This is a genomic window from Microbacterium sp., from assembly GCF_035687345.1.
Taxonomy (GTDB): domain Bacteria; phylum Actinomycetota; class Actinomycetes; order Actinomycetales; family Microbacteriaceae; genus Microbacterium.
The window spans coordinates 1-55,910 of sequence record NZ_DASRXZ010000046.1 but is presented as its reverse complement, the minus strand read 5'-3'; the positions used below and the strand labels follow the sequence as shown (position 1 = coordinate 55,910).

The window sequence follows — 55,910 nt, the reverse complement described above, 5'->3', positions numbered from 1 at the left end:
CCACCCGCACGTCGTGGCCCGTGCGGGTGTTCGCGAACGCGAGGATCGCGGGGTTCGTCTGCGCTCCCGCGATCGCTCCCGAGAGCCGCGTGCCGCCGAGGCGGAAGACGTGGCGCAGCATGAGATACGTGCCGAGCATGGCGACGAGGGTGACGACGGCTCCGATGAGCAGGAGCGTCACGATCTCGCCCGACACGATCGCACTGACGATGAGGGATCCGGCCTTCGTGCCCGCGAAGGCGAGGAAGATGAGCAGGCCGAGCTCGGCGAGCACGTTCGCGGCGGTGTTGGGCAGTGCGGTGACGAACGGGCCGATGCGCCCGATGCGTCCCATGACGAGTCCGACGACGAGCGCGCCGGCGGCGAAGCCGAGGCCGAAGTAGCCGCCGCCGGGCAGTGGTATCTCGATGGCTCCGATGAGCAGGCCCAGCGCGATGCCGAGGCCGAGCGCGACCGGGTTCGTGTCGGCCATGCCGCGCTCGGAGTCGCCGAGGAATTCCGACACAGCCGCCATCGACCGCTTGGGGCCAACGACGCGCAGACGGTCACCCTGCAGCACGACGAAGTCGGGCGTGGCGACGAAGTCGACGTCTCCGCGGCGCACGCGGACGATCGTCGCGCCGAGTCGTTCACGAAGCTGGAGGCTCGCGATCGTCCGGCCCGCCAGCCGCTGGTTCGAGAGGATGATGCGACGGAAGTCGAGCTCGGAGCGCTGCCCCACGATGTCGACGGCCGCCGTGTGGCCGATCTCGTCGCTGACCTCCTGCACCGCGTCGCTCGGGCCCACGACGTTGACGACGGCTCCCGGCGGGAGCGGTGTGTCGGGGGTGACCGCCTCGATCTCACCGTCCTTGGGCATCACGCGCGAGAAGAGCACGCGGCGCCCGTACCGCTTCGACAGCTCGTCGGCGGTGGGCATGGAGGTCGTGTCGACCTCGACGGCCTTGTCGACGATCGGCGCCGGCCGGTCGGTGTCTTCCGCGCGGTGGCGGAGGGCGAGCGCCGCGACGAGCATCGCCCCGATCACACCGAAGACGTACGCGCTCGCGTAGCCGACCGTGGCTTCGGCGCTGCCGCCGGTCGCGGCGAGCGCGGGGGTGTTCGTCACCGCACCCGCGAAGGTGCCCGCGATCGTCACGGGCGACACGCCCAGCCACACCCCGAGCCCGTAAGCGACGGCCGCGCCGACGATGAGGATGCCCGTGACCACGAGCATGAGCGCCCATGACGACCTCATCGCGTTGAAGAAGCCCGGCCCCGAGATGATCCCGATGCAGAACGCGAACAGCACCAGCCCGACGTCGCCGATCGCGGCGGGCAGCTCGATCGAGACGCCGAGCGCGACGCCCCACGCCGTGATCGCCATCCCGACGATCAGCACGGCGACGGCGCCGAGCGACACTCCTCCGATGCGCACCTGGCCGACCGCGGCACCCAGCCCGATGAGCAGGAACAGCACGATGACCGGATGCAGCGCCAGGAACTCGAACACGGCGGTCATGGCCCCTCCTGCAGGCTCGCGACAAGGGCTATCGCGAGTATCCCGCAAGGGATGCTCCGCGCGCAGGGGGAGCCGGTGTCAATCGGGCGGCCCGAACTCCACGACAGGGATGGACGCCTCTCCGCGCGCCGCGTAGTCCATCGCCGCCGACAGGTGCTTCCACGCCTGCGGATGCCTCTGGGCGTAGCGTTCGAGCACCTGCCGCGATTCGTCGGGGTCGAGCATCCGCACCGACGACGGCACGCGGCGAGCCCGACCGGTGCTGACGTACGCCACGCCGTTCGCGCGCAGGTTGCGGTACCACTGCGCACGCTTCCCGAGTCCGGAGGCCACGCGGATGGCGTTCCGCTCGCGCTCGACCACCTCGACGACGACGTAACGCGGCTGATGCGACACCCGGCCGAGGTGCTCGATCATCACGAGGCGTTCACCGAAGATCCACCCGAGGCCCGCGCGGTACAACGGGATCGGCAGCCTCGTGAGCCACGGCGTCTGCAGCACGCGGGCGACGAGCCGGTCGAGAGGCGGGACGTGCTCGGTCATCCTTCTTCTTCTCTGGGCCAGTTCTCGGGGTTGATGCGACTGGGCTGCACGCGAGGAGGCTCACCCGGCATCTTCGGGAAGTCGGGCGGGAAGGGAAGCTCGCCGAGCCCGTCGTCGAGGTCGCGCTGCCACCACTCCAGCAGCGTGTCGATGCGGCCCGGCTTCGCGAGCAGGTCGGCCCACGGGTCGCCGATGTCGGCCAGTCGCTGGGGAATCGTGCGCACCGTGAACGAGGCCGGATCGACGCCCGCTTCGAGCTCGTCCCACGTGAGGGGCGTCGACACGCTCGCATGCGGCAACGCCCGCGGGCTGTACGCGCCCGCCATCGTGCGGTCGCGGTTGGCCTGGTTGAAGTCGATGAAGATGCGCTCGCCTCGCTCCTCCTTCCACCAGTTCATCGTGACCTTGTCGGGCATCCGCCGCTCGAGTTCGCGTCCCGCGGCGATCACCGCGTGCCGCACGTCGAGGAACTCCCACTCCGGTTCGATCGGGCAGAAGATGTGGATCCCCCGGTTGCCGCTCGTCTTGAGGAACGCCGTGAGGCCCGCCTCGGCGAGCACGTCGCGCATCGCGGGAGCCACGGCTGCGGCATCCGCGAAGTCCGTGCCCGGCTGCGGGTCGAGGTCGATCCGCAGCTCGACGGGGTTGTCGGTGTCGGAGACGAGCGAGGCCCACGGGTGGAACACGATCGTGTTCATCTGCACGGCCCACACGGCCGCGGCGATCTCGGTGAACACGATCTGCGGATGCCGCCGCCCGCTGTTGTACGTCACCGTCCGCGACTCGACGAACGCCGGCGCGCCCTTGGGCGGGTTCTTCGAGTAGAAGCGCTCGCCGTCGACGCCGTCCGGGAACCGTTCGAGCGACACCGGGCGGTTCCCGTTCGCGGCGAGGAAGGGCTCGGCGATCGTGATGAGGTACTCGGCGAGTTCCTGCTTCGTGATGCCGACCTCGGGCCACAGCACGCGGTCGGGGTTCGACACGCTGACCTCGCGTTCGCCGTCGGGGCCGGGCATGGTCAGGGTGATGCGGGGCGAGGCCATGCTCCGACCCTAGGACGCGCCGCCGACGTGCGGCACCCCCGCTGACGCGCACGCGGCATCCAGGAGAGGCGCATAGGCTCGAGCGATGGCCCTCTTCTCGCGCGGCAAGCGCACGCCCGACGAACAGCCCGAGTCCGCGGCGCCGTCCGACACGGACGCAGCAGGCACGGATGCCGCAGCCGACGCCGGCACGCCCGCCGACGACGCGGTCCCCCACGTCGGCATCTCGGTCTCGACCTACGGGCGCCCCGCCTCCACGACGGCGCAGCCGCCCCAGCCGACGTCACAGGGGCCGCGGGCGACCCAGCCCCAGTCCCCCGGCGCGCCGGAGCCGCAGGTCCCCGACAACGTCCTCCTGCGCGACGCGCTCGCGAAGCTGCCCGCGGACGCGACCGGCCGCGACGTCATGGCGGTCGCACGGCAGCTGCTGCAGGGGCACCTCTTCCTTCGCGTCAAGGGCGACGCGCGCGCCCTCCTCGCCGCGGGCGAGAACCTCCCCCTCGCGATGATGACGTCGGGCGACAAGCAGTTCGCGGTCGCGTACAGCGGACTGGGCGCGCTGCGCGCGAGCGTGCTCGCCGACGGCGACACCGGAACGTCCGCGATGGTGCAGCCCGTGGCATCCGTGTTCCGGTACATCCTCGGCGGGGCGTACTCGGGCCTCGTCCTCGATCCGGCGTCGGGTCAGAGCCGCGCGGTGATCCCCCGCGAGCTGCTCGAGCGCATCGTCGAGGAGGCAGGCGGCACCGAGTTCCCGATCAAGCGCCTCGTCTCGGGCGAGCGCACGCCCGACACGGCGGCCGAGATCGGCCGCGCGCTCGTCGACGCGAAGCTGTGGGTATCGGTCGGCCAGACCGAGCAGGGTCCCGGCATCTCCGAGGCGCGCACGAGCGACGGCAAGCGCCTGCTCGAGATCTTCTCGCACCCGCTCGAGGTGATCGCGCTCGACCGCGGCACGCAGCCGGTGCCGATGACGCCCGCGCAGCTCGCGGCCGTGCTCATCACCGAGACAGGACTCGACGGCGTGCTCATCGACCCCGCGGGGCCGTGGATAAGCCTCACCCGCGACGAGCTCGCGCCCGTGCTGGCGCTCGCACCCGAGGGTTGAGCTCCCGCCGATCTGCGGCGGGATTCACGGATGCCTCGCCGCGAGGCATCCGGTCACCCACTTCCTCAGCACGGCGTACGCCTCGGCCCGCGGTCCCGGTCGCGACAGGAACACGTCGTGCAGCGCGCCGTCGATGCGCGCGATCGTGACGAGCTTGCCAAGCTTGGTCGCCGACTTCGCGATGTCGTCGACCGCGAGCACCGAGTCGCTCGAGGTCATGTCCTCGCTCCACGAGAGCGGCGGCGTCGACCGCGCCGACAGCAGCACGAGCGTGGGCGCGCCGACGTCGACACCCGCCGCGATGCGCCGGTGCCCTTCGAGCACGGCGGCGAGCCACCCGGGGTGTGTCGGGAACCCGCGCGGAGGCCGCCACTCCGTCCGATACGCGTGGGCGGGAAGGGCGCCGACCTCCTTCTGCGCGCGCGTGTAGAAGCCCATGTCGACAGCCGGATGATTCGCGCGCGGGTCGATCCGCGCGTGGATGTCGACGAGCGGGGCGATCGCCTGCCGCGCGACCGAGCCGAGCTGCAGCTCGAGCCACGGCGCGTTGAGCACGACGGCGGCGGCGCGACCCGCGTGGCGGGCCGCCCACAGCGACAGCGTCAGCCCACCCGTCGAGTGCCCGAGCAGCACGAGGCGCCGCGAACCCGACGCCCCTTCTCCGTGCCCCATCGCCTCGAGGGCGGCCTCGATGTCGGCGTCGTACTCGGGCAGCCTTGTGACGTAACCCGGCGTCTGACCCGGCCGCATGCTTCGCCCGTACTTGCGCAGATCGAGCGCGTAGAAGCGCGCGCCGAGGCGGTTCCAGAACTCCGCGAGCTCGGTCTGGAAGAAGTAGTCCGACCATCCGTGCACCGCGAGCACGTCGACGTCGCGCAGCGGGCTGAACAGCGACTGGAAGGGGTTGCGGATGCTCCGCACGAGCGTCGCGACGACAGGACCTTCGTCGTCCTCGCCGAGCGGCAGCGTGAGCTGCTCGAACGGGTTCCCCAAGATGTCGGGGATCCACTCCTCCGCCATGGCGTCAGCCTATTGCGCGCACCCGCGCGCGACGCCGAACGCGCCCGCGACTACTCGCCGCGAGAGATCTTCACCATCTCGTCGCGGGGCACGACCTTGATGCGCGCGCGCTCGTGCGGCTCGCCGAGGCCGATCTCGTGCGCGTCGAGCCGGTGCCAGCCCTCGAGATCGGTCCACGCGACGCCCCGCTCGGCGAGCAGGCGCGGGATCGCCTCTTCGGACGGGTCGACCGGCTGCCACCACGACCCCTGGTCGTTGATGAGGTGGCGGATCGTCTCCATCGCGTCGGACTTCGTGTGGCCGATGAGGCCCACCGGACCGCGCTTGATCCAGCCGGTGGCGTAGACGCCGGGGACGCGCTCATTGGAGTCCTTGCGCAGCACCTGACCCTCGTGGTTCGGGATGACGCCGTGACGCTTGTCGAACGGGACGCCGGGAAGCGGCGAGCCGAAGTAGCCGACCGCGCGATAGAGCGCCTGCACCTTGACCTCGCGCAGCTCGCCCGTGCCGACCACGCCGCCCTCGCCATCGGGACGGGTGCGCTCGTACACGAACGCGCACACGCGGCCCTCGTCGTCGGTCTTCACCTCGACCGGCTTCGCGTAGAAGTGCAGGTGCAGGCGGCGAGACGCCGTTCCGCCGGCGTTGTTGACCGACGGCCGCTGGCGCCACGACTGCAGCACGCGGTCGATCACCATGACCTGCTTGTTGCTCGCGATCGCGGCCTTCGAGGCCTCGTCGTAGTCGAAGTCCTCGTCGTACACGACCATGTCGACGTCGCGCAGCTCGCCCAGCTCACGCAGCTCGAGCGGCGTGAACTTCACCTGGGCGGGACCGCGGCGGCCGAACACGTGCACGTCGGTGACCTTCGAGGCCTTGAGCCCCGCGTAGACGTTGTCGGGGATCTCGGTGGGCAGCAGGTCGTCGGCGTGCTTGGCGAGCATGCGCGCGACGTCGAGCGCCACGTTGCCGTTGCCGATCACCGCGACCGACTCGGCGTCGAGCGACCACTCGCGCGGCACGTCGGGGTGGCCGTCGTACCAGCTCACGAAGTCGGCCGCGCCGAACGAGTTCTTCGCGTCGATCCCGGGGATGTTGAGCGACGCGTCGTGCACGGCACCCGTCGCGAAGATGACGGCGTTGTAGTGGCGCTTGAGGTCGTCGAGGGTGATGTCCTCGCCGAAGCGCACATTGCCGAAGATGCGGATGTCGCCGCGATCGAGCACCTCACGCAGCGCCGTGATGATGCCCTTGATGCGCGGGTGGTCGGGAGCCACGCCGTAGCGCACGAGCCCGTAAGGTGCGGGCAGCTGCTCGAAGAGGTCGATCGAGACGTCGAACTTGCGCTCGGCCTTCAGGAGGATGTCGGCGGCGTAGATTCCGGCGGGGCCGGCACCGACGATGGCCAGCCTGAGCTTGGTCATGGGGGTCCTTTCGAAGGGGCGCGGTCCTCGTGGGACCGGAGAGGGAGAGCGCGAATGCCGCGACTAGCTGGAGCGGTCGGCGACGGCCTGCGCGAACCGCGTGAGCGCTTCGCGCACGGGCCCGTCGGGCACGGGCGCCAGCGCCTGGATCGCGTCACGCGACCACGAGTTCGCCAGGTCGAGCGTAGCGGCGGTTGCTGAGTGATCTCGCAGGAGAGCCAGGTCGGCGTCGAGCAAGGCGGGGTCGGCGCCCTCGGCGATCGCCGCGACACCCTCGTCGATGCGGCTGCGCAGCGCACGCGACTCGTCGTCGTCGGCGCGGCCGAGCAGGAGGTACGGCATCGTGGGCACGCCCGCGCGCAGGTCGGTGCCGGGCACCTTGCCCGTTTCGCCGGGGTCGGGCGAGAGGTCGATCACGTCGTCGAGCAGCTGGAACGCGACGCCCGCCTTCTCGCCGAACACCGACAGAGGCTTCTGGAGCTCGGTGGGCGCGTTCGAGAAGATGACGCCCGATTCGGCGGCCGCCGCGATGAGCGAGCCGGTCTTGTCGGCGAGCACCTGCAGGTAGAACTCGACGGGGTCGTCGTCGGGCTGCGCGCCGACCGTCTCGTGCATCTGCCCCAGCACGAGTCGCTCGAACGTGTCGGCCTGGAGCCGGATGGCGCGCTCGCCGTTGCGGGCCATGAGCTGGCTCGCGCGCGAGAAGAGCAGGTCGCCGGTGAGGATCGCCACGTTGTTGCCCCACACCGCGTGCGCGCTCGGCACACCGCGGCGGCGGTCGGCGGCGTCCATGACGTCGTCGTGGTACAGCGATCCGAGGTGGGTCAGCTCGAGGGCCGTCGCCGCCTGGACGACCTCGTCGGTCGTGCCCTCGCCGAGCTGCGCGGTCAGCAGCGCCAGGATCGGGCGAATGCGCTTTCCGCCTGCGTCGTACAGGTAGCGGCTGGTCGCGTCGGCGAGCGCGTCCGAAACGCGCAGCTCCGTGCGCAGGCACTCGTCGACGCGCTCGAGCCCGGCGTCGACGGTCGCCATCAGCCGGCGGGACCTCGGGCCGGCGAAGATGCGGTCGGTGAGGCCCAGCTTGCTCGCGACACGCGAGCCCGGCGCTGAGGGGGTCACCGTTCCAGCCTAACGATCGCCGCGGGGCTTGACGCCGCGGTGCAGGGCGACGATGCCCAGTGAGAGGTTGCGGTACGCGACATCCGTCCAGCCCGCCTCGCGGATCCACGCAGCCAGCCGGCGTTGGTCGGGCCAGTCCTTGATCGATTCGTTCAGGTAGTCGTACGCGTCGGCGTTCGAGCTCACCGCCTTCGCGACCACGGGGAGCACGCGGTCGTTGTAGAAGCGGTAGAGCCCACGGAACGCCTTCGACGGCGGGTGCGAGAACTCGCAGATCACGAGCCTTCCGCCGGGCTTGGTCACGCGGAGCAGCTCTCGCAACGCCTTCTTCGGATCGTTCACGTTGCGCAGGCCGAACGACATCGTCACCGCGTCGAACTCGTCGTCGCCGAAGGGAAGGGCCGTGGCATCCGCTTCGACGAACGAGAGATTGCGGATGCCGCCACCCGGCGCATCCGGACCGTGCCGGCGCCGCCCCTCTGCGATCATGCCGGGCGAGAAGTCCGCCGCGACCACGTCGGCGCCGCTTCGGGCGAGCGACACGCTCGACGCCCCCGTGCCCGCCGCGAGATCGAGGATGCGCTCCCCGCGCTCGGGGGCGACGGCACGCGTCGTCGCGACGCGCCACATGCGGTCGTTGCCGAGGCTCAGCACGGTGTTGGTGCGGTCGTAGCCGCGCGCGACCTGGTCGAACATGCCGCTCACACGCGCCGGGTCTTTGTGCAGGTCGGCGCGGTTCGGCTGGTGCTCGGGTGTGTTCGCGGTCACCCGTCGAGTCTAGGCGGGCACGGCGGCCGCGAGTCTGTCGAGCCAACGCCGCGCGGTGGAGCGGTCGAACGGAGCGCCACCCTCACGCACGCGCTCCTCGAGGTCGACGGCGAGCGACTCGAGGTGCTCGACGACATCGAGCGGGTACCCGTATTCGACGCGGTGCTCGTCCCACTCGTCGCGGTCGTCGATGAACAGGCCGCGCTCGTCGGTGGCCCATACGACGTCGAGGTCCATGTCGATGCCGGTCGGCTCCGGACCCTCCCAGTGCACGTCCCACGCGAGGTCGATGTAGATGCGGTAGGTCGCGGGAGCGGCGTTGTGCGTGAGGGCGTAGTCGCCGCTCGCGGGAATGAGGGTCACATTCGGGCTGATGGCGGTCACGTCGCGGCCGGGGCGGTGGCTGCGCCATCCGGCGGGCTGCCCGAACCATTCGCCCCACTCGTCGCTGCCGAGATACACGCACTCGTGCACCCAGTGGGTCCCGCCGTTCCACTTGCGCCAGCGGAAGATCACGCGCGTGCCGGGTGCCGGCCGCTTCGCGGGGGTGGTCTGCGTGCTCACCGGGTCAGTCTAGGACCGGCGCCGAACGCGGGCCGTGGTCGACTACCGGTCGCGAAACGAGGAGATCCGCCGAGATGAGGGCGGATGCCGCGCACCAGACCTCACTCCGCGATATCCCCTCGCTTCGAGACCGAGACCCGGTCGCGTGCGACCCCGCCTCGGACAGTGGTGACCCGCTCGCCGACGTAGGCTGGAGGCGTGATCGACCCGCAGCGCCCACCGCGACTGGTGGTCGAGACCCGGGAGATCGATCCCGTCGAGGATCTGATCGCATACGCCGACCCGGCGGAGCCGCTCGCGTGGCTGCGCCGATCCGACGGGATCGTGGGATTCGGCGGCCTGGTCACGTGGCTCGAGCGCGGCGGCGACACCGCGCCCGCCGGGTTCGATCCCGACCGCGTGCCGCCGCCCGCGGAGACGTGGCGACTCCTCGCCTCCGAGGCCGAGATCGACGATCCGGTGGGGCTTGCCGGCACCGGCCTCGTCGCGTTCGGCGCGCTCGTGTTCGATCGCCGCTCGCACTCGTCGAGCCGGCTCGTCGTGCCGCGGGCGATCATCGGACGGCATCGCGGGCGCTCGTGGATCACGCGCATCCGGTGGGAGGGTGACGACCGCCCTGAGCCCGCGATCGAGCCCATCCCCTACGGTGCGTACTGGTCGGGCACGCTCGGCCCGGGCGCCCTCGACCCCGCGGGATATCAGGACGCCGTGCGCGCCGCCCTCGACGCGATCGCCGCCGGAGAGGTCGGCAAGGTGGTGCTCGCGCGCGATCTCGTCGGGACCATCCCGGCCGGCTCCGACCTCCGCCGCCTCGTGCGCGCCCTCGCGAACGACTACCCCGACACGTGGACGTACGCCGTCGACGGCCTCATCGGCGCGAGCCCGGAGACCCTCGTGACGGTGTCCGGCGGCGCCGTGACCGCTCGTGTGCTGGCCGGCACGATCCCGCGCGGAACGGATGCCGACGACGACGCCCACGCATCGGACGAGCTCGCGCACAGCGCCAAGAACATCGACGAGCACCGCTACGCCGTGCAGAGCGTGCTCGAGGCACTGCGTCCGCACACGAGCGCCCTGCGCGCCGACGACGAGCCCTTCACCCTCGAGCTCCCGAACCTGTGGCACCTCGCGACCGACGTCGCGGGCGAGCTGCACGACCACGCCTCGGCCCTCGACCTCGTCGACGCGCTGCACCCCACGGCGGCTGTCGCGGGAACACCGACGGATGCCGCGGTCGAGCTCATCCGTCGCCTCGAGCCTTTCGACCGCGGTCGCTACGCCGGCCCCGTGGGATGGGTCGACGCGGCGGGCGACGGCGAGTGGGCGATCGCGCTGCGCTGCGCGCAGATCGGGTCGGGACCCGTGCAGCGGCATGCGGAGTACAGCGACACGATCCCCGTCGTCGCGCACGCGGGCGCCGGCATCGTCGCGGGCAGCGACCCCGAGGCGGAGCTCATTGAGACGCGCGTGAAGTTCCGCCCGATCGTCGACGCGCTCGCCTGAACAGCAGAGGGTGCCGACCCGCCGACTGCGGATCGGCACCCCTCCTGCGTGTCAGATCGACCGCTGGTACGCGCGGATGGAGCGCACCGCCCACGTGAACGCGAGCGCGGCGAGCGCGACGAGGCCGGCGAGCTGAAGCCATGCGGCATCCGGATATTCGCCCGAGAGCCCGCCGCGGCCGAGCTCAACGGCCCACGTCATCGGGTTCCAGCGCGCGACGGCCGCGACCCAGTCCGGCAGGAGCGCGGACGGCATCATGGTCGTCGACAGGAACGTCGCAGGCAGGACGATCAGCTGCGACAGGCTGATGAGCGCGATCTGGTTGCGCGAGATGAGCGCGATCGCGGTCGACGCGCAGCAGAAGATCGTCGCGAGCAGCGTCGCGACGCCCAGGGCCACGAGCAGTCCGCCCACGCCGCCGGGGTAGCGCGCACCGCCGAGCCAGCCGATGCCGAGCACGACGAGCGACTGCACGACGTTCACGATGAGCTGCTGCGTGAGCTGTCCCGTGATGATCGCCGAGCGGCGGATCGGAGAGCTCAGGTACTGATCCATGACACCGGAGTTGATGTCGTCGATGTAGCCCGTTCCCGCCCATGCGCCGGAGTACAGCACCGTCATCATGAGGATCCCGGGCACGAGGTACGCGATGTACCCCCCGGTCCCCGAGCCCGCCGAAGGGGCGAACTGCGGAAGCTCGCCCAGCGAGCGGAACACCTGCCCGAACAGCAGGATCCAGATGATGGGCTGCACGAGGGACATCACGGGCCCCCATACCTGCCGAACGGTCACGATGAGCCAGCGCCGCAGCACCTGCCCGGTCTGGGTGAACCAGCCCGCGCGCGCGGGCCCGGCGGCGGTCGCGGGAATCGCGATCGTGGTCATGCCGCTTCTCCTTCCGTGGCGGCCGGCGCACCGCCGGTCCCTGAGCCTGTCCCACCGGTCCCCGCGCCTGTCCCACCGGTCCCTGAGCCTGTCGAAGGGTCGAACGTGTGCCCGACGAAGTGCAGATACACGTCGTCGAGTGACGGGTGCGACGCGGCGACCTGGCCGAACCGGATGCCGGCGGCATCGAGCGCGGCGATGACCGCGCCCACCGCGGCGGACGCGTCGTCGGTGCGGGCGGCGAGGACGCCGTCGACACCGGATGCCTCGACCACGACGTCCCGCAGGCCGCCGACCCGCGCGAGCGCCGCACGCACGGCGGCCGGGTCGGGCTCGATGAGCGACACGCGCACGGAGTCGCCGTGGAGCGCCGCCTTGAGGTCGGCGGGCGACCCCTGAACGACCGCGCGGCCGCGGTTCACGATGAGCAGCTCATCGGCGAGGCGGTCGGCCTCCTCCATGTAGTGCGTCGTGAGGACGACCGTGAGCGAGTCCTGGGCAGCCAGGCGCCTGATCTCGGCCCACATCGCGGCGCGGGCCTCGGGGTCGAGTCCGGTCGTGGGCTCGTCGAGGAACAGCACGCGCGGATGGTGCACGAGTGCCGCGGCGACGTCGAGCCGACGGCGCATGCCGCCGGAGAACGTCGACACGGGCCGCGCGGCCGCGTCGGCGAGACCGAAGTCGTCGAGCAGCCGCTTCGCGCGCGCCCGTGCGTCGGAGGGCGAGGCGCCGCGCATCCGTCCCGCGATCTCGAGGTTCTCGAGCGCGGTGAGGATCGGGTCTGTGCTCGACCCCTGCGACACGTAGCCGATCGCGGCCCGGACCGCGTCGGCCTCGCGGGCGACGTCGTGGCCGGCGACGCGCGCCGTGCCGCTCGTCGGTCGTGACAGCGTCGTGAGGATCTTCGTGGTCGTCGACTTGCCGGCGCCGTTCGGGCCGAGGAGGCCGAACACGCGACCTTCCGGGACCGTGAAGCTCAGGCCGTCGAGGGCGCGCACTCCGGGCTTGCGGCCACGGCCGCGGTACACCTTCACGAGGTTCTCGGCGACGATCGCCGGAGTGGTGTTTTCAGGCATGGCGAAGCATCCCTTCCTTCGGTTGAGGTTCCTGGAGGTACTCGGACGTTGAGCGAGGAGCGGAGTGACGAGACGAAACGCCCACGAGAGTCCGCTTCGTCTCGCTGCGCTCGCTCAGCGTCCGGGGTGGTGCTCCCTCGCTCAGCGTCCGGGGTGAATCAGCGTTTCTCGGACGCGAACAGCATCCGCGCGAGCACGAGCATCATGAGCGCGAAGCCTCCGATGAACGCGAGAGGCGTCCACCACCAGCCGACCGTGAAGATGAGCGCCACGATGACGCCGAAGGTCACGATCCAGATGACGGCGGTGTAGATGCCGAACCGCGCCGCGGTCTCGGGCTCGCGCTCGAACCGGTTGGGCGGCTCGGCCGCGACCATCTGGCGCGTCCACGCCTTGTGACGGTTGGTCTGGCTGGCCAGGAGGAACGCGAACAGGATGATCGACGCGATGATCCCGAGTGCGGCGAACACGATCCCCCACAAGGGCATCGAGCCGAGGGCGACGAGACCCGCGAACCCGAGCCCGAACGCCCCGAGCAGCGTGGCGAGGAAGTAGCCCGCCGCGCGGTTCTGCGGCATCGGGTGGTTCATCGTGGTCTCCTGCGACAGCGAGTCGCCGACGAGGAGCGCGAGTCCGGTCGAGGCGAACCCGAAGAGGCCGATCTGCGCGCCGAGCGGGATCGGCAGCACCCCGGTCGCACCGAGGATCCCGAGCGTGATGCCGACGACGGCGGCGATCGACCACACGACGGCACGCACGACGAAGCCGGGCTTCGGCTTCACGCGGTGGCGGCGCATGAGCTCGTCCCAGCCGCGGCGTGGGGCCGCGGCATCCGTCTCGGTCGCCGTGGCCGACTCGCCCACCAGTTCGCGAACATCGCCGAGCTCGGCGACCGCCCGCCGCGCCGCCTCTTCGGGTGAGACGCCTGACTCCTCCAGCTCAGCGGCGCGTGCGATCAGGTTCGCGCGCACCTCTTCCTTCAGGTCCTGCGTGTCGGGGGTCAGCTCGACGCCCGCGAAGGCCTCGTCGAGAAGTCGGTGGATGTGGAGGTTCTCAGTCATCAGCGGTGTCTTTCACGTCGAGGAGGGAGTCGATCACGCGGCGGGTGGCGACCCACGCTGCGACGTTGTCGCCGTAGACCGCCCGGCCCGCGTCGGTGATGCGGTAGTACTTGCGGCGGCCGCCCTGGGTCTCATCGCCCCAGTAGGACTCCACCAGGCCGTCCTTCTCGAGCCGGCGGTAGGTCGCGTAGAGAGTGGCTTCTTTGATCTCGTGCTCGCCGCCCGTCGCATCGCGGATGGTCTTGTAGATCTCGAAGCCGTACCGGTCGCCGCGACGCAGCACACCGAGCACGATCGTGTCGGTGTGGCCGCGCAGCAGGTCGGCCGAGAAGGCGTCGTCCTGTGTCATGGCAAGTACTGTATCACATCAAGTACTTGTCCACGCAAGTACTTTCCGATTCGCGATTGGCGCGAACCGGCCTACACTGCCGCCATGTCGTTCGACGCGGTGGCGGCAGAGGCTTACGACGGATTCATGGGCCGGTACTCGCGCCCGCTCGCCGAGGTGTTGGTCGAGTTCGCGCAGCTCTCCGAGACGGGCCGCGCCCTCGATGTCGGGTGCGGCACGGGCGCCCTCACGGAGGTGCTGGTCCGCCGGTTCGGACAGACCGAGGTCGCGGCGGTCGATCCGTCGCCGCAGTTCGTCGAGGCGACCGCGGCCCGATTCCACTGGGCCGACGTGCGGCACGGCACGGCTGAGGCACTCCCCTTCGACGACGACCTGTTCGACGCGACGCTCGCGGAGCTCGTCTTCCACTTCATGACCGATGCCGCAGCCGGCGCCCGCGAGATGGTGCGCGTCACGCGTCCCGGCGGCGTCGTCGCGGCGTGCGTGTGGGATCTCGAGAACGCGCGCGGCCCGTACTCGCCGTTCCTGCGCGCGGTCGAGGAGGTGACCGACAGGCGGCCGCCGGCCCCACGGCCCGGCACGAGCCGGGGAGATCTGGTCGACCTGTTCGCGGATGCGGGATGCCTGGACGTCGCGGAGAGCGAACTGATGGTCGAGGTCGAGCACCCCGATTTCGACGAGTGGTGGCAGCCGCACACGCTCGGGATCGGGTCGACGGCGGGGCAGCTCGCGGGATTCGACGACGACACCGTCGCAGCCGTACGCGAGCGTGCGCGTGAGCTGATCGGCGAAGGTCCGCTCCGCCTCTCGGCCACCGCATGGGCCGCGCGCGGGATCGTGCCTTAGGCCGTTCCGGGGCGGCGCTACGTCGCCGCCAGGCGCTTCTTCTCCTCGGCGATGTCGAACGTCGCGGCGGGCCATTGCGGGTCGATGTCTTCGAGCGCCTCCAGCAGCAGCGCCTGCACCGCGAGCCGCGCGTACCACTTGCGGTTCGCCGGGACCACGTGCCACGGGGCGTATTCGGTCGACGTGCGCTCCAACACCGTCTGGTACGCGCTCATGTAATGCGGCCACAGCGCGCGCTCGTCGACGTCGCCCGGGTTGTACTTCCAGTGCTTGTCGGCGCGGTCGAGCCGCTCCATGAGGCGCTCGCGCTGCTCTTCGTACGAGATGTGCAGCATGACCTTGATGATGCGGGTCCCGGCATCCGTCAATCGCTTCTCGAAGTCGTTGATCGCGCCGTACCGCCGCTCGATCTCCTCGGGCGGTGCGAGCTCGCGCACGCGCCCGATGAGCACATCCTCGTAGTGCGAGCGGTCGAAGACGCCGATGAAGCCGGGCTCGGGCACCCGTTTCTCGACACGCCACAGGAAGTCGTGCGCGAGCTCCTCGGGCGTCGGCTTCTTGAACGACGTGAGCGCGATGCCCTGCGGGTCGACCGAGCCGACGACGTGCCGGATGATGCCGCCCTTGCCCGCAGAGTCCATCGCCTGCAGCACGAGCAGCACCGAGGCATCCGTCGCGTCGACGCGGCTCTGCGCGTACAGGCGCTCCTGCAGCTCGCTCAGCTCTTCGGCGCCGGCGGCGAGGTCTTCGGCGGACTGCTCCTTGTCGCCGGAGTACCCGGGCGTGGCATCCGGATCGACGCCCGTGAGCACGAATCCCTCGCCGACCCGCAGGATCTCGCGGGCGTCGGCGTCCCAATAGCGCTGGCTCGTCGCTGTCATGGGTTCATACTGGCGTACGTCAGCGCTCGAGCGGCACCTCGATGAGCTGCCGTCCTCCCGCAGGCGCCGTGAGCACCTGATCCAGCGCCGACCGGGTCGTCACGCGGTGGTACTCCCAGCCGTACGCGAGCGCCAGATGCTCGAGGCGCACGCCGTGCGGCGTGTACAGCACGCGGTCCATCGCCTCGTCGCCCGCGACCGCCGCCACCTCGAGCCCGTCGAAGATCGTGCCGCCTCCGTCGTTGCCGACGATGACCTGGATGCGCGGCTCGTCCTCGTGCGGCGGCAGCAGCAGCGCGCCGACGTCGTGCAGCACGGCGAGGTCGCCGAGCAGCACGCGCGTGACACCCGGGCGCCCGCCCGCCTGACTCGCGAGCGCGATGCCGATGGCGGTCGCGACCGTACCGTCGATCCCCGCGAGTCCGCGGTTGGAGTGCACGGGCACGCGCTTGCCGCCGAGCACCGCATCCGCCACGCGCACGAGCCGCGACGACCCGAACACGAGCCGGTCGTGCGGCCACGTCGCACGCCACACCGCGTCGACGAGCGCGGGCCTGTCGATCGGAGCCCGCAGCACCTCGAGCTCCGACGAGATCGCCCCGAGCCGCTCGCTCGGCACGGTCGACGCGAGGCCGGCGGCATCCGGAGCAGGAGGAGACAGATCGACGGATGCTGCGCGCGACGCGCGCATCCACGCGCCCAGCCACTCGCGATCCGTCTCTCCGGTCGCGACCGCGACCTCGTCGATCGCGACGGTCGCGCCGTTGAGGTTGAGGGGCTCCCCCGGTCCGCGCACGGCGAGTACCTCGACATCGTCGCGCGCCAGGAGCGCGGCCGTCTCGCGCGCGAGGGTCGGATGCCCGAACACGACGACGCGCTCGACGCGACCGCCGAGCTCGGGGTCGGCCACGAGCGCGCGGTAGCCGTGCACGAGATTCCGCCCGAACCGCGCGCCGCTCACGATCTCGGCCACGAGGGGCCACCCGCCCGCGTGCGCGAGGGCCTCGGCATCCGGTCCGGCGTCGGCGCCGGCCAGCACGATCGTGCGACGTCCACGCTCGAGGACGAACGGGCCGTCGGGGTCGGGCGGGACGTCGGCTTCGCCGATGCCCCCGCCGCCCTGGTACAGCGCACCGGACGGCTCGTCGGCGAGGTCGGGGGCGACCGGCGCCGCGTCGAAGTCGACGTGCTCCTCGGTCGCGAGCTCGGCCGAGTGGACCGCGAGCCACGACGGAAGATCGCCGCCGAGCGGTTCCCGATACGGGAGGTTGAGGTGCACCGGCCCCGGCGAGCGCGTGCCGACGCCGAGCGCCGCATCGACCGCCTCGGCGGCGACCGCGCGCAGCATGGCGCTCTGCTCGGACGCTCCATCGGGATCGACGACGTCGGGCACGGGGAGGTCGGCCTCGTAACGCACGTTCGGCGAGTACATGCCGGGTTGCCGCGTGGTCTGGTTGGCGCCCACTCCGCGCAGTTCGGGCGGGCGGTCCGCCGTCAGCAGCAGGAGCGGCACGCCCGCGTGGTGCGCCTCGAGTGCGGCGGGGAGCAGATTCGCGGCGGCGGTGCCCGACGTGCAGACGACGGCCGCCGGCATCCGCGTCTCACGCCCGATCCCGAGCGCGGTGAACCCCGCGACCCGCTCGTCGATGCGCACATGCAGGCGGATCGCACCGCGGCGCTCGAGCTCCGCTGCGACGAGCGCGAGCGCCTGCGATCGAGAGCCGGGGCTCACCACGATATGGCGGATGCCCCGTTCGACGAGTGCTCCGACGAGGGCGGCTGCGGCATCCGTCGCCGGGGATTCGACCCCGCGTGTCGTCGCCGCGAGCGGATCGTCGCCGGGAGCGCCGGGCTCACCGACGGCTTCGGGGTCGTCGCTCACGTCAGGAGATCGCGCCGCGGTGGCCGCGCGGGTCGTCCTCGCCGTCGCCTGGGCGATCCGTCGGCCGCTCGACGGCGGGCTCGGTGCCGCGCGTCGGCGGGCTCGCGGCGGGCGGCTCTGCCGGCGGGGTGACCGGGGTGATCGGGGTGCTCCAGCGCGGGTCGTCGGCCTCGGCGTCGAGCTGCGCGAGCTCCTCTTCGAGGCGTCGGATGCGCTCGTCCTGGTCGGAGATCGAGCCGATGCGGCCCAGGAACTCCGGGTCGTCGTCGGGAGCGCGGGGCGCGACCATCTGCGACGCTCGCGCACGCCCGATCACGAACCACAGGATGCCGCCCAGCACAGGGAAGATCACGACGATGAGGATCCACACGGGCTTGCTCACACCGCGGTGCTTGGTCGGCGGCTGGATGGCGCAGTCGACGATGCTGTACACCCAGAACACGGCGGCCAGCAAAGCCCCGATCAGCAGCACCCTCGTCACGTCTTCCATCCTAGGCGCGCGGGGCCGGAAGTGGCCGGTCGTGATGGAACCGTCGTGAACCCCTCAGGCTCCGCCCAGCCTCCCGGCGACGGGTGGCCGGGGGCCGGCGAACTACGATGGAGGCATGCGAACGCGCTCCGTCCTCGTCTACACGGTGCTGCGCCTGCTCGCGTTCTTCGTGCCGTTCGGGATCTTCATGCTCATCCCGATCATGCGCGAGTACTACTGGCTGTCGGCGATCTTCGCCGCGCTCATCGGTCTGAGCCTCTCGATGATCTTCCTCCGCCGTCCCCTCGACGAGGTGACCACGGGTCTCGCCGAGCGCCGCGCGCGGTCGAAGGACGAGCGCTCCGACGAAGAGGTCGAAGACGGCGCGCTGCCCGGCCCCGACGCCGGATCGACGACGGATGCCGCGCAGGACCGTCCTCAGTCCTGACGACGCGCTATCCGACGAACGCCCACAGCAGGAACCCGCCGTACGCGAGCGACGTGAGCGACGTGAGTCCGAGCGCCACGACGAGCTCCCGCGGCTGACGGTAGGTCCACACGATGAGGATCGCGGGCAGGGCCGCGAGCAGCGCGAGCATCGACAGCCACGCGATGACGTAGAACACCGCGAGCCAGGCGGCGATGAGGAACGGCACGAGCACGAAGATCGTGAACAGCACCTGCGTCGCGCGGCGACCGATGAGCACGGTGAGGGTGCGCTTGCCGGCGGCGCGGTCCTGCTCGATGTCGCGGAGGTTGTTCGCGAGCAGCACGGCACACGCGAGGAGGCCCGCGGCGACGCCGCCGAACCATGCCTCCTGCGGAATGGACTGCACCTGCACCCAGGTCGTGCCGACGGTCGCGACGAGCCCGAAGAACACGAACACGAAGAGCTCGCCCAAGCCGTAGTAACCGTACGGACGCTTGCCGCCCGTGTAGAACCACGCAGCGAGGATCGCTGCGACGCCCACGGCGATGAGCCACCACTGCTGCGTGCGGATCGTGATCGCGAGGCCCGCGAGTGCGGCGATCCCGAAGAAGACGAGCGCGGCGGTGAGCACCGTGCGCGGCTTCGCCTTGCGGCTGGCGGTGAGGCGGGCCGGACCGACGCGGTGGTCGTCGGTGCCGCGGACGCCGTCGCTGTAGTCGTTCGCGTAGTTGACGCCGATCTGCAGGCTGACCGAGACCGCGAGACACGCGAGTGCGAGCACCCAGTGGAAGGCGCGATCGACGAGGAGCGCGGCGCCCGTGCCGATCAGGATCGGCGTCACGGCGAGCGGGAGCGTGCGCAGCCGCGCGGCACCCACCCAGTCGCGGAAGGAGGCAGGTTCGACGCGTCGCGGATCGCGCGGCGCGTGCGCCTTCTGAGGATTCCCGCGGGGCGGCTGCTTCTTCGGGCCGGGGCGCTTGCGGTGCTTGCTCTTGGTACCTGCCACGAATCCACATCCTAGTGAGCGCACGACCTGGCACTTGTCCCACGCCCGCCGGAGAATGGCCCCATGCTCGAAATCGGAACGACCGTGCTCACCGTCGAGGACATCGCCCGCGCGGGCGCCTTCTGGCGCGCGGCCCTCGGATACGTCAACCGCCGCGAGCCGAGCGACGACTGGGTCATCCTCGACCCGCCCGAGGGCCGCCACGGCCGGGCGTCGATCGCGCTGTCGAAGACCGGCTACCCGCAGCACTATCCGCCGCGCCTGCACCTCGACCTGTACGCATCCGACCAGCAGGCCGAACTCGAGCGACTGCGCTCGCTCGGCGCGCGCGACGTCGACTGGGACGGATACCCTCCCGGCGCCGACTACGTCGTGATGGAGGACACCGAGGGCAACCGGTTCTGCGTCGTCGAGGCGCCGGAGTGGTTCTCGGGCGAGGAGTGATGCGCGACGGCGTCAGCCGGCCGCGGTCACATCGAGCTGCACACGTGCTCCGGGTGTCGGCAGGTTGTCGACCTGCACGACCGTGAACGCCGGGCGCCACTGCGTTCCGAACCGCTCCGCCAGCACGTCGCGCACAACCCCGAGCTCGCTGATGTCGGTGACGTAGACGAGCGTCTTCGCGACGTTCTCCCACGACAGCCCCCGAGCCGCGAGCACCGCCCGGAGCCGGTCGGCCGCAAGCTCGGCTTGCGCGCGCACATCCAGTGGCGGCGGGGAACCGGCGGATGCCTCGGGGCGGATGCCCGAAAGGAACACGAGCCCCGCAGGACCCCCGACGACGACGGCGGGCGCGTGCCCCGCGATGGTCGACTGCTCGATCACGACTCCTCCTCCATAGGCCGCACGGCCACCACTTCGAGCTCCAGGCGAGCACCCGGCGCGCTGAGCGCGTTGATGCCCACGACCACCGTGGACGGCGCCGCACCGTGCTGCGCGAGGTGCGCGGTGACCGCCTCCTGGACGATGTCGTGATCGCGCAGGTCCGTGAGGAACTGCGCGACTTTCACGACATCGCGCCAGCCGAGCCCGTTGAACTCGAGAACCTCGTCGAACGTCGCGAGCACGCGGCGGGTCTGTTCGCGGATGTCGTCCGGCAGCACGCACTCCTCGTCGACGTGCGGGTGGTGGTGGTACAGCGGGATCGCCGTCGCACCCGACATCCAGAAGAACGTCTCGTCGCCGCCCGTCGCGACGGCGGCGGGGAAGGGCGCGGCATCCGTCTCGGGCACTCTCACCTGCGTGGGTGTCATGTCTTCACTCCTTCCTTCACGCGGTGGTGCGCACCGCGATGACATCCAGCTCGAACCGCGCGCCCGGACGACCGAGCGCGTTCACCCCGATGAGGGTGTTCGCCGGCTTCCAGCCCGAGTCGCCCGTGAACTCCGCCATCGTGATGTGCACGTCGACGGTGTCGCGCATGTCGGTGAGGAACTCGTAGACATGGACGACGTCGTCCCAGGTCAGGCCGTGAGCCGCGAGCGCCTCGGTGTGCCGCCCCATGACGAACCTCACCTGCTCGCGGATCTCGTCCGGCAGTTCTGTCTCGTCGTCGGGCTGGATCGCCCCCGACAGGAAGACGTACTCCGAGCCGGGGTGCACCTTGATCGCCGGTGCGTACGGCAGCCAGTCGGCCTTGCTCTCGTCGAGCTCGATCAACTCCATCCGTGGCATCGCCACCCTCCTCCTTCTGATGCGTGGTTCGTCGCCGGCCCGGGTCACAGCCCCAGGTGGCGGTGGATCGGCGCCGGGTCGGCGATCAGGTCGGCTCGTGAGCCGGTCCAGACGATCGACCCGTGCTCGCCGAGGATCAGGACGCGATCGCTCAGCGACATCGCGAAGTCGACGTTCTGCTCGGCGACGAGCACCGAGAGTCCCGTCGCGCGAAGCTCCTGGAGCCGTTCGCCGATCACGCGCAGCACCGCCGGGGCGAGTCCCTCGGACGGCTCGTCCATGAGCAGGAGCTTCGGTCCCGACATCAGCGCGCGACCGATCGCGAGCATCTGCTGCTCGCCGCCCGAGAGCGTGCGCGCGACGGCGCGCTCACGCTCCTCGAGGCGTGGGAACAGGTCGAAGACACGCTCGACCGTCCACGCCTCGCGATCCCGCGGGCGCGGGACGATCGAGAGGTTCTCGCGCACAGTCAGGCTCCCGAACACCTGGCGCCCCTGCGGTACGAGGCTGCTTCCCGCCTCGGCGACGCGGTGCGGCGGCGTCTGCAGCAGCTCGACGCCGTCCAGCACGACGCTGCCGGAGAAGACGACCGGCGGTGAGAGTCGGCTGATCGCACGCAGCAACGTCGTCTTGCCCATGCCGTTGCGGCCCATGAGCGCGACGGATTCGCCGTCGGCGACCTCGAGGTCGACACCGTTGAGCACGCGGGCCGTGCGGTAGCCCGCGTGCAGGTCGCGAACCGTCAGCACCACTCAGTCCCGCCTTCCGAGGTAGACGGCCTGAACGGCCGGATTGGCGCGGATCTCGTCGGGAGTGCCGTACGCGAGGGGCACGCCGTTGTCCATGCACAGCACCGTGTCCGAGAGTTCGAGAGCGAGCGTCATGTCGTGCTCGATGAGCACGACGCTCGTCTCGCGCGGGATCGTCTCCAGCAGACCCCGCAGCATGAGCCGCTCCGAAGCGGAGAGACCCGCGGCCGGCTCATCCAGCAGCAGGAGCCGGGGCATCCGCACCAGCGCGACGGCGATCTCGAGCTGCCGCTGCTCTCCGTGCGAAAGCTCGTGCACCGGGTCGTCCAGTCGCGAGCCGAGCCCGACCCGCTCGAGCACCGCGACGGATTCCTCGCCGAATCGCGCCCGCGGGCCGACGCGTCCCCACACGCTGCGGGCGCGCGCCGTGCCGACCTGCGCGGCGATGCACACGTTCTCGAAGACGCTCAGCTGCTCGAAGAGGTTCGACACCTGGAACGTGCGCGCGATGCCGCGGCGAGCCCTGGCACGTTCGCTCACGCGCGTGACGTCTTCGCCGAAGAGGTACACGCGCCCGGCCGTCGGCCGGTACTCACCGGCGATGAGCCGGAAGAGCGTCGTCTTCCCCGCGCCGTTCGGGCCGATCACGGCGAGCCGGCCACCTGGCGGCAGCTCGAGCGTGACGCCGTTGACGGCGGTCAGCCCGCCGAAGCGCTTGGCGACGCCGTCCAGCCTCAGGTCGGGCTCTCCGCCGGCGACGGGCGCCGGCGGAGAGCCGTCGGTCGAGACATCCGTCATTGACCTGTCCGTGTGGTCGAGAACGGCGGGCTCGCGAGGAACTCCTCGGGGTCGAACGTCCAGAACTGACTCACGTCGGGGAACTCTCCGATCTCGACGTTCCACAGCTTGCCGTCGTCGCGCGCGACGACGTCCCGGACGAGCACGGGCGCGACGAGGTTGTTGTAGTCGTCGAAGCTGACCTTGCCCCACGGGCTGTCGGACAGATCGGCGGACTTGATCGCGGCGACCAGCTCTTCGCCGGTGACCTTCTCATCGAGTCCGGCGAGGGTGGCGGCGAGCATCTGCGCCGTCGCGTAGGCGCCGAAGGCGTAGACCGACGGGATGATGCCGTACTTCGCCTCGAAGGCCTCGACGAAGTCGGCGACCTGCGGTGCACCCTCGGCGTAGTAGGCCACCGACTTGATGCCGAGCGCGATGTCTCCGACGTCTTCGAGGATCGCCTGGTCGAGCGTGCAGCAGTTCGCCAGGACGGGGGTCTTCTCGAGCAGCCCGAAGTCGGCCGCCGATCGCAGGAAGTTCGAGCTGTCGGTGCCTCCCGCCGTGCCCGCGAAGATCACGTCCACGTCCGCGTTCACGAGTTGCGTGACGTACGTGCTCAGGTCGGTCGCGTCGCCCGGGTACCAGAGCTGCAAGGGCACCGTGCCGCCCGCGTCGACGAACGCGCTCACGAATCCGCCGCAGCTCTCCCAGCCGAACGCGTAGTCCACGCAAAGGGTCGCGGCCGTGCGATATCCCTCGTCGTATGCCCACTGGCCGCCGGGGAATGTCGTCTGGCTGCCCGCGAGAGCTCCCGTGCGGAGCACGAGCGGACTGAACTCGCGCTGCGTGATGTCGTCGGCCGACGACTGCGCCAGGTTGACGACGCCTTCCTGGTCGAGGTAGTCGGCGACCGCGAGCGCCTGGTTCGCGAGAACCGGCCCCACGACGGCATCGACCTTCTCCTCCGTCACGAGGCGCGTGGCCTTCGCGAGGGCCGTGTCGGGGCTGCTCGCGTCGTCCTCGAGCACCGTCTCGACGGTGAACACGCCCACGGTGTCGCCGTTCTGCTCCCAATAAAGCTCCCAACCCTGCTTGAGGTCGGTGCCGATCGCCGAGACGAAGCCGGTCATGGGCGCGAGCACGCCGACTTTGAAGACCTCTCCTCCCGTCGATGCGTCGCCGCCGCCGCCGTCGTCGGACAGCGAGCTCGACGGGGCGCATCCGGCGACCACGAGCCCGGCCACCGCGACCGTGGTCGCGAGGGCGAATCGCAATCCTCGCCGTTGAGTTGATCGCATTGCCTTGCCTCCTCAGTATTCCGGTGTGGGACGCGCCGGCGCAGACGGCCGGCGACGCTGAAGCATTTCGCGGAGTCGTCGGACGCCGCCGCTCTCCTTGACGATCACGACGACGATGAACAGGACGCCCAGGACGGTCGGCCACCGGTCGACGTACGTGCTGAGCACCTGCTGGATGAGCACCACGACGGTCGCGCCGATGAGCGGCCCGAACGTGCGGCCCACGCCGCCCAGCACGACCATGACGAGCGCGAGGGCGGATGCCTGGAAGCTCGACGACGCGGGACTGACGAACTCGTTCTGCCACACGAGGAGCACCCCGGCGACGCCGGCGAGCAGGCCCGAGAGCACCATCGCCGCGAACTTGTACGCGGGCACGCTGTAGCCGAGACTGCGCATGCGCGTCTGGCTGTCGCGGATGCCGCGCAACGTCAGGCCGAACGGCGACGCGGACAGGCCGCGCAACGCCAGGGTCGCGATCACGAACACCGCGAGCACGAAGAAGTAGTACTGCCAGTACTCCGACAGCAGCTCCGGGCGACGGATGCCGGTCAGCCCGTTGTCGCCACCGGTGACCGACGACCAGCGATACGCCATCCCGAAGCAGATCATCCCCGCGGCCAGCGTCACCATGAGGAAGAAGACACCCGACGTCCGCATCGAGATCAGGCCGTAGATCACGCTCGCGATGAGCGTGAGCAGCAGCGCCATGCCCAGCTGAGCAGCGAGGCCCATCCCCTGCCGCGACGACCATGCGAGGCCGTACCCGGCCGCCGCCGCGATGCCCGCGTGCCCGAGCGAGTAGAGTCCCGCATCGCCCGCCAGCATGTTGACGCTGGACGCGAGGAGGGCGGATGCGAGCACCAGCGTCGCGATCGTGACGTAGTAGCTCGTCGCGACATACGGCAGGACGATCGCGGCGATGAGCAGCACGCCCACGACGACGAGCGTCGTCAACTGTCGTCGGGTGAGGTGCACGCGGTTCATGCGGGCCGTCCAAGGAGTCCATACGGGCGGAAGACGAGCACGAGCGCCATGGGCGCGAAGACCGTGAAGTACGAGAACTCCGGCAGCCACACCTTCGCGAAGGCGTCGACGAGCCCGATGAACGCGGCGCCGATGGCCGCGCCGGGGATGCTGCCGAGACCCCCGATGATGACGACCACCATCGCGAACAGGAGGATCTCGGTTCCCGACGACGGGTTGAGGCTCAGCAGACCTGAGCCGATCGCTCCGGCGATCCCGGCGAGGGCCGCCCCGAACACGAAGACCCCCGTGAAGACGCGGTCGACGTTGATCCCCACCGAAACCGTCATCTCGCGATTGTCGACACCGGCGCGCACGATCGCCCCGATACGCGTGTAGCGCTGGAGCAGGAACATGCCGACGCCGATCACCAGCGTGACGCCGATGATGAAGAGCCGATACCAGGGATACGCGAAGTCGCCGACGACGAGCGCTCCCCGCGGTGCGCCCGACAATCCGACCGACTTCGGGTCGCCGCCGAAGATCGCCAGAACGAGATCGGCGATGACGAAGAGCACACCGACGGTGACGAGGACTTCGGGCATCTCGCGGTTGCGGACACGTCGCAGCAGGCCGCGTTCGACGGCGAAGCCGACGACGGCCGCGGCGAGCGCGCCCGCCAGCAGCCCGAACCAGAAGTTGGCGGTCAGTGCGACCGTCGTGAGCGCCACGTACGCGCCCACGATATAGAAACCGCCGTGGGCGAGGTTCGAGATGCGCATGAGCCCGAACACGAGCGTGAACCCGCTGGCGACGAGGAACAGGAGCGCGCCGAAGCTCAACCCGTTGAGGGTCTGCTGCAAGAAGAACATCGCGTCCATGCGCTCCGCCCGTGTGCGCGGCCGGTGCGACCCGTTCGCGCTTCATCACCGTTGATTTCTACATTTGTAGAAATAAATCGCGATGGTGTCAAGCGAGACGCGACAGTACGGAGTCCAGAAGCTCCAGCTGCACCTCCGGTCGGGTGACGCCGGGCTCGAGCATCGGAAGAACCCGCATGCCGGTCGTCACGAAGAAGAGCGCGTCGATGATGGTGCGATCCGGCAGGCCGCTCGTGATGAGACCCTCTCGACGCGCCGTCTCGAGCTCGTCCTCGATCCACTTGCGCCAGATCGCGAACGCATCGGCGTGGATCTTCATGAGCGGCTTGCTCGACGCCGCCCGGTCCCAGAACGCCACGGCGACGCGCGACTCGACCTGTCGCTCCGCGTCCAGCGGCAGCATTTCGAGGCACAGCGCGCGGATCGCCTCGATGCCCGTGCGATCTCCGATCGTGTGCGCCGCGCGTTCGTTGATCCGATAGAAGGTGTGCTGGAAGGCGGCTGCGAGCAGATCGTCCTTGCTCGTGAAGTAGTACTTCAGCGCACCGTTGGCGTATCCCGCCTCCGCGGCGATCTCACGCATCGTTGCCGCTTCGAATCCCCCTCGCGCGATGAGGCGCCACGCGGCCTCGACGATCTCCTTTCGTCGTTGATCGTGGTCGACGCGTTTGGGCACACCGCTCCTGTCAGCTGAGGATTCGCTCCATTTTCTACCATCGGAGACAATCGCCGTCGAGCGCGGGCGACCCGAGCGTGTCGCGTCGCGTCAGTGCAGCGCCGCGACCGCGCGACGGATGGCCTCGCGGTCGGGCTTGCCCGAGGGCAGCATCGCGAGCTCGTCGACGAGCACGAGCCGAGACGGCCGCGCGTGCGGACCGATCTCGGCCTCGACCGCCGCCCGCGCCGCCTCGAGCTGGACGGATTCGCTGCGGCGCAGCGCCTCCCCCCGCGATGCGACGACGACGGATGCCTCACCCCACGTGGCATCCGGAACCCCCACGACCACAGCGGAGGCAAGACCGGGCACCGACCGCACGATCCGTTCGACGCGATCCAGGGAGATGTTGATGCCGCCCGACACGATGACGTTGTCGAGGCGCCCGCGCACGCGGAGTACGCCGTCCTCGATGAGCCCCGCGTCGCCCGTGCGGTACCACCGCACGCCGTTCGCGTCGCGCAGGAACACCGCGTCGGTCATCTCGGCGTCGCCGAAGTAGCCGTCGGCGAGCGTCGGGCCCGAGAGGCGTACTTCGCCGTCGACGATCGCGATGCCGACGCCGTCGAGCGGGCGGCCGTCGTAGACGCATCCGCCGCTCGTCTCGGTCGAGCCGTACGTGCGCGCGATGCGCGCGCCGGCGGCCTGTGCGCGCTCGAGGGTCGCCGGCGGAAGCGCCTGCCCGCCCACGAGGATGCGCTCGAACGACCGGAGCGCGGCGAGCACCGCGCGGTCTTCGTCGGCGGCATCGAGGAGCTTCGTGAGCTGCGCGGGCACAAGGGACGTGTACGTCGGAATGCGCTCTCCGCGCTCGGTCGACGCCATCGTCGCGGCCGCCGCGGCGAACGCCTGCGGCGTGAACGTGCCCGCGAGGAGCGCCGGCTCGCGCCCCGCCACGATCGAGCGGACGAGCACCTGCAACCCGGCGACATAAGCGGCCGGGAGCGCGAGCAGCCACGCACCCTGGCCGATGCGCTCGAAGGTCGCGAGCGCGCTCGCCGTGAGGGCGTCGCGACTGAGGATGACGCTCTTGGGGATGCCCGTCGATCCCGAGGTCGTGACGACGACGGCGGTGCCCGCACGCACCTGACCGGGCGCGTCGTGCACGAGCCCCAGGCCCATGGCGGGGCCGGCGCCGTGCAGGGCTGCGCGCAGACCCCGCAGGATCTCGCGCGGGTCGTCGCCGACGACGGGTTCGAGTCTCATCGCGGCATCAGAAGTACCACGGATAGGGCGACCAGTCGGGCTCGCGCTTCTCGAGGAACGCGTCGCGACCCTCGACGGCCTCGTCGGTGCCGTAGGCGAGGCGCGTCGTCTCGCCCGCGAACACCTGCTGACCGACGAGGCCGTCGTCGACGGCGTTGAACGCGAACTTGAGCATGCGGATCGCGGTCGGCGATTTCGTGAGGATCGTGCGGGCCGTCGCGACCGCCTCGCGCTCGAGGTCGGCGTGGGGCACGACGCGGTTGACGGCGCCCATCTCGTACGCGCGCTGCGCCGAGTACTCCTCGGCGAGGAAGAACACCTCGCGAGCGAGCTTCTGCCCGATCTGCCGCGCGAAGTACGCGGACCCGTAGCCCGCGTCGAACGAGCCGACGTCGGCATCCGTCTGCTTGAACCGCCCGTGCTCGGCGGATGCGATCGACAGGTCGCACACCACGTGCAGCGAGTGCCCGCCGCCCGCCGCCCACCCCGGGATCACCGCTATGACGACCTTCGGCATGAAACGGATGAGACGCTGCACCTCGAGGATGTGCAGGCGGCCGGCACGCGCGGCCGTCTCGACTCGCTGCGCCGGCTCGACGACCGAATCGTCGGACTCCGAGTACTTGTAGCCGTCGCGGCCGCGGATGCGCTGGTCTCCGCCCGAGCAGAACGCCCATCCTCCGTCTTTCGGACTCGGGCCGTTGCCCGTCAGCAGGACCACCCCGATGCGCGGGTCCTGCCGCGCGATGTCGAGGGCCCGGTAGAGTTCGTCGACCGTGTGCGGGCGGAACGCGTTGCGCACCTCAGGTCGGTCGAACGCGATGCGGGCGATGCGTCCGTCGGTCGAGACATGGGCGGTGATGTCGGTGTAGTCGTCGGCGCCCGGGGCGACGACCCACTCGGCCGCGTCGAACAAGTCGGAGACCATGCCGCCAGCCTAGTTCCGGCCGCGGGCCGCCTTGATCACGCCGTCCGCGGTGCTCCAGATCGCAATGCCCGCGATCACGAAGCCGACGATGACCGACAGGACGCCGTGCACCTCCGCGCCGCTGTCGCCGGCCACGGTGGGCCAGAACTCGGGGTTGATGAGCCGGCCCTCGAAGAGCAGCCAGATGGCGGGCAAGGCGACCGCGGCGTTGAGGATGCCGTTGAAGACGGCCAGGGCGTACGTCCACCCGCGCGCCGCGTAGACCGCGACGGCCAGCAGCGCCTCGAGCCCCATGATCACGAACAGGCCCGTGATCCACCACGGCCACAGGCCGTCGTCGAGGAACGACAGACCGGGGTGCAGCGGGGCCAGCCCGATGAAGTGGTCCCACAGGACGACGCCGACGGTGATCGCGAGGAACACGAGGCTGCCGATGAGATCGCCCAGACCGGCACCCCGGGGGCGCGGCTCGGGGAGCTGGTCGGGACTCCACGTCGCCGTGTTCATCGGCGCATGGCCGGAGCGCTCGAGCACGACGAACACGAGGGTGGTCCAGAACGCGATGTGCACGATGACCTGGAAGAGGACGGCCACGGTCGAGCCGATGACCTCGCCGATGGTCGCGCCCGAAAGGGTCTGGCCGAGGGCGACGCCGAATGCGGCGCACACGGGCACGATCGCGAGCAGAAGCTTGAGCAGTCGCCACCAGTCGAGGAAGTAGCGCGGGCCGACGAGCCACAGCGGTCGGTCGGTGTAGCCGGCGGCGAGAACCTCGGGGTCGCCGAGCTCGGTGAGCACGGCGTACTCGGCGGCCTCGCGAGGCTCGCCGGCTTCGACGCGCGCGTCGATCTGGTCTTCGATCGAGGCGCGCAGCTCGGCGGACAGGTCGGCGCGCTGCCGCTCGGGCAAGGTGCGCATCGCCGCGTCGATGTAGCGGTCGGTGAGGGAAGCGGTCATGGTCACGTCGGTCTCCGATCAGTCGGTGCCCGCGGCGGGCAAAGCGTCGATCGCCGCGGCGATCGCGCGGAAGTCTTCGGTCAGGACGGCGGCGAGCCGGGACCCGGCTGGGCTCGTCCGGTAGAACTTGCGAGGTCGGGCCTCGTCGGTGTTCCACTCGCTGGTCAGATGCCCCTGCTTCTCGAGGCGCCGCAGGAGCGGGTACAGCGTGTTGGCGTCGGTGTCGAATCCCCGAGCCTGCAGATCTTCGAGCAGGCCGTAGCCGTAGCCGGGCTGCTCGAGGAGTCGCAGACAGGCGAGGACGACCGTGCCGCGGCGCAGCTCCTGCAGGTGCGTCTCGAGGGCCTCCGATTCGCTCATGCATCACACTGTACTGTGTGACACACACTATCGTCAAGGGCACATTGTTCTGCCGCGCCACATCCCAGAGGATGGACTCGTGACCGCGCTCCCCTCCCTCGACGACCTCCTCGCGACCGCCCGCGTCGTCGCCCTTCCGCTCGCGACGAGGTTCCGCGGCATCGACGTGCGCGAGGCGCTCCTTCTCGACGGCCCGGAGGGGTGGACCGAGTTCTCGCCGTTCACCGAGTACGACGACCGCGAGGCCTCGGCGTGGCTCGCCGCGGCGATCGACTACGGCTGGAATCCGCAGCCCACCCCGGTGCGCGACGAGGTGCCCGTGAACGCCACGGTGCCGGCCGTCGACGCGGCATCCGTCCCCGACGTCCTGGCCAGATTCGACGGATGCCGCACCGCCAAGGTCAAGGTCGCGCAGGCGGGCCAGCGGCTCGCCGACGACGTCGCGCGCGTGCGCGCCGTCCGCGAGGCGATGGGCCCGGAAGGACGCGTGCGCATCGACGCGAACGCGGCCTGGAACGTCGACGAGGCGGAGCACGCCGTGCGGTCGATGGAGGAATTCGACCTCGAATACGTCGAGCAGCCGTGCGCCACCGTCGAAGAGCTCGCCGAGCTGCGGCGCCGCATCGCGCGGCTGGACATCCCGATCGCCGCCGACGAGAGCGTGCGCAAGGCCGAAGACCCCCTCGCCGTCGCGCGCGCGGGAGCCGCGGACCTTCTCGTCGTGAAGGCGCAGCCGCTGGGCGGCGTGCGGCGCGCGCTCGAGATCGTCGCCGAAGCGGGGCTTCCCGCCGTCGTCTCCAGTGCACTCGACACCTCGGTCGGGCTCGCGATGGGCACGGCCCTCGCCGCCGCGCTGCCCGAGCTGCCCTACGACTGCGGGCTCGGCACCGCGTCCCTGCTCGCAGCCGACGTGGCATCCCCGTCGTCGCGACCGGAGCGCGGTGTGCTGCCGGTCGGTCGCGTGACACCCGACCCGGCGATGCTCGACGAGTTCGCGGCATCCGCCGATCGCCGATCCTGGTGGATCGACCGGCTCGCCCGCTGTCACGAGGTGCTCGCCGAGTCCGCGCGGTGACGCCCCCGGGTCAGACCTCGATGAGCAGCTGCGCGACGCGCGCGAGCTCCTCGTTCGTGCGGCGGCACATCTCCGCGTAGTCGAGGCCCGCCATCGCCGCGCGCACCGACGCACCCTCCCAGACGGTGAGCATGAGTCGCGCGACCTGATCGGAGGGCAGCCGGAACCGGACTGTCTTCGTGCGGCCGATGTCGTCGATGATGCGCGCGATCGCGCGGCGCATCTCCTCGTCCTGCGCGAGGTACGCGGCGGCGAGCTCGCGGTTGCGCAGCGCGTGGATGCGGATCTCGCTCATGAGCAGGATGCTGAGCCGATCGTCAGCCGACACGTCGAGCACGTCCTGCACGATCGCGAACGCGTTGGCGGGGAGATCCGCGAAGGCTCCCTCTCGATCGAGCTCGGCGATGCGCCGACGGACTGCCTCCACCCGGTCGAGCGCGACCTCGCCGGCGAGCTCGAGGAAGAGCTGGTCCTTGGTCTCGAAGTTGGAGTAGAAGGCACCGCGCGTGAAGCCGGCGCGATCGCAGATGGCCTCGACGGATGCCGCGTCCAGCCCCACCTCGGCGAAGACCTGCGCCGCCGCATCGAGCAGTCGCCGGCGGGTCGTCTCGCGCCGACGGGTGGTCGTGGCGCCGCCCGCGACTCGGGTGTCGGTCATGCGGCCTCCTCTCGACCATGTTCACACGAACTTCCCGGGTTACGGGGCGTTGTTCGTCCTACGATACACTCGTGTATCCGATACAGCGCTGTATCCATGCATCCTGATCGATTCGCACGGAGGCGCTCTTGTCCACCCTTCTGTACGCCCTCGGGCGCTGGTCGTACCGTCGCCCGTGGCGCGTCCTCGTCTCGTGGGTGGTCCTGCTTCTCATCGCAGGCGGCGCGGCCCTCCTGTTCATGAAGGGCACCGACAACACCTTCACGATCCCCGGCACCGAGGCGCAGGAGGGCATCGAGCTGCTCGACCGCACCTTCCCGCAGGCGAGTGGCACCAGCGCCCAGCTCGTGCTGGTGACCGCCGACGGCGCTCACGTGTCCGACGAGCCGTACGCGTCGGCCATCGCGGATGCGGTCGATGAGCTCGCCGACCTCGACGGTGTGCTCGCGGTCACCGACCCGTTCGACGAGATGGTCTCGGGCATGGTGTCCGACGACGGCGAAGCGGCGATCGTCCGGCTTCAGTTCGACGGTCAGACGACCGACGTGCCCGCCGAGACGAAGACCGCGCTGCAGGACGTCGCCGCAGACTTGCGAGCCGAGCTGCCCGACGGCTCGCGCGTGGCCATGGGCGGCGACCTCTTCTCGATCTCCGTTCCGACCCTGTCGATCACCGAGGCCGTCGGCGTGCTCATCGCTCTCTTCGTCCTCATCGTGACGTTCCGGTCGTTCGCGGTCGCCTGGTTCCCGCTGGTGAGCGCCCTCATCGGCGTCGGGCTCGCGATCGCGCTCATCTATGTGTCGACCGCGTTCGCCTCGATCTCGTCGACCACCCCCATGCTCGCGATCATGCTGGGGCTCGCGGTCGGCATCGACTACGCCCTGTTCATCGTCGCCCGGCACCAGGACCAGGTGCGCGCGGGCGTCGAACCCGAGGAGTCGGCCGCCCGGGCGACCGGCACCGCCGGCTCCGCCGTGGTGTTCGCGGGCGTCACGGTGCTCATCGCGCTCATCGGTCTCGCCTTCGCGAACATCCCGTTCCTGACGACGATGGGCATCGCCGCCGCAGTGGCGGTCGCGATCGCCGTCGCCGTCGCCGTGACCCTGACACCGGCCCTCCTCGGCTTCGCGAAGGGGCGCGTCGCGGGGTGGGGGCACCGAGCGCTGAGGGCCGGGTTCGGGCCGAGGCGGGGGTCGACGACGCTTCGACAGGCTCAGCGACCGGAGACGGAGGTCACCGAGCTCGGCCCCGACCCGGCCACCGAGCGACCGCGGGGATTCGCCGCGAAGCGCCCGAACCGGTGGGTGATGCTCGTGACGAGGCATCCGCTGGTCACCACCATCGCCGTCGTCGTCGGCCTCGGCGTACTCGCCGTGCCCGCCTCGAGCCTCGCGCTCGCGCTGCCGAACGCCGGCGTTCAGCCGCCCTCGAGCCAAGCCCGCCAGGCCTACGATCTGACGGCCGAGCACTTCGGCCCGGGCTCGAACGGCCCGCTCATCATGACCGGCACGATCGTCACCTCGACCGACCCGCTCGGGCTCATGGACGACCTGGCCGCCGAGGTCGAGAAGGTCGACGGCGTCAAGGAGGTCGCGCTCGCGACCCCGAACGAGACCGCCGACACGGGCCTCATCCAGATCGTGCCCGAGACCGCGCCGGACGACCCCGCGACGGCGCAGCTCGTGCGCGATCTGCGCGCGCTCGCCGTCGAGCTGGAAGACGAATACGGCGTCGAGCTGAAGGTCACCGGATTCACCGCCGTCGGCATCGACATCTCAGACCGACTGGGCGCCGCACTGCTGCCCTTCGGCCTGTTCGTCGTCGGCCTCTCGCTGATTCTGCTCATGGTCGTGTTCCGCTCGATCTGGGTGCCGATCAAGGCGGCGCTCGGCTACCTGCTCTCGGTCGTCGCCGCGTTCGGCGTCGTCGCCGCGGTCTTCGAGTGGGGCTGGGGCGCGGACCTCCTGCACGTCACGCGCACCGGGCCGGTCATCTCGTTCATGCCGATCATCCTCATGGGCGTGCTGTTCGGCCTCGCGATGGACTACGAGGTGTTCCTCGTGTCGCGCATGCGCGAGGACTACGTGCACGCGTCGCGCGCCCGCCGCGGGCGGGCCGACCGCGCGACCGCGATCGGCGCGGTGCGGTCCGGATTCACGGCGTCGGCCCGCGTCGTCACCGCCGCGGCGGTCATCATGTTCGCCGTGTTCGCGGCCTTCGTGCCCGAAGGCGACTCGTCGATCAAGCCGATCGCACTCGGACTCGCGGTCGGCATCGCGGTCGACGCGTTCCTCGTGCGCATGACCCTCGTCCCGGCGGTCATGACGCTCCTCGGCGACAAGGCATGGTGGATGCCGCGCCGGCTCGACCGCATGCTCCCCCACTTCGACATCGAGGGCGAGGCCGTCGAGCGCGAGCTTTCGCTCGCCGACTGGCCCGAGCCGAACACGACGGCCGCGGTCGTCGCCGAGGACCTCGGCGTGAGCGCCGACGACATCGCGATCTTCCGCGGCGTCGCCCTCCGCGTCGAGCCCGGCGAGTCGCTCATCGTCACCTCGTCCGACGCCCGCGCGAGCACGGCTCTGCTCCTCACGATCGCGGGCCGCCTCAATCCGACCGAGGGGCGCCTCCGCGTCGCGGGCCACCTGCTGCCCGGTCGCGCCCCGTGGGTGCGCGCGCACGTGGGCGTCGCATCGCTCGCCGGCGCAGACGACCCCGTGGCCGAACTGCGCGACGCCGTCCGCGGCGGCACGCGCCTCGTCGTGATCGACGGCGCCGACGCGATCGCCCCCGGACCCGAGCGCGACCGCGCGGCCGCCGTGCTGCGTGACGCCGCTCCGGTGACCGTCGTGGTCGCGGCATCCGACCCCGCCGCGGCCCAATCGCTTCTCGCCGAGGCCCGCCGTCCGAATGCGGACGTCCTCGACCTCGACCGCTCGTCTTCCGCTCTGAACCCCGAGGTGACCGCATGAACCTCCCCATCGAGCGCGCGCGTGCGCGCCGACCTGTGACGTGGCTGACGCTCATCGGCGTGCTGCTGCTGCCCGTCGTGATCGGCGGCGTGCTCGTCGCCGCGCTGTACAACCCGGCCGAGCGCCTCGACGCGATGTCGGCCGCGATCGTGAACGAGGACGACCCGGTGACGATCGACGGCCAGATCGTGCCGCTCGGTCGGCAGCTCACCGCCGGGCTCGTGGAGGGCTCGGACGAGATCGACAGCAACCTCTCGTGGACGATCTCCAACGCGGATGACGCGGCCGACGGCCTCGCCGACGGCACGTACGCCGCGGTCGTGACGATCCCGTCGAACTTCTCCGCGGCGGCGACCTCCACACAGCCGGGCGAGACGCCCGAGCGCGCGACGATCGAGGTCGAGACCGCTCCCGACTCGCTCATCGTCGACGACGCCATCACGGCGCAGGTGACGCAGGCGGCGGCCTCGCTCATGGGCCAGGAGCTGTCGGCGGTCTACCTCGAGAACGTCTTCCTCGGGTTCACGACCCTCGGCGACGAGCTCGGAAGCGCCGCCCAAGGCGCGCGGGAGCTCGCCGACGGCGCGGGCGAGGCGGCCTCCGGCGCCCGGTCTCTCGCCGACGGATTCCCGCAGCTCGCGAGCGGCGCCGACGACCTTCAGACCGGTGCCGGCCAGCTGCAGTCCGGCCTGTCGACGATCGCCGGCAAGACGCGCGAGGCCGCGTCGGGCGCCTCCCAGCTCGCTGCCGGGGTGAACCAGGGCGCCGCCGACCTCGAGGCGAAGGGCATCGTTCCGCAGCAGCTGCTCGACTATGCGGCCGCGTCGAGGAGCGGAGCAGCGGATGCCGCGGCCGCGCTCGGCGGCGCCGCGCAGTCGCTCGCCCCCGCCGCCCAGACGCTCGGGGCGCTCGCCCAGCAATGCGACCCGGCGGTCAGCGGCGCGGCCTTCTGCGCGGACCTCGCCACGGCGGCGGCGACGGTCGGGAGCACCGCAGCGGAGACGGGGACCGCCGCGGCGACCGCGGTGACGACCGCCACCGACGCGGCGGCGACCTCGATCGGGCTCGAGGCGTTCGCCGATCAGGCACCGGCCGAGCTCGCGACGGAGTTCCGCACGATCGGCTCGAACGTCGCGAGCCTCGCGGGCGGCCTCTCGCAGCTCGCCGGCGGCATCGACCAGTCGGCGTCAGGGGCTGCGCAGCTCGCAGGCGGTGCCGGGCAGCTCGCCGAGGGCACGAGGCAGGCGGGCGACGGTGCGACCTCGCTCGCGGACGGCATCGCACAGCTGTCGGACGGCACCGTCCAGCTCGCGGACGGGCTGGCCACGGCATCCGATTCGCTCCCCTCGTACACCGACTCCGAGGCGACGAGCCTCGCCGACGTCGTCGCGGCCCCGGTCGAGGCGGAGGGCGTGGGCACCTCGCTGTTCGGCGCTTCGGCGGTCCCGCTGCTCGCGACGCTCGCGCTTTGGTTCGGCGGACTCGGCACGTTCGTCGCGCTGCAGGCGGTCACGCGGCGCACGCTCACGTCGCGCGCGCCGTCCGCGCTGCTCGCGCTGCGCACGTTCGCGCCGGCCGCGGGGCTCGGCGCCCTGCAGGGTCTGCTCGTCGCGGGCGTCGTGCAGCTCGCCGCGTCGTACGACCTCGCGGAATGGTCGATCTTCGCCGCGATCTGCGTCGCCGCAGGTGTCGCGTTCGCCGCCGTGAACCAGGCGCTCGTCGCGGTGTTCGGCGGCGCGGGCCGCTGGATCGCCGCGCTCGTGGGCGTGCTCGCCGTGGCGACGGGCATCGTGTCGACGGTGCCGGGGGTGCTTTCGAGCCTCGCCGGCGTGCTGCCGACCGCGCCGGCCTACAACGCGATGCTCGGCGCGCTGACCGAGGCCTCGGGCGTCGGGGCGGGCCTCGCGGGACTCGCGATCTGGTCGCTGCTCGCGTTCGCCGCGACCCTGCTCGCGGTATCGCGGCGCCGGTCGGTGTCGGCCAAGGCGCTGCTCGCGGCGACGCCGGCATAACCGTCTCGCGGGGGCGCTTCGTCTCGCTGCGCTCGCTCAGCGTCCGGGCGAAGGAGTCGCCCGCCCCATCCCCACGGTCGCTGAGCCATCCCACGGTCGCTGAGCCTGTCGAAGCGTCGCCGCGCGCAGCACTACTCCGCCTCGCCCTCGCCCTCTTCGAACTCCTCGAGCTCGCGCTCCCACGCATCGCGCGCGAGTCGGTACCAGAGGTAGAAGGCGAAGCCCGCGAACACCGCCCACTCGACGGCGTAGAAGATGTTGAGCCAGTTGAGGTCCGAGCCGTCCTCGGGCGCCGGCGACGAGATGTCGACGAGCCCGCCCTGCGCGATCTCGGCCGCGAGGTACGGGCGGTAGACGTCGAGCCCCTCGGTGTCGTGCCACCGCGACAGGAGCGCCGCCGGCGACATCCGCGTCATCGTCTGCGGGTCGGCGCCGCGCGGCGGCGGGGCGGGGCCCTCGTCGGAGATGAGCCGGCCGGTGACCGCGAACGGATTCGTGAAGGGGGCCGCGGCCTCCGCCTCGAGCTCCTCGATCGCCGCCCGCGCGTCGGCTTCGGTCACCGCCCACCCGATCGCGACGGCGACCGAGGTCGGGGTCTCGGCGTCGGCGATGCGGAGCTGGCCGGTGACCCAGTAGCCCTCCTCGCCGTCGTTGAAGCGCGACGAGACCACGATGAAGTCGCCGGGCACCCATGTTCCGGTCGCGGTCACGCGCTGCCCGACGAGCGGCCCCGCGAGGTACTCCCCCGGCGCCACGACGTCGGCGATCGGGCGCACCTCTTCGGTGGACCCGGGCGGGGCGGGCGTCGTGTCGATCGCGCGGCCGAGCTGCCACTGGCCGAGCCACGCGAAGACGCCCGCGACCACGAGGCACAGGCCGAGGAGCGCGAGCCACCGCGGCCGCAGCATGACCTCGCGGAGTGTGGGCGGGAAGACCTCCGGCTCGGCGTCGCCTGCCGTCACCGGTCCGGCGGGATCGGTCATCCGGCGCCGTAGGGCGCGACGACGACCTCGACGCGCTGGAACTCCTTCAGGTCGGAGTAGCCCGTCGTCGCCATCGACTTCTTGAGCGCCCCGACGAGGTTCGCGGTGCCGTCCGCGACGGGCGCGGGTCCGTACAGGAGCGCCTCGAGATCGGTGACCTGCTTCACCTTGACGCGGTGGCCGCGCGGCAGCTTCGCGTGGTGCGCCTCCGGGCCCCAGTGATAGCCGCGGCCGGGGGCATCCGTCGCACGCGCGAGCGCCACGCCGAGCATGACGGCGTCGGCACCCATCGCGAGCGCCTTCACGATGTCGCCCGACGTGCCCACGCCGCCGTCGGCGATGACGTGCACGTAGCGCCCGCCCGACTCGTCGAGGTAGTCGCGGCGCGCGCCCGCGACATCCGACACCGCCGTCGCCATGGGCGCGTGGATGCCGAGCGTCGCACGCGTCGTCGACGCCGCGCCGCCGCCGAACCCGACGAGCACGCCCGCGGCTCCCGTCCGCATGAGGTGCAGCGCGGCGGTGTACGTCGCCGCGCCGCCCACGATGACCGGGACGTCGAGGTCGTAGATGAACTTCTTCAGGTTGAGCGGCTGGTCGACGCTCGAGACGTGCTCCGCCGATACGGTCGTGCCGCGGATGACGAAGAGGTCGACACCCGCCGCGACCACGGTCTCGTACAGCTCCTGCGTGCGCTGCGGCGTCAGGGCGCCGGCGACGGTGACGCCGCCCGCGCGGATCTCGGCCAGACGGTCGCGCACGAGCTCGGGCTTGATCGGCTCGGAGTAGAGCTGCTGCATCCGCCTCGTCGCGTCACCGTCGTTCAGCGACGCGATCTCGGCGAGGAGCGGCTCAGGGTCGTCGTATCGCGTCCACAGACCCTCGAGGTCGAGGACTCCGAGGCCTCCGAGCTTGCCGAGCTTGATCGCTGTCGCGGGACTCACGACGGAGTCCATGGGGGCGCCGAGCACAGGGATGTCGAACTGGAAGGCGTCGATCGACCAGGCCGTCGACACGTCTTCGGGGTTGCGCGTGCGGCGCGACGGCACGACCGCGATGTCATCGAACGTGTAGGCCCGCCGGGCGCGCTTCGCGCGGCCCAGCTCCATGTCCATGCTCACCTGTCCAGACTACCGGGCGGGTTCGAGGGCTCAGGAGGGGCGATCAGACGGATGCCGCACCCGCGGTCACGCGATCGTCAGCGCGCCCGTGCGACGCGTCCTTCGTCCCACACGGGCTCGTCGGACTCGAAGACGCGGCCGTCCTCCCCGAACACGAGGAATCGGTCGAACGACTTCGCAAGCCATCGGTCGTGGGTCACGGCGAGGACCGTCCCCTCGAAGCGAGCGAGCGCGTCCTGCAGCGCCTCGGCCGACACGAGGTCGAGGTTGTCGGTCGGCTCGTCCAGGAGGAGGAGCGTGGCGCCCGAGAGCTCGAGGAGCAGGATCTGGAACCGCGCCTGCTGCCCGCCCGAGAGGCTGTCGAAGGTCTGGAGCGCCTGCGCGACGAGTCCGTAGCGGTCCAGCGCCGAGCTCGCGGCGTCGCGCTGCATGCCGGGCCGGGCGTCTTCGCCGCGGTGCAGGATGTCGAGCAGCGTGCGCGCCGCGAACTCCGGATGCCGGTGCGTCTGCGCGAACCAGCCGGGCACGACACGCGCCCCGAGGATCGCTCGCCCCGTGTGCGGCACGGGATCGAGCGTCTCGCCGACCGACGTCACATGACCGAGCCGCGCGTCGGGATCCGTGCCACCCCGCGCGAGCAGGCGGAGGAAGTGCGACTTGCCCGATCCGTTCGAGCCGAGCACCGCGACGCGGTCGCCGAACCACACCTCGAGGTCGAAGGGCTTCATGAGACCGGTGAGCTCGAGCTGCTCGGCGACGACCGCGCGGCGTCCCGTGCGCGCGCCGCGCAGGCGCACGTCGAGACTCTGCTCCTTCGGACGCTCGAGCGGCGGGCCGGCCTCCTCGAACATCCGCAGCCGCGTCTGCGCGGCACGGTACCGCGACGCGAAGCCGTCATTGGCCGCCGCCTTGACTTTGAGGTCGGCCACGAGTGCCTTGAGCTTCGCGTGCTGCTCGTCCCACCGCCGACGCAGCTCGTCGAGGCGCGCCATGCGCTCCTCGCGCGCCCGATGGTAGGTCGCGAAGCTTCCGCCGTGCACCCACGCCGTGCTCCCCGCGCCGCCCACTTCGAGCGTCACGATGCGGTCGGCCGCACGCGCGAGAAGCTCGCGGTCGTGCGAAACGAGCAGGACCGTCTTGTTCGTCTCGCGCAGGCGTTCCTCGAGCCACCGCTTGCCCGGCACGTCGAGGTAGTTGTCGGGCTCATCGAGCAGCAGCACCTGATCGGGCCCGCGCAGCAGGGCCTCGAGCGCGAGACGCTTCTGCTCGCCGCCCGACAGCGTGGTCAGCTCGCGGAACCGCGCGCGCGTGAAAGGCACGCCGAGCGCCGCGACCGTGCACGTGTCCCACACCGTCTCGTACTCGTAGCCGCCCGCCTCGGCGTACTCGGCGAGCGCCGCCGCGTAGCGCATCTGCGTGTCGAGGTCGTCGCGCTCGATGATCGCCGCTTCTGAGTCCTCGAGCTCGCGTGCGGCGCGTCGCACGCGCCCGGGCGCGACCGCGATGAGCAGGTCGTGCACGGTCTCGCCGGGCTTGCCGTGCCCGATGAACTGGTCCATCACGCCCAGGCCGCCGTCGATCGAGACTGTCCCCGACAGCGGAGGCAGCTCGCCGCGGATGATCCGCAGCAGCGTCGTCTTGCCGGCGCCGTTCTGCCCGATGAGCGCCGTCGTCGAGCCCTCGCCGACGCGGAACGACACGTCGTCGAGGAGCGGCCGGCCGTCCGGGAGCGCGAACGAGACGGAGGCGATGTCGATGTAGCCCACGATGATCCCTGTCTGCTCCGCGCGCGGCTCGATCGCCGGGTGAGGAGCCGATCAGACTACCTCAGCGCGCTTCGTCTCGCTTCGCTCGCTCAGTGTCCGGGGTGCCGACGGATGCCGCGGCTCACGCCGCCGCGTAGCGACCGGACTTCACCGCGCGCTCGCGCGCCTTCTGCGCCTCGACCTCGCGGTTCTTGGGCGGGGCCGTCGTGACGAGGTCGTCGAGGAGGTGCTGGGTGATGTGCGCGATCTCGTGGACGGCGCGGTCGAACGCCTCCTGGTTCGCCTTGGAGGGCTTCGTCGTCCCGGCGATCTTGCGCACGTACTGCAGCGCCGCCGCGTGGACCTCTTCGGGCGTCGCGGCGGGCTCGAAGTTGTGGAGCGTGTGGATGTTGCGGCACATGGCCCCGACGATACGCCGGGGCGCGGCATCCGGAACCCCCTGATCGGCCTAATAGGTCGACTTGCCTCGCAGGATGCGTGTGAAGACCCCGTCGAAGAAGAAGAGGGCGAACGCCACCGAGCCGACCCACGGGGCGAGCACGACGACGAGAGCGCCGATGATGAGGGCGCTGAGCGCCCCACGGCCGAGAGACCGCGCCTCGGTCACGCTCAGGTCGGGGAGCATGACCTCGTGATGCCGGACGGCCCAGATCCACTGCAGCCAGCCGAAGAGGATCGAGAAGAAGAACGCGAGCGGCATCGCGATGCGTCCGGCGAGGAACTCCGAGTACTCCGTCGTGAGGTTCGTCGCGAACGGCACGAGCACGATGAACAGCAGCCTGGCGCTGTTGAGCCACACGAGGACCGAGTCGACGCGGGCGATGTGCTCGAACTGCTGCACGTGCACCATCCACAGAAGGCACAGCAGCACGAAGCTCAGCGCGAAGTTGCCGAACAGGGGCCACATCTGCCCGAGCGCGGCCCACATCTCGGTGTCGGAGTCGATCTCGCCGAGCGAGTACGTCGTGAGGTCGAGCACGAGCAGGGTCGCCGCGATGGCGAAGACCCCGTCGGTGAATGCCTCGAGCCGCGTCGCGCCCTGCGTTGCGGCGGGGTGTCGGCGCTGCCTGATCATGCGGATCAGGGTACCGGCGGATGCCCCGCCGATGCGTCACTTCTTGTAGTTCGGCGCCTCGACCACGATCTGGACGTCGTGCGGGTGCGACTCCTTGAGTCCCGCCGCCGTGATCCGCACGAACTTGCCCTTGGCCTTGAGCTCCTCGATCGTGCGCGCACCGACGTAGAACATCGACTGACGCAGGCCGCCCACGAGCTGGTACGCGACCGCCGACACCGGACCGCGGTACGCGACCTGGCCCTCGATGCCCTCCGGGATGAGCTTGTCGTCGGTGGGGACGTCGGCCTGGAAGTAGCGGTCCTTCGAGTAGGACGTCTTCTTGCCGCGCGTCTGCAGGGCTCCGAGCGAGCCCATGCCGCGGTACTGCTTGAACTGCTTGCCGCCTTGGAACACGATCTCGCCGGGAGCCTCGTCGGTGCCGGCGAACAGCGACCCGATCATGACGGTGTCGGCGCCCGCGACGAGAGCCTTCGCGATGTCGCCCGAGTACTGGAGACCACCGTCGGCGATGACCGGGATGCCGGCCTCCCGTGTGGCCTGGAACGCCTCCCAGATCGCGGTCACCTGCGGGACGCCGACGCCGGCGACGACGCGGGTCGTGCAGATCGAGCCCGGACCGACGCCGACCTTGACGGCATCCGCTCCCGCCTCGACGAGCGCCTGCGCGCCCTCGCGCGTGGCGACGTTGCCGCCGATGACGTCGATGTGGTCGAACGACGAGTCCGCCTTGATGCGCTTGATCATCTCGATCACGCCGGCCGACTGGCCGTTCGCGGTGTCGACGACGAGGACGTCGACACCCGCATCGCGGAGGGCCTCGGCGCGCTGCCACGCATCGCCGAAGAAGCCGATCGCCGCGCCGACACGGAGGCGGCCCTGCTCGTCTTTGGTGGCGAGAGGGTACTTCTCGCTCTTGTCGAAGTCCTTGATGGTGATGAGGCCGGCGAGCTTGCCGTCGTCGTCGATGAGCGGCAGCTTCTCGACGCGGTGCTGCGCGAACAGCGCGATGACCTCGTTCGCGCCGATGCCGACGCGACCGGTGACCAGCCCCTCGCTGGTCATGACATCGCGCACCTTCGTCGTCTGGCGCTCGAAGCCCGACACGAAGCGCATGTCGCGGTTGGTGATGATGCCGAGCAGGCGCCCTTCCTCGTCGACGACAGGGAGACCCGAGATGCGGTACTTCGCGCACAGCGCGTCGACCTCGTCGATCGTGGCATCCGGCGTGGTCGTGATCGGGTCGGTGATCATGCCCGACTCGCTGCGCTTGACGCGGTCGACCATCGCCGCCTGCTCCTCGATCGAGGCGTTTCGGTGCAGGATGCCGAGTCCGCCCTCGCGTGCGACCGCGATCGCCATGCGCGCCTCGGTCACCGTGTCCATCGCGGCCGACAGCAGCGGCGTCGCCACCGTGATGCGGCGCGTCACGCGCGAGGAGGTGTCGGCCTCGCTCGGGATCACGTCGGTGTGCCCGGGAAGGAGGAGGACGTCATCGTAGGTGAGTCCGACGAAACCGAACGGGTCGTTGTGCTCCATGGATTCTCCTGCGCACTTTGCGGATGCATCGGGCGCGGTGCTCGAAAGTGGACGGCGGCGGCCGGTGCGCGGAGGCGCTCCGTACCTGATTCTAAGCGGGGCGCCTGGGAAAAGATTCCCCGCCGGCTGAGTCCGCCGAAAGGCGCAGAATGACGGATGCTCCACCCGCCGACGTTCCGATTCGGTCACGTCGCACGGATGTGATTGGGCGAAACAGACTCGACACATTACTCTCGTACCGTCGTTCATCACGGCCGATGCGACCCGGACCTTCGGTGCGCGGTGCCGACATGGGAGGTTCTGTTGGGTCCTACGACTGAGACCGCTCTGCGCGGTCCTCGCGCACGGACGATCGTCGCCCTCGCGGCCCTCGCGATGATGCTGCTGGGGCTGTTCCTGCCCGCGGCATCCGCCTACGCCGACGAAGACGATCCGTACCGCATCAGCGGCAATGTGCAGCTCGACGGCGAGCCGCTCGAGGGCGTGCGACTGACGATCGACGGCCCCGGCGGCGAGCAGGAGGTCGAGACGGACGAGAACGGCCAATGGCGCGTCGGGGTTCCCGAGCGCAACGCCGACTACACGGTGACGCTCGATGAAGAGACGCTCCCCGAAGGCATCGCCGTCGTCGACCCCGAAGACGAGACGCCCAACGTGAAGGAGGTCACGGTCGGCCCCGGCGGCCGCGTGACGGCCAACTTCTTCATCGGCGAAGGCCAGCGCAACGTCACGAGCTTCTTCGACCAGCTCGTCGCACGTGTCGTGCAGGGCCTCAGCTTCGGCCTCATGCTCGCCCTCGCGGCGGTCGGCCTCTCGCTCGTGTACGGCACGACCGGCATCTCGAACTTCGCCCACGGCGAGATGGTGACCTTCGGCGCGATCGCCGCGGTGTTCCTCGTCGGACCGGCGAGCCTCGCCTTGCCGTGGTGGCTCGGATATCCGTTCGCCGTGATCCTGAGCGCACTGCTCGGCCTCGTGCTCGACGTCATACTCTGGCGTCCGCTGCGTCGTAAACGCGTAGGCCTCGTGCAGCTCATGATCGTGAGCATCGGCCTCTCGCTCGCGCTGCGCTACACCTTCCAGATCTTCATCGGCGGCGGCACGCGCCAGCTGCCGGGCGCGTCCGATCCGAAGATCCCGCTGTTCGGCGCGGTCCAGCTGAGCGTGATCGACATGGCCTCGATCGCCATCGCGATCGTCGTGATCGTCGCCTTCGCGCTCTGGCTCACCCAGAGCCGCCTGGGCAAGGCCACGCGGGCGATCTCCGACAACCCGTCGCTGGCCGCGGCATCCGGCATCGACGTCGACTTCGTCGTACGCGTCGTGTGGACCCTCGCGGGCGGCCTCGCCGGCCTCGCGGGCATCCTGTACGCGTACTACCGTCCGGGCATCAAGTGGGACATGGGCGCGCAGGTGCTGCTGCTGATGTTCTCCGCCGTCGTGCTCGGTGGCTTGGGAACCGCGTTCGGCGCACTCGTCGGCGCGCTCATCGTCGGCGTCCTCGTCGAGGTGTCGACGCTGTGGATCCCCGCGGACCTCAAGTACGCGAGCGCACTGTTCATCCTCATCGTCATCCTGCTGTTCCGACCACAGGGCATCCTCGGTCGCCGAGAGAGAATAGGTTAAGGGCGCCTCATGGACTGGCTGCAGATCCTCTCCAACACCGCCTCGTCGATCCTGAGTCCGGCGACGATGGGGTACGCCCTCGCCGCGCTCGGCCTCGCCGTGCACTTCGGGTACGCGGGCCTCATCAACATGGGCATCGCGGGCTTCATGGCCATCGGCGCGTACGGCTACGCGATCTCGATCCTCACCTTCGGCTTCGAATGGTGGCTCGGCGCGATCATCGGTCTCGTGGCGGCGGCCGTGTTCGCACTCATCCTCGGCATCCCGACGCTGCGACTGCGAGGCGACTACCTCGCGATCGTGACGATCGCAGCCGCCGAGGTGGTGCGACTGCTCTTCCTCACGACCGCATTCGACGAGGTGACGGGCTCCGCCGACGGCCTGAGCGGCTACCACGCGAGCTTCCGTGCGTCGAACCCGCTCCCCGAAGGCACCTACGGCTTCGGCCCGTGGACCTACAACGACACCGGGTGGTGGGTGCGAATCATGGGCCTCGTCACGATCGGCATCGCGGTGCTGGTCGTGTGGATGCTCACGCACAGCCCGTGGGGCCGCGTGCTCAAGGGCATCCGTGAGGACGAGGACGCCGTGCGCTCGCTCGGCAAGAACGTCTTCTCGTACAAGCTCCAGGCGCTCGTGCTCGGCGGCGTCCTCGCGGCCGCGGGCGGCATCGTGTACGCGCTGCCATCCGCCGTGAGCCCCGGCGTCTACGTGACCTCGCTCACGTTCTTCGTCTGGACCGCCCTCCTGCTGGGCGGTGCGGCGACCGTGTTCGGCCCGCTGCTCGGCTCGCTCATCTTCTGGGCGCTCCAGACCTTCCTCAGCAACGTGCTCCCGGCGCTCGCGCAGGCGGGCCTGCTGTTCGGCCTGAGCCAGATCCAGGCCGGAACGCTGCGCTTCATCCTCGTGGGCGTCGCGCTCATGCTGCTGGTGATCTTCATGCCGCAGGGCCTCCTCGGCAACAAGAAGGAGCTGACCTTTGTCAAGTGACACTCCGAACGGCACGGGCGCCACGCCCGTCGGCGCCGAGTCCCCGCAGACCGGCGCCCAGCCGACGATGACCTCGCCCATCCCCAGGCCGAAGGCCACCGGCCTGCACATCGGCGACGCCGAGCCCGGCTGCAAGAAGGTCGACCCGATCATCGTCGCCGACAACGTGCGCCGTTCGTTCGGCGGCGTGAACGCGGTCGACGTCGATCACCTCGAGATCCCGCGCGGTGCCATCACGGCGCTCATCGGCCCGAACGGTGCCGGCAAGACGACGCTCTTCAACCTGCTGACGGGATTCGACAAGCCCGACGAGGGCACGTGGAGCTTCAACGGCCGCTCCCTGTCGGGCATGCCCGCCTACAAGGTCGCCCGCATGGGCCTCGTGCGCACGTTCCAGCTCACGAAGGCGCTGGGCCTGCTGACCGTGCTCGACAACATGAAGCTCGGCGCCAACGGCCAGCGCGGCGAGCGCTTCTGGTCGAGCCTCATCCCGGCCCTGTGGCGCAAGCAGGATGCCGAGCTCGAAGAGCGCGCGATGCGCATCCTCACGAAGTTCAAGCTCGACGCGAAGGCCGAGGACTTCGCGGCCAGCCTGTCGGGCGGTCAGCGCAAGCTCCTCGAGATGGCGCGGTCGCTCATGACCGATCCGACGCTCGTCATGCTCGACGAGCCGATGGCGGGCGTCAACCCCGCGCTGACGCAGTCGCTGCTCGACCACATCCTCGACCTGAAGGACGAGGGCATGACGGTGCTGTTCGTCGAGCACGACATGCACATGGTCCGCCACATCGCCGACTGGGTCGTCGTGATGGCGGAGGGCCGCATCGTCGCCGAGGGCGACCCGTACTCGGTGATGCGCAACCCCGCGGTCGTCGACGCGTACCTCGGTGCGCACCAGGAACTCGATCTCGGCGTCGTGACCGGACGCATCGACGTGATCCAGGCGGACCCGACGACGGATGCCGCGGCATCCGCCGATGCATCCGCTGACGCGATCGTCGAAGAGGGCATCGCCGAAGAGCAGGAGGAGGGCAAGTGAGCACCCCCACCGCCACCAGCACCCCGGTCGTCGCGATCAAGGACGTGCACGCCGGCTATCTCCCGGGCGTGAACATCCTCAACGGATGCTCGCTCGACGCGTACGAGGGCGAGCTGATCGGCATCATCGGCCCGAACGGCGCCGGCAAGTCGACGCTCCTCAAGGCGATCTTCGGCCAGGTGCAGATCCGCAAGGGGACGATCGAGCTCGAGGGCGAAGACATCACGGGCCTGCGCGCCAACAAGCTCGTCGCGCGCGGCGTCGGCATGATCCCCCAGACGAACAACGTGTTCCCGAGCCTCACGATCGAGGAGAACCTCCAGATGGGCCTCTACCAGCGGCCCGGCATCTACAAGGAGCGCCTCGAGTTCGTGACGGGCATCTTCTCGGAGCTGGGCAAGCGCCTCAAGCAGCGCGCGGGCTCGCTGTCGGGCGGTGAGCGCCAGATGGTCGCGATGAGCCGTGCGCTCATGATGGACCCCAAGGTGCTCCTCCTCGACGAGCCGTCCGCGGGCCTGTCCCCCGTCCGGCAGGACGAGGCGTTCATCCGCGTCTCCGAGATCAACAGGGCCGGCGTCACGTGCATCATGGTCGAGCAGAACGCGCGTCGCTGCCTGCAGATCTGCGACCGCGGCTACGTCCTCGACCAAGGCCGCGACGCCTACACGGGCTCCGGACGCGATCTGCTCAACGACCCGAAGGTCACCGAGCTCTACCTCGGCACGCTCGGCACGTGACGCGCTGAGACGTCGAACGACGGAGGGGGCGGATGCTGCGGCATCCGCCCCCTCCGTCGTGTCCGGCACTCTCCGTCGCTGAGCGAGCGCAGCCAGACGAAGCGCGCACAAGACAGCGCCCCCGGGTCCGAAGACCCGAGGGCGCTGTGTGTCAGAGAGGATCAGCCCTCGTAAGCCGAGTAGTTGTTGTCCTCACCGAACTGGTAGATGCCGATCGACGCCTCGGTCGGGTCGCCGACCTCGTCGAACGTGATCGGGCCGGAGACGCCGTCGTAGTCGGCGACGCCGCCGCCCACGATGATCTCGGCGCACTCGGCGTAGGTGGTGCACTTCTCACCGTCGCCCTCGCCACCCGAGACCTCGATCAGCTTCGCAGCGATGTCGGCCGGGTCGGTCGAGTTGGCGGCGAGCGCAGCCAGCGCGAGCAGGATGGTCGCGTCGAACGACTCCGCCGCGTAGCTGTACTCGGTCAGCGGCTCGATGCCCTCGGAGGCGACGAACTCGTCGAGCGCGCTCGTGAAGTCGCTGATCGAGTCGATCGACAGACCGGGGAGCGTGCCCTTCGCGCCCGTGAGAGAGCCGGCCGGGAACTCGTCGCCGAAGTTCGCCAGGTTGCCGTCGACGAAGTACAGCTTGTCGGCGGGGAACTGACCGAACAGGCTCGGGAGGATGGTCTTGACCTCTTCGAACGTGATCAGCGCGATCGCGTCGGGGTCGGCCGCGAGGACCTCCGAGATCTGGGCGTCGAACGTCGTGTCACCCGTGTTGTACGTGGGAGCCGCGACGACCTCGCCGCCCGCAGCCTCGAACGACTCGGTGACGTACTTGGCCAGGCCGGTGCCGTACGAGTCGTTCAGCACGATCATGCCGAGCGTCTGAGCGCCGTCCTCGGCGATCAGGTTGCCGAGCACCTCGCCCTGCAGCACGTCCGACGGGGCCGTGCGGAAGTACAGGCCGTTGTCGTCGTACGTCGTGAACTGGTCGGAGGTGTTGGCGGGCGAGAACTGGATGACGCCCGCGCCGACGACCTGGTCGATGAACTGGAGCGACGTGCCCGACGACGCCGCGCCGATGATGGCCGAGACGTCCTCGCCGAGCAGACGCGGGATCTCGGTCTCGTACGCCTTGTTGTCGGTGTCGCCCGAGTCGCCGTAGACGACCTCGAGCGTCAGGCCCGTGGTGTCGGACACCTCGTTGATCTGCGAGACCGCGTACGCGACACCGGCCTCCTCGGGCGGGCCGAGGAACGCGAGGTTGCCCGTCTGGGGCAGAGCCGTGCCGATCGTGAGGTTCAGCTCCTCACGAGGCTGGTCAGCCGGCTCGGAGGCGTCTCCGCCGCCACCGGTGCCGGTGCAGCCGGCGAGGAAGAGCGCGCTGATTCCGACGGCGGCGATGCCGCCGATGGCCTTCCCGGCGCGCGAACGAATGAAGCCGCTCATGTTGCTCCTTGCTGTGTATGAACGCGGGGCGACCTCGGGAAGCCGCCCCAGTTCACCTAACCTAACCGCACCTCGGCGTCGGCAATGTTGCCTTTCGTTAACGATGTGTAACGGTGTCGAGGTCGCACGGGCGGATGCCGCCGACTCCGCGACCCGGGAATGTCTGAGGCGCGCATAGACTTGCACCTGGCAGGTACCCCCAGGGGGTATCCCGATTCCTGAATCGCCGCACAGAGCCGGCGCCCCCGCTTATGAGGAGAGACATGACCACGACGACGGAGTACCAGGTGACCGGCATGAGCTGCGGCCACTGCGAGCGCGCGGTGCGCGGCGAGGTCTCGAAGCTCGCAGGCGTCGAGTCGATCGACGTGAGCGCCGCGAGCGGCCGCCTGATCGTGACATCCGCAGCGCCCATCGCCGACGATGCCGTGATCGCCGCCGTCGACGAGGCCGGGTACACCGCGGTCCGCGCCTGATGTCCACCGTCCGGCCTTCCGACGCCCGTCTCGAGCTCGAGATCGGCGGCATGACGTGCGCCTCGTGCGCGGCACGCATCGAGAAGCGGCTCAACCGCCTCGACGGCGTCGTGGCGAGCGTCAACTACGCCACCGAGAAGGCGGTCGTCGAAGGTCCTCCGGGGCTGCTCGACCCCGCTGCGCTCATCGACGAGGTCGAGAAGGCCGGGTACACGGCATCCGTCCCCGCTCCCCCCGCAGACGAACGCGACGGGCGCGAGCCCGACGACCCCGAGCTGACGTCGCTGCGACAGCGGCTCATCGGCGCGATCGTGCTCTCGGTTCCCGTCGTCGTGCTCGCGATGGTGCCCGCGCTCCAGTTCACGTACTGGCAGTGGGCGTCGCTCACGCTCGCCGCGCCCGTCGTCGTGTGGGCGGCGTGGCCGTTCCACCGCGCCGCGTGGATCAACCTCCGCCACGGCGCCGCGACGATGGACACCCTCATCTCGCTCGGGGTGTCCGCGGCGTTCGTGTGGTCGCTGTACGCACTGTTCCTCGGCGGGGCGGGCATGCCCGGCATGACCGAATCGTTCGAGTGGATCATCCGGCCGGGCGCGGCCGAGTCCGCCATGTATCTCGAGGTGGCCTCGGCCGTCACGACGTTCGTGCTCGCGGGGCGCTACATCGAGCTGCGCTCGAAGCGTCGAGCCGGCGCCGCGCTCCGCGCTCTCCTCGACCTGGGCGCCAAGGACGTCGCGGTGCTCCGCGGCGACGACGGATCGACGGTCGAGGTGCGCGTTCCGGTCGGCGACCTCCGGGTCGGCGACGAGTTCGTGGTGCGTCCCGGCGAGAAGATCGCGACCGACGGCGTCGTCGTCTCGGGGACTTCGGCAGTCGACGCGTCCGCCATGACGGGCGAGGCCGTCCCCATCGAGGTCGAGCCGGGCGACGCCGTGCTGGGCGCGACGGTGAACGAAGGAGGCCGGCTCGTCGTGCGCGCGACGCGCGTCGGCGCCGACACGCAACTGGCGCAGATCGCGCGCCTCGTCGAAGAGGCCCAATCGGGCAAGGCTCACGCGCAGCGTCTCGCCGACCGCATCTCGGGCGTGTTCGTCCCGATCGTCCTCGTGATCGCCGTCGCGACCGTCACGACGTGGCTGCTGCTGGGCTTCCCGGTCAACAGCGCGTTCACCGCCGGCGTCGCGGTGCTCATCATCGCGTGCCCGTGCGCGCTGGGCCTCGCCACCCCGATCGCGCTCCTCGTGGGCACGGGTCGCGGCGCACAGCTCGGCATCCTCATCAAGGGCCCGGAGGTCCTCGAGTCGACACGACGCGCCGACACGATCGTCCTCGACAAGACCGGCACGGTGACGACGGGGCGCATGGCGCTGACCGAGGTCGTGAGCGCCCCGGCCGTCGATCGGCAGGAGCTGCTGCGACTCGCCGGAGCGCTCGAGTCGGGGTCGGAGCATCCGATCGCCCGCGCGATCGCCCGGACCGCCGCCGACGAGGTCGGCACCCTGCCCACGGTCGAGGACTTCCAGAACACGCCGGGTCTCGGCGTCTCCGGGATCGTCGACGGGCACTCGGTGATCGCGGGTCGCCCGGCGCTGCTGCGCGAGTGGGGCGTCACGGTCGACGAGCCGCTCGCCCGACGACAGGCCGCCGCCGAAGCGACCGGGAGCGCGACCGTCGTCATCGCGTGGGACACCGCCGCGCGCGGCATCCTCGTCGTCTCCGACTCCGTGAAGCCCACGAGCGCCGCGGCGGTCGCGGAACTGCGCTCCCTCGGCCTCGAGCCGGTGCTGCTCACAGGCGACAACCGCGCGGCCGCCGAGCGTGTCGCTGCCGAGGTCGGCATCGATCGGGTGGTCGCCGAGGTTCTCCCGAGCGAGAAGGCCGAAGTGGTGCGCGGGCTGCAGGCCGAGGGGCGTGTCGTCGCGATGGTGGGCGACGGGGTGAACGACTCCGCCGCGCTCGCGCAGGCAGACCTGGGCCTCGCGATGGGAACGGGGACGGATGCCGCGATCGAGGCCTCCGACATCACCCTCGTGCGCGGGGACCTTCGCGGCGCCGCCGAGGCGATCCGCCTCGCCCGACGCACGCTCGGCACGATCAAGGGCAACCTCTTCTGGGCGTTCGCGTACAACGTGGCGGCGATCCCGCTCGCGGCGCTCGGACTGCTCAATCCGATGATCGCGGGCGCGGCGATGGCGTTCTCGAGCCTGTTCGTGGTCGGCAACAGCCTGCGGCTGCGGCGCTTCCGCGGCGGCCGGAGCGAGGTGAAGCGAGCATGAGCGAGCACGAGACGACGCACACGGGCCACTCGGACCACGCCGGTCACACGGCGCCGGCGCACGGCGAGCACGCGGCGCACGATCACGCTGCGGCAGAACCCGTCGCGCACGTGCACGACGCCTCAGCCCACGAGGACCATGGCCATGACGCCCACGGCGGTGCGCACGGCCAAGCGCACCACGGCGCCGACCACGTCGCGCAGTTCCGGCGTCTGTTCTGGATCATGCTCGCGCTCGCGGTCCCCGTCGTCGGGTTCTCGCAGGTGTTCTCGATGATCCTCGGATACGAGCTGCCCGACCTGGCGATCGTCGCGTGGATCCCGCCGGTCCTCGGCACCGTGATGTACGCGTGGGGCGGCTCGCCGTTCCTCGTGGGCGCAGTGAGCGAACTCCGCGCGCGCCGCCCCGGCATGATGCTGCTGATCGGGTTGGCGATCACGGTCGCGTTCCTCGCGTCTCTCGGTGCGAGTCTCGGTCTGCTCCACCCCGAGCTCGACTTCTGGTGGGAGCTCGCGCTGCTGATCGTCATCATGCTGCTGGGGCACTGGATCGAGATGCGATCGCTCGCGCAGACGTCGTCCGCGCTCGACTCGCTCGCAGCCTTGCTCCCCGACGTCGCCGAGCGCGTCGAGGACGGCGAGGTCGTGGCGGTGTCCCCCGCCGAGCTGCGCGTGGGCGACCTGGTCCTCGTGCGCCCGGGTGCGAGCATCCCCGCCGACGGTCGCGTCATCGAGGGCACCGCCGATGTGGATGAGTCCATGATCACGGGTGAATCCCGGCCAGTGGTGCGCGGCGTCGGCGACGCGGTGACCGCCGGCACGGTCGCAACCGATTCCGGCCTGCGCGTCGAGGTCACCGCGGTCGGCGGCGACACGGCGCTCGCCGGCATCCAGCGGCTCGTCGTCGATGCGCAGAAGTCGACGTCGCGCGCGCAGCGCCTCGCCGACCGTGCCGCCGGTTGGCTCTTCTGGTTCGCTCTCGGCGCCGCCTTCGTCACCGCCGTCGTGTGGACGGCGTTCGGTATGCCCGACGACGCCGTCGTCCGCACCATCTCGGTGCTCGTGATCGCGTGCCCGCACGCACTCGGCCTCGCCATCCCGCTCGTCGTCGCGATCGCGACCGAGCGGGCGGCACGCAGCGGCGTCCTCGTCAAGGATCGCCTCGCTCTCGAGGCGATGCGCACCGTCGACGCCGTGCTGTTCGACAAGACGGGCACGCTCACGAAGGGCGAGCCCGCCGTCACGGGTATCGCCATGACCGGCAGTGCCGGTGAGGACGACGTGCTGGCACTCGCCGCCGCGGCCGAAGCCGACAGTGAGCACCCGCTCGCGCGTGCCGTCGTGCGCTTCGCGCGCGATCGCGGACTGCGGATTCCGGATGCCTCGGACTTCGCCTCCTCCCCCGCGGTGGGCGTGAGCGCGACCGTCGACGGCCGGACGGTGCGGGTCGGCGGCCCTCGCCTCCTCGCCGAACACGCAGCTTCCGAGCTGCCGGAGGCGGCGGCCTGGCACGAGGACGGGGCCACCGTCCTGCACGTCCTGCGCGACCGCGAGGTGACCGGGGCGCTGCGCCTCGACGACGAGATCCGCCTCGAGTCGCGCGAGGCCGTCGCAGCCCTCCACGCCGTCGGCGTCGAGGTCGTGATGATCACCGGCGACGCGGAGCCGGTCGCCCGCGCGGTCGCGGCCGAGCTCGGCATCCGTCGCTTCTTCGCCGGAGTCCGGCCCGAAGACAAGGCCGCCAAGGTCGCCGAACTGCACGCCGAAGGCCGTCGCGTCGCGATGGTGGGAGACGGCGTCAATGACGCTCCCGCTCTCGCGGCCGCAGACGTCGGCATCGCGATCGGCGCCGGCACCGATGTCGCCATCGCGTCGGCCGGCGTCATCCTCGCGGGCGACGACCCCCGCGCGGTGCTGTCGGTGATCGAGCTCTCGCGCGCGAGCTACCGCAAGATGAAGCAGAACTTGTGGTGGGCCGCCGGGTACAACCTCATCGCAGTGCCTCTCGCCGCGGGCGTGCTCGCACCGTTCGGATTCGTGCTGCCGATGTCGGTGGGCGCGATCCTCATGTCCCTCTCCACGATCGTCGTCGCCGCCAACGCGCAGCTGCTGCGGCGACTCGACATCACACCCGCGGCGAGTGCCGCCACCGCGCTCGCGCGCCGCACCGAAGGAGCACTCCGATGACCGACACCACGATCGGACCCGTCGACATCATCCCCGCCGTTGCCGCGCCGTCCGAGCACAGTCACCACGGCTACATCAGCGACAAGGCGAAGTACCTCAATCGCCTCAAGCGCATCGAGGGGCAAGCGCGCGGCATCCACAAGATGGTCGAAGACGAGAAGTACTGCATCGACATCCTCACGCAGATCAGCGCCCTCACGAGCGCGCTCGAGGCCGTCGCGCTCGGGCTGCTCGACGACCATCTGCGACACTGCGTCGTCGACGCGGCGCAGGCGGGCGGCGAAGAGGCCGAAGTCAAGCTCCGCGAGGCGAGCGAGGCCATCGCGCGGCTCGTGCGCTGACCCAATCGGCTGTCGGCGGCCGCGCCGAAGTCAGCCGCGCCGACGTCAGGTGATCGCACCGAGGTCCGATGCGGCTGCGCGCGCCCGGCGCGCGTTTCGCAGCGAGTCCACCGTCAGCACGATCAGGGCGAGCCACACGAGGCCGAAGCCGATCCACCGTTCGGTCGGCATCGGCTCGCCGAGGAGCCACGCACCGGTGATGAACTGCATGACCGGCGCGACGAACTGCATGAGGCCCAGGACGGTGAGCGGCGCGCGACGGGCGCCCGCCGCGAAGAACAGCAGCGGCGTCGCCGTGACCGCGCCCGCGCAAAGGAGCAGCAGCGTGTGGCCGACGCTCACCTGCCCCATCGTGATGCCGCTGGTGAGGCCGACGGCGACGAGCTGCGCGATCGCGATCGGCGTGAGCCACAGCGACTCGAGTGTCAGGCCGCTCACGGCGTCGACCGACGGGCCGATCTGCTTCTTCACGAGCCCGTAGAAGCCGAAGCTGAAGGCGAGCGCGAGCGCGATCCACGGGAACGATCCGTACCCGACGACGATCACGACCACGGCGGCGGCCGCGATGCCGAGCGCCACCCATTGGGTCACGGTGACGCGCTCGCGCAGAACGAGCACGCCGAGCAGCACGGTCACGAGCGGGTTGATGAAGTACCCGAGGCTCGTCTCGATCACGTGCCCCGTGAGCGTCGCAATGAGGAAGACCTGCCAGTTGATGTAGATGAGCCCGCCCGCGAGCACCGTCCACCAGACGAGCCGCCGGTTGCGCAGGATGCGCCTCAGCCGCGCCCACGTGCGGGTGACCGTCAGCAGGAGCGCGCAGAACACGAGCGACAGGATCACCCGCCACGCGACGACCTCCCACGGACCCGTCGGGGCCAGCACGAGGAAGTACAGGGGCATGAAACCCCACAGCAGGTACGCCGTGAACGCGTACACGCCGCCGAGCGTCCGCTCACGCGCGGCGTGGGCTCCCGCGGCGCGAATCGCTCGCGTGTCCGTCAGCACGGTGTCTGAGGCATCGCCCGACGCGCCCGGCCGTCCCGCCGCCCCCTTCGGCTCCGGCACGGCGGAGTCCCCGCCGCGGGTCGAGGGCACGTCGTGAGTCACTGATCCAGCCTAGGACGCGTCCACGGCTCGCCGGCCCGTGCGGCCCATCCGCCGAGATTGCGCGTTCCGCACGCGGGAGCCCCCGACGGCGGTCATTCGCGCGATGTCGGCCACCGCCGGAGGGAGGCCTGAGAACAGCGAGAGGGCCGGATGCCACAGCATCCGACCCTCTTCGCAGAACGCGCTATGCGCGACGGCCTCAGCGGACGACGACCGCCAGCACGTCGCGAGCCGAAAGGACGAGGAACTCGTCCGCACCGAACTTCACCTCGGTCCCGCCGTACTTGCTGTAGATGACGCGGTCGCCGACAGCGACGTCGAGCGGGATGCGGTTGCCGTTGTCGTCGATGCGGCCGGGGCCCACCGCGACGACCTCACCCTCCTGGGGCTTCTCCTTCGCGGTGTCAGGGATGACCAGACCGCTGGAGGTGGTCTGCTCGGCCTCGACCTGCTTGATGACGATGCGGTCCTCGAGCGGCTTGATGGAAACCGACACG

The 55,910-nt window shown here is 70.6% G+C and carries 55 protein-coding genes (1 of these 55 running past the window's edge); 16 read left to right on the top strand and 39 right to left on the bottom strand.

What is annotated here, in order from left to right; genetic code table 11:
• From VFF97_RS05640 to ligD, 3 genes are all read right to left on the bottom strand, one after another.
• Window positions 1-1,501 carry the 5' portion of an aspartate:alanine exchanger family transporter gene (locus VFF97_RS05640; protein ID WP_325032506.1) on the bottom strand. Its footprint begins 77 nt before the window's first position, so the window shows 1,501 of its 1,578 coding nt (coding positions 1-1,501); the start codon lies at window positions 1,499-1,501; the stop codon falls past the left edge of the window.
• Window positions 1,502-1,579: 78 nt separating this feature from the next.
• Window positions 1,580-2,044 (bottom strand): nitroreductase family deazaflavin-dependent oxidoreductase, encoded by a 465-nt coding sequence (locus VFF97_RS05635; protein WP_325032505.1) that lies wholly within the window; start codon window positions 2,042-2,044, stop codon window positions 1,580-1,582.
• Complete coding sequence (gene ligD, locus VFF97_RS05630) at window positions 2,041-3,087, bottom strand: non-homologous end-joining DNA ligase (RefSeq protein ID WP_325032504.1); 1,047 nt, start codon at window positions 3,085-3,087, stop codon at window positions 2,041-2,043. Before ligD ends, VFF97_RS05635 begins: the two co-directional genes overlap by 4 nt.
• A gap of 85 nt (window positions 3,088-3,172) precedes the next feature.
• Here ligD and VFF97_RS05625 point away from each other — a divergent pair, with 85 nt between their 5' ends.
• The gene (locus VFF97_RS05625; RefSeq protein WP_325032503.1) at window positions 3,173-4,195 is read left to right on the top strand and encodes an SseB family protein; all 1,023 of its coding nucleotides are present in this window, start codon (window positions 3,173-3,175) and stop codon (window positions 4,193-4,195) included.
• Between the two features lie 24 nt (window positions 4,196-4,219).
• Here the strand turns inward: VFF97_RS05625 and VFF97_RS05620 are convergent, their stop codons facing one another.
• The 5 genes from VFF97_RS05620 to VFF97_RS05600 form a co-directional block, all read right to left on the bottom strand.
• Entirely contained in the window at window positions 4,220-5,215 is a 996-nt protein-coding gene (locus tag VFF97_RS05620; RefSeq protein ID WP_325032502.1) for an alpha/beta hydrolase, read from the bottom strand.
• A 50-nt stretch (window positions 5,216-5,265) separates the two neighbouring features.
• The gene (locus VFF97_RS05615; RefSeq protein WP_325032501.1) at window positions 5,266-6,639 is read right to left on the bottom strand and encodes an FAD-dependent oxidoreductase; all 1,374 of its coding nucleotides are present in this window, start codon (window positions 6,637-6,639) and stop codon (window positions 5,266-5,268) included.
• Between the two features lie 63 nt (window positions 6,640-6,702).
• The gene (locus VFF97_RS05610; protein ID WP_325032500.1) at window positions 6,703-7,758 is read right to left on the bottom strand and encodes a polyprenyl synthetase family protein; all 1,056 of its coding nucleotides are present in this window, start codon (window positions 7,756-7,758) and stop codon (window positions 6,703-6,705) included.
• Window positions 7,759-7,767: 9 nt separating this feature from the next.
• Window positions 7,768-8,526 carry a demethylmenaquinone methyltransferase gene (locus VFF97_RS05605; RefSeq protein WP_325032499.1) on the bottom strand — a complete coding sequence of 253 codons (759 nt, stop codon included), beginning with the start codon at window positions 8,524-8,526 and terminating at the stop codon, window positions 7,768-7,770.
• Between the two features lie 9 nt (window positions 8,527-8,535).
• Window positions 8,536-9,090 (bottom strand): DUF402 domain-containing protein, encoded by a 555-nt coding sequence (locus VFF97_RS05600; protein ID WP_325032498.1) that lies wholly within the window; start codon window positions 9,088-9,090, stop codon window positions 8,536-8,538.
• A gap of 201 nt (window positions 9,091-9,291) precedes the next feature.
• Here VFF97_RS05600 and VFF97_RS05595 point away from each other — a divergent pair, with 201 nt between their 5' ends.
• A complete protein-coding gene (locus VFF97_RS05595) occupies window positions 9,292-10,593 on the top strand; it encodes an isochorismate synthase (protein WP_414684227.1) in 1,302 nt (433 codons plus the stop codon).
• Between the two features lie 51 nt (window positions 10,594-10,644).
• Here the strand turns inward: VFF97_RS05595 and VFF97_RS05590 are convergent, their stop codons facing one another.
• The 4 genes from VFF97_RS05590 to VFF97_RS05575 all read right to left on the bottom strand — a co-directional run bounded on the left by VFF97_RS05590 (window position 10,645) and on the right by VFF97_RS05575 (window position 13,964).
• A complete protein-coding gene (locus tag VFF97_RS05590; protein WP_325032496.1) occupies window positions 10,645-11,478 on the bottom strand; it encodes an ABC transporter permease in 834 nt (277 codons plus the stop codon).
• Window positions 11,475-12,554 (bottom strand): ABC transporter ATP-binding protein, encoded by a 1,080-nt coding sequence (locus VFF97_RS05585; protein WP_325032495.1) that lies wholly within the window; start codon window positions 12,552-12,554, stop codon window positions 11,475-11,477. The genes VFF97_RS05590 and VFF97_RS05585 overlap by 4 nt, the downstream gene beginning before the upstream one ends.
• Window positions 12,555-12,712: 158 nt before the next feature.
• Window positions 12,713-13,615: a permease prefix domain 1-containing protein gene (locus VFF97_RS05580; protein WP_325032494.1), complete on the bottom strand. Its 903-nt coding sequence runs from the start codon at window positions 13,613-13,615 to the stop codon at window positions 12,713-12,715.
• Window positions 13,608-13,964 carry a PadR family transcriptional regulator gene (locus tag VFF97_RS05575; RefSeq protein ID WP_325032493.1) on the bottom strand — a complete coding sequence of 119 codons (357 nt, stop codon included), beginning with the start codon at window positions 13,962-13,964 and terminating at the stop codon, window positions 13,608-13,610. Before VFF97_RS05575 ends, VFF97_RS05580 begins: the two co-directional genes overlap by 8 nt.
• Before the next feature lie 84 nt (window positions 13,965-14,048).
• Here VFF97_RS05575 and VFF97_RS05570 point away from each other — a divergent pair, with 84 nt between their 5' ends.
• Window positions 14,049-14,810 carry a class I SAM-dependent methyltransferase gene (locus VFF97_RS05570; protein WP_325032492.1) on the top strand — a complete coding sequence of 254 codons (762 nt, stop codon included), beginning with the start codon at window positions 14,049-14,051 and terminating at the stop codon, window positions 14,808-14,810.
• 17 nt (window positions 14,811-14,827) lie between these two features.
• Here VFF97_RS05570 and VFF97_RS05565 read toward each other — a convergent pair whose 3' ends face one another.
• Genes VFF97_RS05565 through VFF97_RS05555 form a run of 3 tightly spaced genes read right to left on the bottom strand, consistent with a single transcriptional unit; the run spans window position 14,828 to window position 18,063 of the window.
• Complete coding sequence (locus tag VFF97_RS05565; protein ID WP_325032491.1) at window positions 14,828-15,691, bottom strand: polyphosphate kinase 2 family protein; 864 nt, start codon at window positions 15,689-15,691, stop codon at window positions 14,828-14,830.
• Between the two features lie 19 nt (window positions 15,692-15,710).
• Complete coding sequence (gene menD / locus VFF97_RS05560; protein ID WP_325032490.1) at window positions 15,711-17,573, bottom strand: 2-succinyl-5-enolpyruvyl-6-hydroxy-3-cyclohexene-1-carboxylic-acid synthase; 1,863 nt, start codon at window positions 17,571-17,573, stop codon at window positions 15,711-15,713.
• A 1-nt stretch (window position 17,574) separates the two neighbouring features.
• Window positions 17,575-18,063 carry a PLD nuclease N-terminal domain-containing protein gene (locus VFF97_RS05555; protein WP_414684225.1) on the bottom strand — a complete coding sequence of 163 codons (489 nt, stop codon included), beginning with the start codon at window positions 18,061-18,063 and terminating at the stop codon, window positions 17,575-17,577.
• A gap of 115 nt (window positions 18,064-18,178) precedes the next feature.
• Between VFF97_RS05555 and VFF97_RS05550 the strand changes: the two genes are divergently transcribed.
• Window positions 18,179-18,490 (top strand): DUF4229 domain-containing protein, encoded by a 312-nt coding sequence (locus VFF97_RS05550; protein WP_325032488.1) that lies wholly within the window; start codon window positions 18,179-18,181, stop codon window positions 18,488-18,490.
• Window positions 18,491-18,497: 7 nt separating this feature from the next.
• Here the strand turns inward: VFF97_RS05550 and VFF97_RS05545 are convergent, their stop codons facing one another.
• Complete coding sequence (locus tag VFF97_RS05545) at window positions 18,498-19,478, bottom strand: 1,4-dihydroxy-2-naphthoate polyprenyltransferase (RefSeq protein ID WP_325032487.1); 981 nt, start codon at window positions 19,476-19,478, stop codon at window positions 18,498-18,500.
• Between the two features lie 63 nt (window positions 19,479-19,541).
• On the opposite strand from VFF97_RS05545, the gene VFF97_RS05540 reads away from it, so the two are divergent.
• Window positions 19,542-19,922 carry a VOC family protein gene (locus VFF97_RS05540; protein WP_325032486.1) on the top strand — a complete coding sequence of 127 codons (381 nt, stop codon included), beginning with the start codon at window positions 19,542-19,544 and terminating at the stop codon, window positions 19,920-19,922.
• Between the two features lie 12 nt (window positions 19,923-19,934).
• On the opposite strand, the gene VFF97_RS05535 is transcribed toward VFF97_RS05540, so the two are convergent.
• From VFF97_RS05535 to VFF97_RS05475, 13 genes are all read right to left on the bottom strand, one after another.
• Window positions 19,935-20,303, bottom strand: coding sequence for a RidA family protein (locus tag VFF97_RS05535; RefSeq protein ID WP_325032485.1), 369 nt, complete (start codon window positions 20,301-20,303; stop codon window positions 19,935-19,937).
• Window positions 20,300-20,731: a RidA family protein gene (locus tag VFF97_RS05530; protein ID WP_325032484.1), complete on the bottom strand. Its 432-nt coding sequence runs from the start codon at window positions 20,729-20,731 to the stop codon at window positions 20,300-20,302. The genes VFF97_RS05535 and VFF97_RS05530 overlap by 4 nt, the downstream gene beginning before the upstream one ends.
• Window positions 20,732-20,747: 16 nt before the next feature.
• Complete coding sequence (locus VFF97_RS05525; RefSeq protein WP_325032483.1) at window positions 20,748-21,152, bottom strand: RidA family protein; 405 nt, start codon at window positions 21,150-21,152, stop codon at window positions 20,748-20,750.
• 44 nt (window positions 21,153-21,196) lie between these two features.
• On the bottom strand, window positions 21,197-21,904 hold the full coding sequence (locus VFF97_RS05520; RefSeq protein ID WP_325032482.1) for an ABC transporter ATP-binding protein: 708 nt from the start codon (window positions 21,902-21,904) through the stop codon (window positions 21,197-21,199).
• Window positions 21,905-22,699, bottom strand: a complete 795-nt coding sequence (locus tag VFF97_RS05515; protein WP_325032481.1) for an ABC transporter ATP-binding protein — start codon at window positions 22,697-22,699, stop codon at window positions 21,905-21,907.
• Window positions 22,696-23,979 carry an ABC transporter substrate-binding protein gene (locus VFF97_RS05510; RefSeq protein ID WP_325032480.1) on the bottom strand — a complete coding sequence of 428 codons (1,284 nt, stop codon included), beginning with the start codon at window positions 23,977-23,979 and terminating at the stop codon, window positions 22,696-22,698. Before VFF97_RS05510 ends, VFF97_RS05515 begins: the two co-directional genes overlap by 4 nt.
• A gap of 12 nt (window positions 23,980-23,991) precedes the next feature.
• A complete protein-coding gene (locus VFF97_RS05505; protein ID WP_325032479.1) occupies window positions 23,992-24,966 on the bottom strand; it encodes a branched-chain amino acid ABC transporter permease in 975 nt (324 codons plus the stop codon).
• Window positions 24,963-25,817 (bottom strand): branched-chain amino acid ABC transporter permease, encoded by an 855-nt coding sequence (locus VFF97_RS05500; RefSeq protein WP_325032478.1) that lies wholly within the window; start codon window positions 25,815-25,817, stop codon window positions 24,963-24,965. The genes VFF97_RS05505 and VFF97_RS05500 overlap by 4 nt, the downstream gene beginning before the upstream one ends.
• A gap of 97 nt (window positions 25,818-25,914) precedes the next feature.
• Window positions 25,915-26,502: a TetR/AcrR family transcriptional regulator gene (locus VFF97_RS05495; RefSeq protein WP_325032477.1), complete on the bottom strand. Its 588-nt coding sequence runs from the start codon at window positions 26,500-26,502 to the stop codon at window positions 25,915-25,917.
• A 90-nt stretch (window positions 26,503-26,592) separates the two neighbouring features.
• Window positions 26,593-27,747 (bottom strand): AMP-binding protein, encoded by a 1,155-nt coding sequence (locus VFF97_RS05490; RefSeq protein WP_325032476.1) that lies wholly within the window; start codon window positions 27,745-27,747, stop codon window positions 26,593-26,595.
• 7 nt (window positions 27,748-27,754) lie between these two features.
• Window positions 27,755-28,675 carry a 1,4-dihydroxy-2-naphthoyl-CoA synthase gene (locus VFF97_RS05485; protein ID WP_325032475.1) on the bottom strand — a complete coding sequence of 307 codons (921 nt, stop codon included), beginning with the start codon at window positions 28,673-28,675 and terminating at the stop codon, window positions 27,755-27,757.
• A gap of 9 nt (window positions 28,676-28,684) precedes the next feature.
• A complete protein-coding gene (locus tag VFF97_RS05480; protein ID WP_325032523.1) occupies window positions 28,685-29,632 on the bottom strand; it encodes a permease prefix domain 1-containing protein in 948 nt (315 codons plus the stop codon).
• A gap of 18 nt (window positions 29,633-29,650) precedes the next feature.
• Complete coding sequence (locus tag VFF97_RS05475; protein WP_325032474.1) at window positions 29,651-29,992, bottom strand: PadR family transcriptional regulator; 342 nt, start codon at window positions 29,990-29,992, stop codon at window positions 29,651-29,653.
• Window positions 29,993-30,071: 79 nt separating this feature from the next.
• Here VFF97_RS05475 and VFF97_RS05470 point away from each other — a divergent pair, with 79 nt between their 5' ends.
• The gene (locus tag VFF97_RS05470) at window positions 30,072-31,067 is read left to right on the top strand and encodes an o-succinylbenzoate synthase (RefSeq protein ID WP_325032473.1); all 996 of its coding nucleotides are present in this window, start codon (window positions 30,072-30,074) and stop codon (window positions 31,065-31,067) included.
• 10 nt (window positions 31,068-31,077) lie between these two features.
• On the opposite strand, the gene VFF97_RS05465 is transcribed toward VFF97_RS05470, so the two are convergent.
• Entirely contained in the window at window positions 31,078-31,725 is a 648-nt protein-coding gene (locus tag VFF97_RS05465) for a helix-turn-helix domain-containing protein (RefSeq protein ID WP_325032472.1), read from the bottom strand.
• Between the two features lie 128 nt (window positions 31,726-31,853).
• Between VFF97_RS05465 and VFF97_RS05460 the strand changes: the two genes are divergently transcribed.
• Both VFF97_RS05460 and VFF97_RS05455 read left to right on the top strand, forming a co-directional pair.
• Complete coding sequence (locus tag VFF97_RS05460) at window positions 31,854-34,697, top strand: MMPL family transporter (RefSeq protein WP_325032471.1); 2,844 nt, start codon at window positions 31,854-31,856, stop codon at window positions 34,695-34,697.
• Window positions 34,694-36,709: a YhgE/Pip family protein gene (locus VFF97_RS05455; RefSeq protein WP_325032470.1), complete on the top strand. Its 2,016-nt coding sequence runs from the start codon at window positions 34,694-34,696 to the stop codon at window positions 36,707-36,709. Before VFF97_RS05460 ends, VFF97_RS05455 begins: the two co-directional genes overlap by 4 nt.
• Before the next feature lie 131 nt (window positions 36,710-36,840).
• On the opposite strand, the gene VFF97_RS05450 is transcribed toward VFF97_RS05455, so the two are convergent.
• From VFF97_RS05450 to guaB, 6 genes are all read right to left on the bottom strand, one after another.
• Window positions 36,841-37,617: an SURF1 family protein gene (locus tag VFF97_RS05450; protein ID WP_325032522.1), complete on the bottom strand. Its 777-nt coding sequence runs from the start codon at window positions 37,615-37,617 to the stop codon at window positions 36,841-36,843.
• Window positions 37,618-37,688: 71 nt separating this feature from the next.
• Window positions 37,689-38,807 (bottom strand): GuaB3 family IMP dehydrogenase-related protein, encoded by a 1,119-nt coding sequence (locus VFF97_RS05445; RefSeq protein ID WP_325032521.1) that lies wholly within the window; start codon window positions 38,805-38,807, stop codon window positions 37,689-37,691.
• Between the two features lie 83 nt (window positions 38,808-38,890).
• Window positions 38,891-40,579, bottom strand: coding sequence for an ABC-F family ATP-binding cassette domain-containing protein (locus VFF97_RS05440; RefSeq protein WP_325032469.1), 1,689 nt, complete (start codon window positions 40,577-40,579; stop codon window positions 38,891-38,893).
• A 121-nt stretch (window positions 40,580-40,700) separates the two neighbouring features.
• A complete protein-coding gene (locus VFF97_RS05435) occupies window positions 40,701-40,979 on the bottom strand; it encodes a DUF2277 domain-containing protein (protein WP_325032468.1) in 279 nt (92 codons plus the stop codon).
• Window positions 40,980-41,027: 48 nt separating this feature from the next.
• Window positions 41,028-41,654, bottom strand: coding sequence for a TMEM175 family protein (locus VFF97_RS05430; protein WP_325032467.1), 627 nt, complete (start codon window positions 41,652-41,654; stop codon window positions 41,028-41,030).
• Window positions 41,655-41,690: 36 nt separating this feature from the next.
• A complete protein-coding gene (gene guaB / locus VFF97_RS05425) occupies window positions 41,691-43,193 on the bottom strand; it encodes an IMP dehydrogenase (RefSeq protein ID WP_325032466.1) in 1,503 nt (500 codons plus the stop codon).
• Window positions 43,194-43,571: 378 nt separating this feature from the next.
• Between guaB and VFF97_RS05420 the strand changes: the two genes are divergently transcribed.
• From VFF97_RS05420 to VFF97_RS05405, 4 genes are all read left to right on the top strand, one after another.
• Window positions 43,572-44,819, top strand: a complete 1,248-nt coding sequence (locus VFF97_RS05420) for an ABC transporter permease subunit (protein WP_414684226.1) — start codon at window positions 43,572-43,574, stop codon at window positions 44,817-44,819.
• Between the two features lie 9 nt (window positions 44,820-44,828).
• The gene (locus VFF97_RS05415; protein ID WP_325032465.1) at window positions 44,829-45,809 is read left to right on the top strand and encodes a branched-chain amino acid ABC transporter permease; all 981 of its coding nucleotides are present in this window, start codon (window positions 44,829-44,831) and stop codon (window positions 45,807-45,809) included.
• A 67-nt stretch (window positions 45,810-45,876) separates the two neighbouring features.
• Complete coding sequence (locus tag VFF97_RS05410) at window positions 45,877-46,848, top strand: ABC transporter ATP-binding protein (RefSeq protein ID WP_325032519.1); 972 nt, start codon at window positions 45,877-45,879, stop codon at window positions 46,846-46,848.
• A complete protein-coding gene (locus VFF97_RS05405; protein ID WP_325032464.1) occupies window positions 46,845-47,585 on the top strand; it encodes an ABC transporter ATP-binding protein in 741 nt (246 codons plus the stop codon). Before VFF97_RS05410 ends, VFF97_RS05405 begins: the two co-directional genes overlap by 4 nt.
• Window positions 47,586-47,746: 161 nt before the next feature.
• Here the strand turns inward: VFF97_RS05405 and VFF97_RS05400 are convergent, their stop codons facing one another.
• Window positions 47,747-49,024 carry an ABC transporter substrate-binding protein gene (locus tag VFF97_RS05400; protein ID WP_325032463.1) on the bottom strand — a complete coding sequence of 426 codons (1,278 nt, stop codon included), beginning with the start codon at window positions 49,022-49,024 and terminating at the stop codon, window positions 47,747-47,749.
• 263 nt (window positions 49,025-49,287) lie between these two features.
• Here VFF97_RS05400 and VFF97_RS05395 point away from each other — a divergent pair, with 263 nt between their 5' ends.
• From VFF97_RS05395 to VFF97_RS05380, 4 genes are read left to right on the top strand one after another with little or no spacing between them, the layout of a single operon-like run.
• Window positions 49,288-49,500, top strand: coding sequence for a heavy-metal-associated domain-containing protein (locus tag VFF97_RS05395; RefSeq protein ID WP_325032462.1), 213 nt, complete (start codon window positions 49,288-49,290; stop codon window positions 49,498-49,500).
• Window positions 49,500-51,776, top strand: a complete 2,277-nt coding sequence (locus VFF97_RS05390; protein WP_325032461.1) for a heavy metal translocating P-type ATPase — start codon at window positions 49,500-49,502, stop codon at window positions 51,774-51,776. Before VFF97_RS05395 ends, VFF97_RS05390 begins: the two co-directional genes overlap by 1 nt.
• Window positions 51,773-53,962, top strand: coding sequence for a heavy metal translocating P-type ATPase (locus VFF97_RS05385; RefSeq protein ID WP_325032460.1), 2,190 nt, complete (start codon window positions 51,773-51,775; stop codon window positions 53,960-53,962). Before VFF97_RS05390 ends, VFF97_RS05385 begins: the two co-directional genes overlap by 4 nt.
• Entirely contained in the window at window positions 53,959-54,303 is a 345-nt protein-coding gene (locus VFF97_RS05380) for a metal-sensitive transcriptional regulator (protein ID WP_325032459.1), read from the top strand. Before VFF97_RS05385 ends, VFF97_RS05380 begins: the two co-directional genes overlap by 4 nt.
• A 45-nt stretch (window positions 54,304-54,348) precedes the next feature.
• Here VFF97_RS05380 and rarD read toward each other — a convergent pair whose 3' ends face one another.
• Both rarD and groES read right to left on the bottom strand, forming a co-directional pair.
• A complete protein-coding gene (rarD, locus tag VFF97_RS05375; protein WP_325032518.1) occupies window positions 54,349-55,290 on the bottom strand; it encodes an EamA family transporter RarD in 942 nt (313 codons plus the stop codon).
• A gap of 322 nt (window positions 55,291-55,612) precedes the next feature.
• On the bottom strand, window positions 55,613-55,909 hold the full coding sequence (groES, locus tag VFF97_RS05370; protein ID WP_325032458.1) for a co-chaperone GroES: 297 nt from the start codon (window positions 55,907-55,909) through the stop codon (window positions 55,613-55,615).
• Between the last annotated feature and the right edge of the window lies 1 nt (window position 55,910).

What these genes read in the sequence shown, in the direction of transcription:
- VFF97_RS05635 (WP_325032505.1), bottom strand. Translation starts at nt 2,044, where the DNA reads ATGACCGAGCACGTCCCGCCTCTCGACCGGCTCGTCGCCCGCGTGCTG.
- ligD (WP_325032504.1), bottom strand. Translation starts at nt 3,087, where the DNA reads ATGGCCTCGCCCCGCATCACCCTGACCATGCCCGGCCCCGACGGCGAA.
- VFF97_RS05625 (WP_325032503.1), top strand. Translation starts at nt 3,173, where the DNA reads ATGGCCCTCTTCTCGCGCGGCAAGCGCACGCCCGACGAACAGCCCGAG.
- VFF97_RS05620 (WP_325032502.1), bottom strand. Translation starts at nt 5,215, where the DNA reads ATGGCGGAGGAGTGGATCCCCGACATCTTGGGGAACCCGTTCGAGCAG.
- VFF97_RS05615 (WP_325032501.1), bottom strand. Translation starts at nt 6,639, where the DNA reads ATGACCAAGCTCAGGCTGGCCATCGTCGGTGCCGGCCCCGCCGGAATC.
- VFF97_RS05590 (WP_325032496.1), bottom strand. Translation starts at nt 11,478, where the DNA reads ATGACCACGATCGCGATTCCCGCGACCGCCGCCGGGCCCGCGCGCGCG.
- VFF97_RS05585 (WP_325032495.1), bottom strand. Translation starts at nt 12,554, where the DNA reads ATGCCTGAAAACACCACTCCGGCGATCGTCGCCGAGAACCTCGTGAAG.
- VFF97_RS05580 (WP_325032494.1), bottom strand. Translation starts at nt 13,615, where the DNA reads ATGACTGAGAACCTCCACATCCACCGACTTCTCGACGAGGCCTTCGCG.
- VFF97_RS05575 (WP_325032493.1), bottom strand. Translation starts at nt 13,964, where the DNA reads ATGACACAGGACGACGCCTTCTCGGCCGACCTGCTGCGCGGCCACACC.
- VFF97_RS05570 (WP_325032492.1), top strand. Translation starts at nt 14,049, where the DNA reads ATGTCGTTCGACGCGGTGGCGGCAGAGGCTTACGACGGATTCATGGGC.
- VFF97_RS05565 (WP_325032491.1), bottom strand. Translation starts at nt 15,691, where the DNA reads ATGACAGCGACGAGCCAGCGCTATTGGGACGCCGACGCCCGCGAGATC.
- VFF97_RS05555 (WP_414684225.1), bottom strand. Translation starts at nt 18,063, where the DNA reads ATGGAAGACGTGACGAGGGTGCTGCTGATCGGGGCTTTGCTGGCCGCC.
- VFF97_RS05550 (WP_325032488.1), top strand. Translation starts at nt 18,179, where the DNA reads ATGCGAACGCGCTCCGTCCTCGTCTACACGGTGCTGCGCCTGCTCGCG.
- VFF97_RS05540 (WP_325032486.1), top strand. Translation starts at nt 19,542, where the DNA reads ATGCTCGAAATCGGAACGACCGTGCTCACCGTCGAGGACATCGCCCGC.
- VFF97_RS05530 (WP_325032484.1), bottom strand. Translation starts at nt 20,731, where the DNA reads ATGACACCCACGCAGGTGAGAGTGCCCGAGACGGATGCCGCGCCCTTC.
- VFF97_RS05525 (WP_325032483.1), bottom strand. Translation starts at nt 21,152, where the DNA reads ATGCCACGGATGGAGTTGATCGAGCTCGACGAGAGCAAGGCCGACTGG.
- VFF97_RS05515 (WP_325032481.1), bottom strand. Translation starts at nt 22,699, where the DNA reads ATGACGGATGTCTCGACCGACGGCTCTCCGCCGGCGCCCGTCGCCGGC.
- VFF97_RS05510 (WP_325032480.1), bottom strand. Translation starts at nt 23,979, where the DNA reads ATGCGATCAACTCAACGGCGAGGATTGCGATTCGCCCTCGCGACCACG.
- VFF97_RS05505 (WP_325032479.1), bottom strand. Translation starts at nt 24,966, where the DNA reads ATGAACCGCGTGCACCTCACCCGACGACAGTTGACGACGCTCGTCGTC.
- VFF97_RS05500 (WP_325032478.1), bottom strand. Translation starts at nt 25,817, where the DNA reads ATGTTCTTCTTGCAGCAGACCCTCAACGGGTTGAGCTTCGGCGCGCTC.
- VFF97_RS05490 (WP_325032476.1), bottom strand. Translation starts at nt 27,747, where the DNA reads ATGAGACTCGAACCCGTCGTCGGCGACGACCCGCGCGAGATCCTGCGG.
- VFF97_RS05485 (WP_325032475.1), bottom strand. Translation starts at nt 28,675, where the DNA reads ATGGTCTCCGACTTGTTCGACGCGGCCGAGTGGGTCGTCGCCCCGGGC.
- VFF97_RS05480 (WP_325032523.1), bottom strand. Translation starts at nt 29,632, where the DNA reads ATGACCGCTTCCCTCACCGACCGCTACATCGACGCGGCGATGCGCACC.
- VFF97_RS05475 (WP_325032474.1), bottom strand. Translation starts at nt 29,992, where the DNA reads ATGAGCGAATCGGAGGCCCTCGAGACGCACCTGCAGGAGCTGCGCCGC.
- VFF97_RS05465 (WP_325032472.1), bottom strand. Translation starts at nt 31,725, where the DNA reads ATGACCGACACCCGAGTCGCGGGCGGCGCCACGACCACCCGTCGGCGC.
- VFF97_RS05455 (WP_325032470.1), top strand. Translation starts at nt 34,694, where the DNA reads ATGAACCTCCCCATCGAGCGCGCGCGTGCGCGCCGACCTGTGACGTGG.
- VFF97_RS05450 (WP_325032522.1), bottom strand. Translation starts at nt 37,617, where the DNA reads ATGCTGCGGCCGCGGTGGCTCGCGCTCCTCGGCCTGTGCCTCGTGGTC.
- VFF97_RS05445 (WP_325032521.1), bottom strand. Translation starts at nt 38,807, where the DNA reads ATGGACATGGAGCTGGGCCGCGCGAAGCGCGCCCGGCGGGCCTACACG.
- VFF97_RS05435 (WP_325032468.1), bottom strand. Translation starts at nt 40,979, where the DNA reads ATGTGCCGCAACATCCACACGCTCCACAACTTCGAGCCCGCCGCGACG.
- VFF97_RS05430 (WP_325032467.1), bottom strand. Translation starts at nt 41,654, where the DNA reads ATGATCAGGCAGCGCCGACACCCCGCCGCAACGCAGGGCGCGACGCGG.
- guaB (WP_325032466.1), bottom strand. Translation starts at nt 43,193, where the DNA reads ATGGAGCACAACGACCCGTTCGGTTTCGTCGGACTCACCTACGATGAC.
- VFF97_RS05420 (WP_414684226.1), top strand. Translation starts at nt 43,572, where the DNA reads ATGCTGCTGGGGCTGTTCCTGCCCGCGGCATCCGCCTACGCCGACGAA.
- VFF97_RS05415 (WP_325032465.1), top strand. Translation starts at nt 44,829, where the DNA reads ATGGACTGGCTGCAGATCCTCTCCAACACCGCCTCGTCGATCCTGAGT.
- VFF97_RS05410 (WP_325032519.1), top strand. Translation starts at nt 45,877, where the DNA reads ATGACCTCGCCCATCCCCAGGCCGAAGGCCACCGGCCTGCACATCGGC.
- VFF97_RS05400 (WP_325032463.1), bottom strand. Translation starts at nt 49,024, where the DNA reads ATGAGCGGCTTCATTCGTTCGCGCGCCGGGAAGGCCATCGGCGGCATC.
- VFF97_RS05395 (WP_325032462.1), top strand. Translation starts at nt 49,288, where the DNA reads ATGACCACGACGACGGAGTACCAGGTGACCGGCATGAGCTGCGGCCAC.
- VFF97_RS05390 (WP_325032461.1), top strand. Translation starts at nt 49,500, where the DNA reads ATGTCCACCGTCCGGCCTTCCGACGCCCGTCTCGAGCTCGAGATCGGC.
- VFF97_RS05385 (WP_325032460.1), top strand. Translation starts at nt 51,773, where the DNA reads ATGAGCGAGCACGAGACGACGCACACGGGCCACTCGGACCACGCCGGT.
- VFF97_RS05380 (WP_325032459.1), top strand. Translation starts at nt 53,959, where the DNA reads ATGACCGACACCACGATCGGACCCGTCGACATCATCCCCGCCGTTGCC.